Source organism: Nonomuraea helvata (assembly GCF_039535785.1).
GTDB classification, from domain to species: Bacteria; Actinomycetota; Actinomycetes; order Streptosporangiales; family Streptosporangiaceae; genus Nonomuraea; species Nonomuraea helvata.
The window spans coordinates 569916-627586 of the sequence record NZ_BAAAXV010000001.1; the positions used below are offsets into that span (position 1 = coordinate 569916).

Annotated in this window: 40 protein-coding genes (1 of these 40 only partly in view); 19 read left to right on the forward strand and 21 right to left on the reverse strand. The window is 69.2% G+C overall.

The genetic code is table 11. From position 1 onward, the window contains the following. The 3 genes in view from eboE to ABD830_RS02535 are tightly spaced (at most 56 nt apart) and all read left to right on the forward strand, a layout consistent with a single transcriptional unit that may run on beyond the window. A protein-coding gene (gene eboE, locus ABD830_RS02525; protein WP_344984626.1) for a metabolite traffic protein EboE crosses the window boundary here: on the forward strand, window positions 1–972 show its 3' portion. 141 nt of this gene lie to the left of the window's left edge; the window shows 972 of its 1113 coding nt (coding positions 142–1113); the start codon falls outside the window, past its left edge; its stop codon occupies window positions 970–972. Then, window positions 972–2303: an alkaline phosphatase family protein gene (locus tag ABD830_RS02530; RefSeq protein WP_344984627.1), complete on the forward strand. Its 1332-nt coding sequence runs from the start codon at window positions 972–974 to the stop codon at window positions 2301–2303. The genes eboE and ABD830_RS02530 overlap by 1 nt, the downstream gene beginning before the upstream one ends. A gap of 56 nt (window positions 2304–2359) precedes the next feature. Next, entirely contained in the window at window positions 2360–3319 is a 960-nt protein-coding gene (locus ABD830_RS02535; protein ID WP_344984628.1) for a phosphotransferase family protein, read from the forward strand. A 33-nt stretch (window positions 3320–3352) separates the two neighbouring features. On the opposite strand, the gene ABD830_RS02540 is transcribed toward ABD830_RS02535, so the two are convergent. The 3 genes from ABD830_RS02540 to ABD830_RS02550 all read right to left on the reverse strand — a co-directional run bounded on the left by ABD830_RS02540 (window position 3353) and on the right by ABD830_RS02550 (window position 10473). Further along, window positions 3353–5110 (reverse strand): ThuA domain-containing protein, encoded by a 1758-nt coding sequence (locus tag ABD830_RS02540; protein ID WP_344984629.1) that lies wholly within the window; start codon window positions 5108–5110, stop codon window positions 3353–3355. Window positions 5111–5120: 10 nt separating this feature from the next. Then, window positions 5121–7940 carry a PQQ-dependent sugar dehydrogenase gene (locus ABD830_RS02545; protein WP_344984631.1) on the reverse strand — a complete coding sequence of 940 codons (2820 nt, stop codon included), beginning with the start codon at window positions 7938–7940 and terminating at the stop codon, window positions 5121–5123. 148 nt (window positions 7941–8088) lie between these two features. Further along, complete coding sequence (locus tag ABD830_RS02550) at window positions 8089–10473, reverse strand: RICIN domain-containing protein (protein WP_344984632.1); 2385 nt, start codon at window positions 10471–10473, stop codon at window positions 8089–8091. A gap of 314 nt (window positions 10474–10787) precedes the next feature. On the opposite strand from ABD830_RS02550, the gene ABD830_RS02555 reads away from it, so the two are divergent. After that, the gene (locus tag ABD830_RS02555; RefSeq protein ID WP_344984633.1) at window positions 10788–11525 is read left to right on the forward strand and encodes a FadR/GntR family transcriptional regulator; all 738 of its coding nucleotides are present in this window, start codon (window positions 10788–10790) and stop codon (window positions 11523–11525) included. A 297-nt stretch (window positions 11526–11822) separates the two neighbouring features. Next, window positions 11823–13364, forward strand: a complete 1542-nt coding sequence (locus ABD830_RS02560; protein ID WP_344984634.1) for an arabinofuranosidase catalytic domain-containing protein — start codon at window positions 11823–11825, stop codon at window positions 13362–13364. A 109-nt stretch (window positions 13365–13473) separates the two neighbouring features. Here the strand turns inward: ABD830_RS02560 and ABD830_RS02565 are convergent, their stop codons facing one another. From ABD830_RS02565 to ABD830_RS02585, 5 genes are read right to left on the reverse strand one after another with little or no spacing between them, the layout of a single operon-like run. Next, on the reverse strand, window positions 13474–14472 hold the full coding sequence (locus ABD830_RS02565; RefSeq protein ID WP_344984635.1) for a glycoside hydrolase family 43 protein: 999 nt from the start codon (window positions 14470–14472) through the stop codon (window positions 13474–13476). Window positions 14473–14491: 19 nt separating this feature from the next. Then, entirely contained in the window at window positions 14492–15655 is a 1164-nt protein-coding gene (locus ABD830_RS02570) for a mandelate racemase/muconate lactonizing enzyme family protein (RefSeq protein ID WP_344984637.1), read from the reverse strand. A 1-nt stretch (window position 15656) separates the two neighbouring features. Continuing rightward, complete coding sequence (locus tag ABD830_RS02575) at window positions 15657–16484, reverse strand: carbohydrate ABC transporter permease (protein ID WP_344984638.1); 828 nt, start codon at window positions 16482–16484, stop codon at window positions 15657–15659. Next, complete coding sequence (locus ABD830_RS02580; RefSeq protein ID WP_344984639.1) at window positions 16484–17446, reverse strand: carbohydrate ABC transporter permease; 963 nt, start codon at window positions 17444–17446, stop codon at window positions 16484–16486. The genes ABD830_RS02575 and ABD830_RS02580 overlap by 1 nt, the downstream gene beginning before the upstream one ends. 4 nt (window positions 17447–17450) lie before the next feature. Next, entirely contained in the window at window positions 17451–18698 is a 1248-nt protein-coding gene (locus tag ABD830_RS02585) for an ABC transporter substrate-binding protein (protein ID WP_344984640.1), read from the reverse strand. 165 nt (window positions 18699–18863) lie between these two features. Between ABD830_RS02585 and ABD830_RS02590 the strand changes: the two genes are divergently transcribed. From ABD830_RS02590 to ABD830_RS02600, 3 genes are all read left to right on the forward strand, one after another. Beyond that, entirely contained in the window at window positions 18864–19634 is a 771-nt protein-coding gene (locus ABD830_RS02590) for a FadR/GntR family transcriptional regulator (RefSeq protein ID WP_344984641.1), read from the forward strand. Window positions 19635–20014: 380 nt separating this feature from the next. Further along, complete coding sequence (locus ABD830_RS02595) at window positions 20015–21394, forward strand: lectin (protein ID WP_344984642.1); 1380 nt, start codon at window positions 20015–20017, stop codon at window positions 21392–21394. 217 nt (window positions 21395–21611) lie between these two features. Continuing rightward, on the forward strand, window positions 21612–24395 hold the full coding sequence (locus ABD830_RS02600) for a glycosyl hydrolase family 95 catalytic domain-containing protein (RefSeq protein WP_344984643.1): 2784 nt from the start codon (window positions 21612–21614) through the stop codon (window positions 24393–24395). Between the two features lie 71 nt (window positions 24396–24466). Here ABD830_RS02600 and ABD830_RS02605 read toward each other — a convergent pair whose 3' ends face one another. Further along, a complete protein-coding gene (locus ABD830_RS02605) occupies window positions 24467–25930 on the reverse strand; it encodes an endo-1,4-beta-xylanase (protein ID WP_344984644.1) in 1464 nt (487 codons plus the stop codon). A 222-nt stretch (window positions 25931–26152) separates the two neighbouring features. Further along, a complete protein-coding gene (locus ABD830_RS02610; RefSeq protein WP_344984645.1) occupies window positions 26153–27217 on the reverse strand; it encodes a LacI family DNA-binding transcriptional regulator in 1065 nt (354 codons plus the stop codon). 183 nt (window positions 27218–27400) lie between these two features. Between ABD830_RS02610 and ABD830_RS02615 the strand changes: the two genes are divergently transcribed. After that, a complete protein-coding gene (locus tag ABD830_RS02615; protein WP_344984646.1) occupies window positions 27401–29038 on the forward strand; it encodes a GH39 family glycosyl hydrolase in 1638 nt (545 codons plus the stop codon). A gap of 72 nt (window positions 29039–29110) precedes the next feature. Here ABD830_RS02615 and ABD830_RS02620 read toward each other — a convergent pair whose 3' ends face one another. Together ABD830_RS02620 and ABD830_RS02625 are read right to left on the reverse strand one after the other, a co-directional pair. Next, a complete protein-coding gene (locus tag ABD830_RS02620; RefSeq protein ID WP_344984647.1) occupies window positions 29111–30691 on the reverse strand; it encodes a lectin in 1581 nt (526 codons plus the stop codon). 88 nt (window positions 30692–30779) lie between these two features. Beyond that, window positions 30780–31901: a lectin gene (locus ABD830_RS02625; protein ID WP_344984648.1), complete on the reverse strand. Its 1122-nt coding sequence runs from the start codon at window positions 31899–31901 to the stop codon at window positions 30780–30782. A 1254-nt stretch (window positions 31902–33155) separates the two neighbouring features. Between ABD830_RS02625 and ABD830_RS02630 the strand changes: the two genes are divergently transcribed. Then, window positions 33156–34997, forward strand: coding sequence for a lectin (locus ABD830_RS02630; RefSeq protein ID WP_344984649.1), 1842 nt, complete (start codon window positions 33156–33158; stop codon window positions 34995–34997). A 131-nt stretch (window positions 34998–35128) separates the two neighbouring features. Further along, window positions 35129–36907, forward strand: a complete 1779-nt coding sequence (locus tag ABD830_RS02635; protein ID WP_344984650.1) for an RICIN domain-containing protein — start codon at window positions 35129–35131, stop codon at window positions 36905–36907. 71 nt (window positions 36908–36978) lie between these two features. Here the strand turns inward: ABD830_RS02635 and ABD830_RS02640 are convergent, their stop codons facing one another. The 4 genes from ABD830_RS02640 to ABD830_RS02655 form a co-directional block, all read right to left on the reverse strand. After that, window positions 36979–39066, reverse strand: a complete 2088-nt coding sequence (locus ABD830_RS02640; RefSeq protein ID WP_344984651.1) for a beta-galactosidase — start codon at window positions 39064–39066, stop codon at window positions 36979–36981. A 70-nt stretch (window positions 39067–39136) separates the two neighbouring features. Continuing rightward, entirely contained in the window at window positions 39137–40159 is a 1023-nt protein-coding gene (locus tag ABD830_RS02645; RefSeq protein ID WP_344984652.1) for a LacI family DNA-binding transcriptional regulator, read from the reverse strand. A 121-nt stretch (window positions 40160–40280) separates the two neighbouring features. After that, window positions 40281–40943 carry a response regulator gene (locus tag ABD830_RS02650; RefSeq protein ID WP_344984653.1) on the reverse strand — a complete coding sequence of 221 codons (663 nt, stop codon included), beginning with the start codon at window positions 40941–40943 and terminating at the stop codon, window positions 40281–40283. A gap of 4 nt (window positions 40944–40947) precedes the next feature. Beyond that, window positions 40948–42105: a sensor histidine kinase gene (locus ABD830_RS02655; protein WP_344984654.1), complete on the reverse strand. Its 1158-nt coding sequence runs from the start codon at window positions 42103–42105 to the stop codon at window positions 40948–40950. A gap of 199 nt (window positions 42106–42304) precedes the next feature. Here ABD830_RS02655 and ABD830_RS02660 point away from each other — a divergent pair, with 199 nt between their 5' ends. From ABD830_RS02660 to ABD830_RS02670, 3 genes are all read left to right on the forward strand, one after another. Beyond that, window positions 42305–43801 (forward strand): nitrilase-related carbon-nitrogen hydrolase, encoded by a 1497-nt coding sequence (locus ABD830_RS02660; RefSeq protein WP_344984655.1) that lies wholly within the window; start codon window positions 42305–42307, stop codon window positions 43799–43801. 31 nt (window positions 43802–43832) lie between these two features. Then, entirely contained in the window at window positions 43833–44282 is a 450-nt protein-coding gene (locus tag ABD830_RS02665; RefSeq protein ID WP_344984656.1) for a nitroreductase family deazaflavin-dependent oxidoreductase, read from the forward strand. A 206-nt stretch (window positions 44283–44488) separates the two neighbouring features. Further along, the gene (locus ABD830_RS02670) at window positions 44489–45805 is read left to right on the forward strand and encodes a cytochrome P450 (RefSeq protein ID WP_344984657.1); all 1317 of its coding nucleotides are present in this window, start codon (window positions 44489–44491) and stop codon (window positions 45803–45805) included. 13 nt (window positions 45806–45818) lie between these two features. Here ABD830_RS02670 and ABD830_RS02675 read toward each other — a convergent pair whose 3' ends face one another. Both ABD830_RS02675 and ABD830_RS02680 read right to left on the reverse strand, forming a co-directional pair. Further along, a complete protein-coding gene (locus ABD830_RS02675; RefSeq protein ID WP_344984658.1) occupies window positions 45819–47027 on the reverse strand; it encodes an acyl-CoA dehydrogenase family protein in 1209 nt (402 codons plus the stop codon). A gap of 75 nt (window positions 47028–47102) precedes the next feature. After that, entirely contained in the window at window positions 47103–48293 is a 1191-nt protein-coding gene (locus ABD830_RS02680) for an MFS transporter (RefSeq protein ID WP_344984659.1), read from the reverse strand. 87 nt (window positions 48294–48380) lie between these two features. Between ABD830_RS02680 and ABD830_RS02685 the strand changes: the two genes are divergently transcribed. Then, on the forward strand, window positions 48381–48953 hold the full coding sequence (locus tag ABD830_RS02685; protein ID WP_344984660.1) for a TetR/AcrR family transcriptional regulator: 573 nt from the start codon (window positions 48381–48383) through the stop codon (window positions 48951–48953). A 51-nt stretch (window positions 48954–49004) separates the two neighbouring features. After that, window positions 49005–50201: a low temperature requirement protein A gene (locus ABD830_RS02690; RefSeq protein WP_344984661.1), complete on the forward strand. Its 1197-nt coding sequence runs from the start codon at window positions 49005–49007 to the stop codon at window positions 50199–50201. A 24-nt stretch (window positions 50202–50225) separates the two neighbouring features. On the opposite strand, the gene ABD830_RS02695 is transcribed toward ABD830_RS02690, so the two are convergent. Together ABD830_RS02695 and ABD830_RS02700 are read right to left on the reverse strand one after the other, a co-directional pair. Continuing rightward, a complete protein-coding gene (locus ABD830_RS02695) occupies window positions 50226–51152 on the reverse strand; it encodes a glucosyl-3-phosphoglycerate synthase (RefSeq protein ID WP_344984662.1) in 927 nt (308 codons plus the stop codon). A gap of 32 nt (window positions 51153–51184) precedes the next feature. Further along, a complete protein-coding gene (locus tag ABD830_RS02700) occupies window positions 51185–52657 on the reverse strand; it encodes a helix-turn-helix domain-containing protein (RefSeq protein ID WP_378521059.1) in 1473 nt (490 codons plus the stop codon). Window positions 52658–52890: 233 nt separating this feature from the next. On the opposite strand from ABD830_RS02700, the gene aceA reads away from it, so the two are divergent. The 3 genes from aceA to ABD830_RS02715 all read left to right on the forward strand — a co-directional run bounded on the left by aceA (window position 52891) and on the right by ABD830_RS02715 (window position 56030). Then, window positions 52891–54177, forward strand: coding sequence for an isocitrate lyase (gene aceA / locus ABD830_RS02705; RefSeq protein WP_344984663.1), 1287 nt, complete (start codon window positions 52891–52893; stop codon window positions 54175–54177). Window positions 54178–54321: 144 nt separating this feature from the next. Further along, window positions 54322–54825, forward strand: coding sequence for a SigE family RNA polymerase sigma factor (locus ABD830_RS02710; protein ID WP_344984664.1), 504 nt, complete (start codon window positions 54322–54324; stop codon window positions 54823–54825). Then, window positions 54822–56030, forward strand: coding sequence for a TolB-like translocation protein (locus ABD830_RS02715; RefSeq protein WP_344984665.1), 1209 nt, complete (start codon window positions 54822–54824; stop codon window positions 56028–56030). The genes ABD830_RS02710 and ABD830_RS02715 overlap by 4 nt, the downstream gene beginning before the upstream one ends. On the opposite strand, the gene ABD830_RS02720 is transcribed toward ABD830_RS02715, so the two are convergent. Then, a complete protein-coding gene (locus ABD830_RS02720) occupies window positions 56017–57534 on the reverse strand; it encodes a serine/threonine-protein kinase (protein WP_344984666.1) in 1518 nt (505 codons plus the stop codon). The two genes, ABD830_RS02715 and ABD830_RS02720, sit on opposite strands and share 14 nt — an antisense overlap. Window positions 57535–57671 lie beyond the last annotated feature (137 nt).

The following is a 57671-nucleotide window of genomic DNA, read 5'->3' on the forward strand; positions in this document are numbered from 1 at the left end:
CTCGGGCTCGGGCTCTGGCTGTCCCAGCACGCCGCCGCGGACCTCCTTGCCCGACCCGGGGAGCTCGCCGCGCTGCGCGAGCGGCTGACCGCGCTCGGGCTGGAGGTCGTGACCCTCAACGGGTTCCCCTACCGCGGCTTCCAGAACGAGATCGTGAAGTACCGCGTCTACACCCCTGACTGGGCCGACGCGGAGCGGCTGCGCCACACGCTCGGGCTCGCCGAGATCCTGGCCGCGCTGCTGCCGGACGACGTCACCGAGGGCACGATCTCGACCCTCCCTCTCGCCTGGCGGACCGGGTGGACGAAACAGAAAGCGGCGGCGGTCATGGCCCATCTCGACGCGGTCACCCAGGGCCTGCGCGCGCTGACCGGCCGTACCGGCAAGAAGATCCGGCTGGGCTTCGAGCCGGAGCCCGGCTGCGTCGTCGAGACGACGTCCCAGGCGAGCGCCCTGCTGAGCGACGTGGATCACGAGTACCTCGGCCTCTGCCTGGACGCCTGCCACATGGCCGTGGGTTTCGAGGAACCCGGCGCGGGCGCCGGCAGCGGGCTGCCGATCGTGAAGCTCCAGGCGTCGTGCGCCCTGGTGGCCCCGCCGGGGGCACAGCGGGCGCTGGCCGCGTTCGACGAGGCCCGTTTCCTCCACCAGACGCGCTCCGCCACCGGATACGCCGACGACCTGGGCGAGGCCCTGGCCGGCGGCCTGCCCGCGGACGAGAGCTGGCGCGTGCACTTCCATGTCCCGCTGCACGACGTGCCGCCCCCTCCGCTCGCCAGCAGCGCCCCCTTCCTGCGTGACCTGCTGGACGCGCTCCTCGGCGGAGAACCTCCGCTGACCAGGCATGTCGAGGTGGAGACCTACACGTGGAACGTGCTTCCCGGCGCGCCGGCCGACATCGCGGAAGGCATCGCCGCCGAGCTCGACTGGATGCGGGGGCAGCTCGCCGCCCTCGGGCTTAAGGAGACGTGATGGCACCGCTGATCGTGATCAATGTCGTCGGGCTCACCCCGCGCCTGCTCGCGCACATGCCGAACGTGGCGAAGGCGGGCGCGGCCGCCGCGCTGCGGCCCGTGCTCCCGGCCGTCACCTGCTCGATGCAGGCCACCCTGCTGACCGGTTCGATGCCCCGCGACCACGGCATCGTCGGCAACGGGTGGTACTTCCGGGATCTCGGCGAGGTGCTGCTGTGGCGTCAGCACAACGCGCTCATCCAGGCGGAGCAGCTGTGGACCGCCGCGCCCGGCCTGCGTACCGCCAACGTCTGCTGGTGGTATGCGATGGGCGCGCCGACCGACCTGCTCGTCACCCCGCGCCCCGTCTACCACGCCGACGGCCGCAAGTCGCCCGACTGCTACACCCGCCCGCCCTCGCTCCACGACGACCTCGAGGCCGCGCTGGGGCCGTTCCCCCTGTTCACCTACTGGGGCCCCAACGCGGGGATCGCCTCCTCCGAATGGATCATCGCCGCGGCCCGCCGCATCCTGACCCGCGAACGGCCGGATCTGCTGCTGGTCTACGTGCCTCACCTCGACTACGACCTCCAGCGGTACGGCCCCGCCGGTCCCGAGGCGATCGCGGCGGCCCGCGCCGTCGACGCCGCGCTGGCTCCGCTCCTGGCCGAGGAGGCCGAGGTGGTCGTGCTCTCGGAATACGGCATCACCCCGGCGTCCCGCCCGGTGGACATCAACCGGGCCCTGCGCACCGCTGGTCTCCTGGAGGTCCACACCCAGGCCGGGATGGAGTACCTCGACCCGTGGACGTCCCGGGCCTTCGCCGTCGCCGACCACCAGGTGGCCCACGTGTACGTGCGTGACCCCGCCGACCTCGACCGCACCCGCGCCGTCATCGCCGAACTGGCCGGCGTGGACGAGGTGCTCGACCAGGCGGGGAAGGCGAAGTACGGGCTCGACCACGAACGCGCCGGCGAGCTCGTCGCGGTGGCCGAGCCCGACGCCTGGTTCACCTACTACTACTGGCTCTCCGACGACCGCGCACCGGATTTCGCCAGGCTCGTGGACATCCACCGCAAACCCGGCTACGACCCCGCCGAGCTGTTCATGGACCCGAGCGATCCGTTCGTGAAGCTCCGCGCGGCGGCGGCGCTGGCCAGGAAGAAGCTGGGCTTCCGCTACACGATGCGGGTGGTGCCGCTCGACCCGGCGCCGGTGCGGGGCAGTCACGGCCGGCTGCCCGACGACCCCGACGACGGCCCGCTGATCATCGGCCCCTTCGACCGTGACTCCTACGAGGCGACCGAGGTCAAGGAGCTCCTGGCGGGCCTGGCCCGGCGGAGCCGCTGACTCCGCACCTCGAAAATGCCTGGTTGGGCCGGTGCGGCTGCTGATCTAATACGCGCATGGAGATCTCGCTGAAGGCCGAGGCGGCCGGCGTCGCCGATCCGTGGCCCCGCTACTTCGCGGACCGCGGACACCCAGGGGCCCGCCGTATCGGCGCGGGTGTCGAGGGCGTCGTCTACGGGCTGGGCGACGGCCAGGTCGCCAAGGTGTGGACCGGCCGGCCTCCGACCGAGCTCACCCGCCAGGTTTATGCGGACGTCGCACAACACCGGCTGCCGTTCGCCACCCCGGAGATCTTCCAGGTCCAGGAGCACGAGGGTGTCGTGGTGACGTACGAGCGCGAGCTGCCGGGCGTCCCCATGCGGGGCGACTCCGCGCACGAGAAGCAGGAGCGCGAGCTGCCCGCTCATCATGGGGACGCACTGCTCGCCGTCCTGCGTGGCCTCGCCTCGGTGCCGGGCACGGACGCCATGCGTCAGCTGACCGTCCAGGGCGATGACCGTCCGCTGTGGCAGGGGCACAACCGCTTCCAGGACGCCCTCGCGGCCCTGGTCGTTCGAGCCGCGACCCGGCACGGCTCCGCGCTGGCCGTGCATGTGCCGGACTTCAGCGCGGGGGTCGAGCGCACGCTGGACACCCTGCGGTCGCTTCCCGATGCTCCGGTCACGGCGATCCACGGTGACCTCGTGCCGCCCAACATCCACATCGACGACGCCGGCCGGCCCGTCGCCGTGCTCGACTTCGGCTTCTACACGACCGCGGGTGATCCGGCCTTCGAGGCGGCCGTCACCGCGGCCGTCTGGGACATGTACGGCCCGTACGCCGGGGAGCACACCGCGGAGCTCACCCGGCTCTTCGCCCGAGAACTCGGCCACGCGCCCGCCGCCCTCACCGCCTACCAGGCCGTATATGCCCTCACGACGTACGACCTGTTCGGCATGGGCGAGAGCGACGGGCACTTCCGGTGGTGCGCCGAACGGTTGCGCCGCAACCTCGTGTTCAGCGCCCAGGCGCCGTGACCGCGGCCACCCGTTGATCGCTGTCAGGTGGCCTCAGACGCGGCTCCAGCGCTGGTTGGACCCTCCGTTGCAGGTCCAGATGCGCGCCTTGGTGCCGTTGGCGGTGGCGCCGACGTCCAGGCACTTGTTCGCGCCGACCGCGGTGATGGTGCCGTCGGCGTTCAGGCGCCACTTCTGGTTGTTCTGGCCGTTGCAGTCCCAGATGATCACGCTGGTGCCGTCCGCCGTCCCGGCCCCGTTCACATCCAGGCACTTGCCGCCGTAGACCCGCAGCTCGGTTGCGGCGGTCGAGGTCCACTTCTGGTTGTTCTGGCCGTTGCAGTCCCAGATCTGCGCCTGCGCGCCGTTGGACTGCGAAGCGCCGCTGACATCCAGGCACCGGCCGGAGCCCACGCCCTTGATCGCGCTCGTGCCTTCCGTGGGCGGGGTGCCGCCCAGTTCCTTGATGCGGATGTTGCGGAATGACACCACGTCGCCGGACCCGTGGTTCTGGATGCCGATGTAGCCCTGCTGGAGCGAGCGGACCGGATCGGTGTTGGTGAAATCATTGATCTTGGTGCCGTTCAGGAAGACCTGCAGCCGCTCGCCCTCGACCAGCAGCTCGTAGGTGTTCCACTGACCCGGCGGGTTCAGCGCCGCGTCGCGGGCGGCGATGTCGGCGCTCTTGAACCCGTAGATCGCCCCGGTCGTCTTGTCCGGGGTGTCGGTCGCGTCGATCTGCACCTCATATCCGGTGTTGAGCGCCGCGTCGGGGTCGCTGGTGGACGGGAACCCGACGATCACCCCGGAGTTGGAGTCGCCGGTCATCTTCCAGTCGAGCTTGAGCGAGTAGGAGTGGAGCTCCTTGGCGCTGTACCACAGCATGCCCATGCCGCCCTGGGAGGTCAGCGTGGCGTCGCTGTTGGCGAACGATCCCGGCCCGGCCTGCGACCAGCCCGTCGTCGAGCCGTTGTACAACGTCGTGTACCCGGTCTCCGGGCGGCAGTCGGCGTTGGTGGCCTTGGCCGCGTACCGGATCCCGCCGAGCAGCAGCGTCCGGAAGTTCGGGTCGGCGTACGACTCCTGGGTGTGCCCCAGTCCGGTGTAGAACGCGCGACCGGAGGACTGCGGGTGGCACCAGGTGATCGGGTGGTCGCCGCCCATGCCGCCGCCGCTGTAGCTGCCCTCGTCCAGGCTCTGCAGCACCCGGACGTTCGGGCGGGGGTTGGTGCGGTAGTTGTACCACTCGTCGGTGCGTGACCAGGTCGCCCCCAGGTGGGCGGTCGCGGCGTGCGCCCGGTCCTCGGTCCGCACGGTGGCCTGCTGGATCGCCGGGTGGTTGTTGAACCAGGCCCCCATCAGCTGCCCGTAGTACGGCCAGTTGTACTCGGTGTCCGCGGCCGAATGCACCCCCACGTAACCGCCCCCACCGTCCACGTACGTCTGGAAGGCGGCCTGCTGGGCGTCGTTCAGCACGTCACCGGTGGTGCTGAGGAAGACCACCGCCTTGTACTGGGCCAGGTTGGCGGTGCTGAAGGCGTTGGAGTCCTCGGTGGCGTCGACGGCGAAGTCGTTGGCCGCTCCCAGGTCGCGGATGGCCTGGATCCCGTTGGGGATCGAGTCGTGGCGGAAGCCGGCCGTCTTGGAGAAGACCAGCACCTTGTAGGCGGCGGCCTGGGCGGGGATGGCGGGGATCACCGTCGCGGCGGCGGTGATCGCCGCCACCGTGGCCGACAGGCGTCTCAGCACGGATCTCTTGCGGTCGCTCCCCGTGGTGCGCCCGAGCGCGGCGGGGGTCAGATGTCGCAGCATGGGTGTCCCTTCAGACTCGGGTCCAGCGCTGGTTGGACCCTCCGTTGCAGGTCCAGATGCGCGCCTTGGTGCCGTTGGCGGTGGCGCCGACGTCCAGGCACTTGTTCGCGCCGACCGCGGTGATGGTGCCGTCGGCGTTCAGGCGCCACTTCTGGTTGTTCTGGCCGTTGCAGTCCCAGATGATCACGCTGGTGCCGTCGGCCGTCCCGGCCCCGTTCACATCCAGGCACTTGCCGCCGTAGACCCGCAGCTCAGTTGCGGCGGTCGAGGTCCACTGCTGGTTCGACTGCCCGTTGCAGTCCCAGATCTGCGCCTGCGCGCCGTTGGACTGCGAAGCGCCGCTGACATCCAGGCACCGGCCGGAGCCCACGCCCTTGATCGCGCTCGTGCTCCCCGAGGGCGGGGTGCCGGTGTCGAAGGTGAAGGCGTCCAGGTCGAACAGGTAGCCCTGTCCGGTCGGGCCGCGGAAGACCAGGTAGAGCGTCGTCGTGCCGGCCGGAGCGCCGCTGAGACTCGCCGAGACGTCGGCGAAGGTGTCCCAGCTGCCCGTGCTCGTCACGTTCACCGTGCCCAGTAGCGTGCCCGTCGCCGAGCCCGCCCGCACCTCGATCCGGCCGCCCGCGCCGGCCGAGGACACCCGGGCGGTGATCCGCGTCGCGTTGCCCAGGTTGTACGGCTGGAAGGAGATCCAGTCGCCGTCGTCGGTGAAGCCGACCGTCTTGCCGCCCTCCGCCGTGGTGTGGTCGGCCGTCTGGATGCCCTGCTGGGCGCCGAAGTGCTCGGCCTGCCGGTGCCGCGGCTGGAGCGTGCGGGCGCTCGTGGAGGTCAGGCCGCCCTTGTCGGTGTAGGAGGCCTCGAAGACGCCGTAGATGTTGGCCGCGGCGTCATGCTCCCCGTCGACCGGCACCGCGATGGAGCCCGAGCAGCCGGTCGTGGAGGTGATCTGGTGGCGGTGGCTGTCGTGGCCGAGGAAGTAGGCGACGGTGACCCCGGCGCAGTCGATCGTGCCGTCCTCCGGGTCGCTGACGGTGACCTGGAAGGGCACGGTGTCGCCGAAGGAGAACAGCTGCCCGTCGGCGGGGGTGGTGAGGGTGACCGTCGGCGCGGTGTTGCCGACGTTCACGGTCACGTTCGCCGTGCCGGTGAGACCCTGCGGGTCCCGGACCGTCAGCGTCGCCGTGTAGCTGCCGTCCGTGGTGTAGGTCTTGCTCGGGTTCGCCGCCGTGGAGGTGGTGCCGTCGCCGAAGTTCCACGAGTACGTCAGCGCGCCGCCCTCGGGGTCGGAGCTGCCCGCCGAGGAGAAGTTCACCGTGAGCGGGGCCGGTCCGGAGGTCCTGTCGGCGGACGCCTTGGCGATGGGGTTGCGGTTGGCGGTGCCGATGTACTCGATGCGGTACAGCGCCTGGTTGTTGTTCCCGGTGCCGTAGTCGAGGACGTACAGGGCACCGTCAGGGCCGAAGGCCATGTCCATCACCTGCGTCCCCGACCAGGGGAACGCCGAGATCTCCCCGTAGCCGCCGTCCGCCTTGACCTCGATCGCCTTGATCCAGCGCCGGCCGTACTCGCCGGCGAAAAACCGCCCGTCGAGCGTCTGCGGGAACTTGACGGAAGAGTTCAGGTTGGGGTCGAAACGGTAGACCGGACCACCCATCGGCGACTCCGACCCGGAGCCGAACTCCGGCGGGCTTCCCGAGTCACCCGCGTACTTGATCCACGCCGGCTTCGCCGGAGGCAACGTGGTCAGGCCGGTGTTACGGAAGGAGTTGTTGGTGGGGCCGCCCGCGCAGTTGAACTTCGGCCCGGTGCTGTTGGTGGCGAAGTTCCACTCGTTGTAGGTCTCGCTGGTGGTGTTCGTGCCTGTGCAGTACGGCCATCCGTAGTTGCCCGGACCGGTGATGCGGTCGAACTCCACCTGCCCGCTCGGCCCCCGGTTGGAGTTGGTCACACCCGCGTCCGGCCCGTAGTCGCCGAGGTAGACGACGCCGGTCGCCTTGTCCACGCTCATCCGGAACGGGTTGCGGAAGCCCATCGCGTAGATCTCCGGCCGGGTCTTCGCCGTCCCCGGCAGGAACAGGTTGCCGCTGGGGATCGTGTAGGTGCCGTCGGGCTGCGGCTTGATGCGCAGGAGCTTGCCGCGCAGGTCGTTGGTGTTGGCGGCGGTGCGCTGGGAGTCGAACTGCGGGTTGCGGTCGGTCCGCTCGTCCAGCGGGGCGTAGCCGCTCGACTCGAAGGGGTTGCTGTCGTCGCCGGTGGTCAGATAGAGGTTTCCGGCGGCGTCGAAGTCGAGGTCCCCGCCCACGTGACAGCACAGGCCGCGGTCGTTCTGGACGCGCAGGACCACCTTCTCGCTGGCCAGGTCGAGGGTGTCGTCCGACTTGAGGGTGAACCGGGACAGGTGCAGCTCGCCCTTCCACTGGTCGAACTGGGCCTGCGAGCCGTTGCTCGGCGCATCGCCGTTCGACGTGCTCAGCCGCGGCGAGTAGTAGAGCCATAAGTACCGGTTCGACGCGAAGTCGGGGTCAACCGCCACCCCTTGCAGGCCCTCCTCGTCGTGACTGTAGACGTCGAGCTTGCCTGCCACCTTCGTGTTGCCGTTGACATCGGTGATGCGCACCGTGCCGTCGCGTGCCGTGTGCACCACCGACCGGTTCGGCATCACGGCCAGCGACATCGCCTCACCCAGCTCCGCGCCTCCTGACGCGAGAGACACCTGCTGGTAGTCGGACGCCGGGATGACGAGGGCGTTCGCCGGGGAGGCACCGAGCGCGAGGGCTCCGGGAATGATCAGCGCTATCGTGGTCAGCAACGTGAGCCACGGACGTCGGGACATGAGGGTTCCCTCCTGACACGTGCGGATCAGTGAGGGCAAGGCGTGCGCCACCGCGCCGTTGCCCGAGGTCTGCTTCCTGCCCAGACGCGCCTCCCCCCGGGGTGGGGCCCCGAGGGTGGGCGCGTGGGCGGGCGCGAGGGCCACGCGGTCAGGCGCGGGCCCACTTCTGGTTGGCGCCGCCGGTGCAGGTCCAGATCTGCACTTTGGTGCCGTTGGCGGTGCCGGCGCCGCTGACGTCCAGGCACTTGTTCGCGCCGACCGCCGTCATCGTGCCGTCGGCGTTGAGTCGCCACTTCTGGTTGTTCTGGCCGTTGCAGTCCCAGATGATCACGCTGGTGCCGTCCGCCGTCCCGGCGCCGTTCACGTCCAGGCACTTGCCGCCGTAGACCCGCAGTTCACCGCTCGCGGTCGAGGTCCACTGCTGGTTCGCCTGGCCGTTGCAGTCCCAGATCTGCGCCTGCGCGCCGTTGGACTGCGAGGCGCCGCTGACGTCCAGGCACCGGCCGGAGCCCGTACCCTTGATCGCGCTCGTGCTCCCAGAAGGCTGGCCCTGGGGACCGGCGGAGGCCATCACGGCCTGGGCGCCCGCCGGCCAGGCGCCGTTGGTGACGGTGACGTTGTTGTTCACCACGTTGCCGCGGTCGCCGTTGGTCACGTTGGTGCTGCCGTTGGTCGACCAGTTGCCGGTGACGGTGAAGTTCCCCATGTTCTCGCCACCCCAGTAGTTGGCGGTGGCCCAGGTGCCGGTGTTGTTCAGCACGTTGCCGGTGACGGAGTAGTACTTGGAGCCCTCGTCGAAGTAGATCCCGAAATAGCCGTTGGTCCGCAGGCAGTGGTTGCCGCTGATCACCGCGTTCGGGTTCCACGACAGCGTGTAGATGCAGCCCCCGTCGGTCATCTGCTGCATGACGTCATGCACGTAGTTGCCGATGAGCTTGTTGCCGGACGCGGTCGTGGGGGTGGTGTAGCGCGGCTGGTAGTTGTACAGGCCGCGGTTGGCGTAGTTGTTGCTGCCGCCCGGCTCGTTGGCGCCCCAGCCGTAGCCGATCGACATGCCGGTGTACGGCAGGTTGTAGACCTCGTTGTGTGACACGTCGGTGCCGGTGACGTAGGTGGTCAGGACCGAGACGATGCCCCGGTAGTCCAGGCCGAGGTCGTGGATGCGGTTGTTGCTGACGGTGATGTTCCGGTTGACCATCCGCTGGTCACTGGGGTGGTGCGCGTCGGCGCGCACGCCGCCGGCCACGACGCCGCCGGCCGAGTTCTGCGCGATCTCGGACCGGGTGACCGTGATGTCGGCGGCGCCCAGGCCGACGCCGCTGGCGTGCGCGTTGGCGTCGTTGCCGATGCCCACGGCCGTCTGACCGAGGTTGACGAACCGGGAGTCGGTGAAGGTGATGTTGTTGGCCGCGGACACCTGTACGGCCGCCGGCATCTGATACCAGTTCGGCCGCGCGGCCTCGAACTGCTGGCAGCCCTCCTGGCAGGAGGTCAGCCTGTCGGCGGGCCAGTTCCAGTTGCCCGCGATGTAGGAGCCGGTCTGCTGGTCGGCGAAGCCCTGGTTGCTGCTCGGTCCGAGCCAGGTCGTGCCGGTGAACGTGATCCCGCTGAACGTGATGTGGTGCGCGGGCGCGTCGTAGGTGCCTCCGACGTTCACCAGGGACTGGAGAATCGGCAGCTCGACGCTGATGTTGCTCATGTTCTGCCCGGCGGCCGGGATGTAGTACAGGACGCCGGTCCCGGGGTTGATGTACCACTCGCCCGGCGCGTCCAGGAACTCGTAGGCGTTCTCCAGGTACAGCGGGCCCGCCCGGTGCGGCTTCGTGAAGGTGTCGTACCCGAAGGTGTTGTTGTTCCAGCCGGGCTGCTGCATCGTGATGAAGTTCCCGCTGATGCTCTGCACCGTCACGTAGCGGTCCGTGAACGAGCCCACGCTCTCCATCTCGACCCGGCTCTGGTTGGCCAGGTTGTTCAGATAGCTCAGCGCGCTGTTGCCGAACCTCAGGCCGGTGGTGGTCGCGGTGAAGTCTGATCGGTTCACAGTCGTACGCGCCCGCGTGGCGAGGGCGCCGTTGACGTACAGCTGCCGGGTGTCGATCCCGGAGCCGACGTCGGCGCGCCAGATGTTCTTCCCTGAATCGGCCACGGTCCACCCGGTGACCGCCTTGGCTCCGCTGATGACGGGGTGGGCGCCCGCCGCGGCCTGCCATTTGACGGCGTAGCCGTTGTTCCCGGAATCGGCGGCGGTCAGCCGGAACGGCGCGGAGAGCCGGTACGCCCCGTCGGCCAGTTCCACGACGATGTCACCGGACATCGCGCCGTTCAGCGAACGTACCGCCGTCTGCGCCGCGGCCAGCGAGCAGGGCTCGGCGGACGTGCAGGCGGTGCCGGTGCCGGAGGGCGACGCGTACAGGGTCGTGGTGGCGGCGAGAGCCGGGGTGGCGGGGGCGGCGAGGGCGAACGCCGCGGCCAGCGCCACGGCGATGCCGATCAGGATCGGTCTCAGCGCCGTGACGGGCGAGGATGACTGCACAGTGGTTCCTTTGGGGGGTACGGGTGTGGCGCAGGTCACGCCCTTCTGAGGATCATCGCTTCTAATTACGTTGTGAGTAGGGATGTCCGTCAAGCCCTTAAGCCCGCTTATTTCACCCTTTGCACACCGATAGTCCGGCCGCGGTTAGCCGTTTTGCGCTATTCACCAGCGGTGATTAAGAAAGCTCTGGATGCTCTCGCCGATCGCTCTCCAATGAACCGTTCATATGTGTCGTACTAATCGACACGACGCCCGAGCCTGGGAGGGCACCCTCATCAGTCATACTTTGCAGGGAACGGCGAGGAGGAAGCACGGTGACCGACACCCCGCGAGAGAGCGGATACCGGCCGGGCTACGAGGTGGCCGCCGAGCAGGTACTGGAGTACATCGTCCGGCTCGGCCTGCGTCCGGGCGACCGCATGCCGACGGAGATCGAGCTGGCCCGGCAGCTGGGCACCAGCCGCACCGTCGTCCGCGAGGCGGTGAAGATACTCTCCGCACTCGGCCGGGTGCGCGCCCAGAAGGGCCGGGGCCTGTACGTGGCCGACGACGAGGGCATGTTCGGCACCGGGCGCTGGGCCTCCTTCTTCCTTCCCACCGACCTTGACCACGTCTTCATGCTGTTCGAGTTCCGCCGGGCGCAGGAGATGGAGACCAGCCGGCTGGCCGCCCGCCGCGCCACCCCTGCGGAGCTGAAGGCCATCGAGGAGGCGGCCGGCCTGTGCCGCCACGGCTTCGAGACGGGGCAGGAAGACCTGTTCAACAAGGGCGACGACACCTTTCACACCGCCATCGCCACGGCCTCGCACAACATGTTCCTCCAGGTGACGGTGCGGGAGGCCCGCAGGCTGCAGGCGCAGTCCAACCTCATCGGGCTGCGCGGCTCGGTGGGCGGGCACGCCGCCAAGGCCGTCGAGGAGCACGACGCCATCTACCAGGCCATCCGCGCAGGCGACCCGGAAGCGGCCGCCCAGGCCGCGGCCACGCACATCGACAACACCCTCGACGACTACCGGAGGGAGATCCAGCAGCGCCTCTTCTCGTCGCAGTGATCCGCCTTGCGAACCGGTTCGCTCAACAGGGAACCGACGGGCTTGATCAGCCGAGCCGGGGCGGATGAACGTTTCATCGAGCCGGACCACGAGCACCGCCGATGAGTGCCGCCGGGCAGGACTTCCGGCAGGCCGCCGGAGAGGGCGGAGCCTTGACAGGCGGTCCGCCCGTCGTATGTGCTTCGCTCTACACCGCTGTCTCCCCTCCTCAGTTGATGCCGTGCGTTGGCGAATCGATTCGCACCGGTCTCCGAGCGCGGCTGCCTCGGTCTCGCCCTACCTCCAAGGAGTACGACAATGCAGCCTTCTTCCGTTCCCTTACCGGGCCGTGCGAGGCGCGAAAGGCGCTCCCGGACGGCCCTGGTCGCATCCGCGGTGGCGGCGCTGGCGACGCTCCTGGCCACCGTCCTGACCTGGTCGGCACCGGCCTCGGCAGCGACCACGCCGCTGGTGAGCGTGGGGTCGGGGCGGTGCCTGGACGTCAGCGGCGCCTCGCAGACGAACGGCGCGCAGGCGCAGATCTGGGACTGCAACGGGCAGGCGAACCAGCAGTGGACCTCCACCGGCTCCGGTGAGCTGCGGGTCTACGGCGGCAAGTGCCTGGACGTTTACGGCGCCGGCACCGCCGACGGCACCAGCGTGATCATCTGGGACTGCAACGGACAGAACAACCAGAAATGGCGGCTCAACGCCGACGGCAGCGTCACCGCGGTCGGCGCGAACAAGTGCCTGGACGTCAGCGGCGCCGGCACCGCCAACGGCACCAAGGTGCAGATCTGGACCTGCCACGGCGGCACCAACCAGAGATGGACCACCGGAGCCGAGCCCACCCCGACGCCGACCCCGACGCCGACCCCGACCCCGCAGCCGCCCGGCGCGCGCGCGTGCGACATCTACGCCTCCGGCGGCACGCCCTGCGTGGCCGCGCACAGCACGACAAGGGCGCTCTACGGCTCGTACAACGGCAACCTGTACCAGGTCAGGCGCTCCTCCGACAGCACGACCAGGAACATCGGCGTGCTGAGCGCGGGCGGCGTCGCCGACGCCGGGGCCCAGGACTCCTTCTGCGCCGGCACCACGTGCGTCATGACCGTTCTGTACGACCAGTCCGGGCACGGCAACGACCTGTGGTACCAGGGATCCAGCGTGGTCCCCGGCTCTCCTCAGAGCAGGCCCGCGATCGCGACCACCGAGTCGCTCACCGTCGGCGGCGGCAAGGCGTACTCGCTCTACATCAATCCCGGCAACAGCTACTGGCGGGACGGCCACCTGACCGGCGTGCCCACCGGCAGCGCACCCGAGGGCATGTACATGGTCACCAGCGGCACCCACGTCAACGGCGGCTGCTGCTTCGACTACGGCAACAGCGAGACGACCAGGAAGGCCGACGCCGCCGGCGCCATGGACGCCATCAACTTCAGCACCCAGTGCTGGTTCGGCGGCTGCCAGGGAACCGGCCCGTGGGTCCAGGCCGACCTCGAATGGGGGCTCTACCCCGGCGGCAGCCAGTCGTGGAACCCCAACCAGCGGGCCTTCCCCCACAAGTTCGTCACGGCCACGCTGAAGAACAACGGCACCAACCGGTTCGCCATCAAGGGCAGCAACGCGCAGTCCGGCAGCCTGTACACCCTGTACGACGGGTCCCTCCCCAACGGCTACAGCCCGATGAAGAAGCAGGGAGCCATCATCTTGGGAAGCGGTGGCGACTGCTGCAAGCCCGACGGCGGCGCCAATCTCAGTGCCGGAACCTTCTACGAAGGAGCCATGGTCGCCGGTTACCCCACTGACGCCACGGAGAACGCCGTCCAGGCCGACATCATCGCCGCCGGCTACCGCTGACCCGGCCCCAGGACAGACCCTCGGCAATCCGGACACCGGCCACCTACTCCGCCCAGCAGGGGGAGGCGGTGGCCGGCATGCGGAGAAGACGGCGCCTGACCGTGCATGATCAAGAATCGCTCTCTTGCCCGCCGTAAGCACTCAGCAGCCGGTCGTACTCCGCCTGGGTGAGGGGGAGCACCGAGCCGTGCTTGGCTCCGGGGGGCAGTCGGTAGCTCGTCGAGGGCAGCCATTTCCCGGAGTCGAGATCGGTGGTCTCGAACGGGACGTAGTTGCGCCCCCCGAATTCGTCGATGAACATGTACCACCTCTCTTCGGTGTTCGACTTGAACACGGCCGGGCCTTCGCCGCGGTCGATCTCCCCGTCGCCGATGCCGTCGGCCACGAAGTCAAACGTGGTGGAGGTCAGTCCGCGGGACTTCTCGGCGGTGATGAGCTTGGCGCTGGGCACGGAAGCCGTCTGGTCCCGCTCGTCCTTGGTGTAACGGTAGTAAACGCCGTTGTGCTTGATCACGGCCGAGTCGATCACCGCATGCCCTGGATCGTGCCAGATCTTGGGTTCGCTGAACATGCGGAAGTCGGTGGTGGTGGCGTACAGCATCCGGTTGTAGGTCGTTCCGGTGTGGTCAGGGTCGTCCTTCGCGTAGAGCTTCGAGGCCCAGAAGACGACGTAGGTGCCGAGCTCTTCGGCGTAGCACGCCTTCGGCGCCCAGGTGTTGCCCGCGGTGTCGCCGGACACCTGGACGAGGCGCTGACCGCTCCAGTTGACCAGGTCCGTGGAATCCCACACCACGATCGACTTGCTGCCGGTGCGCTCGGCTCTGTCCCAGATGAGCTGCACCGAGTCCTCGTCGCCGCCGGACGTCCGCAGATCCGTGGCGATCAGGTGGAACCTGTCGCCCTCGGGGGAACGGATCAGGAAAGGGTCGCGTACTCCCTTGGTGCCGAGGCTGGAGGTCAGGATCGGCTTTCCGGCGTTCAGTTCCTGGTAGTGCAACGGGTCGTTGCCACAACTGAGCGCCATCCGGATCCGTTCGTCGTCGGCTGCGGGGCTACCGACGAAGTAGACGAGCAGGTAACCGACGTAGACCGGTTTCGGCTGATGCATGGCGCTCCTGAGCACGGTGCTAGATCTGACGGAGGCCGCCGGTGACCGCCAGCAGCCGTCGTCCGGCGTGCTCCGGCCGGATGTGGGGGCCCTCCGCGGCCCTGGCGGCCGGCCGGCGGGTGAAGGCGTTGATCGCCTGCTCGTCGATCGTGATGCCGAGGCCCGGCGAGTCCCCGAGGATGAACGCGCCGTCCTCGACGTACAGGTCGAGCGAGAGCCCGAGCGGCGGGCACAGGTCCTGCAACTCGCTGGCCAGGTGGTTCGGCACCGACGTCGCGGCGTGCAGCAGCGCGACCGGCGTGGCGCCGATCGGGCTGACCGGCAGGTCATGGGCGTGCGCCAGCGCGGAGACCCGGAGGAAGTGGGTCACCCCCCAGACCACGGCCGTCTGGACGACGTCGACGGCCCCCGCGGCCAACAGCGGACGGAACTGCTCGAGCCCGGTGAGGTTCTCCCCCGTGGCGACGGAGGCGCGGATCCCGCGGCCGACGGCGGCCAGGCCTTCGGCGTCCCACCGCCGGACCGGCTCTTCGATCCACGTGAGATCGAGGGTGCGTTCGAGCTCGCAGACGTGCCGGACCGCCTGTTTGCGGGTCCAGGCCTCGTTCACGTCGAGCATCAGGCCCGGCCGCGATCCGTGCCCGGCCTCGGTCAGGACGTCCCGTACCAGCGTCAGGCGGTGCAGGTCACGTTCGATGTCGAGGCCGCCCTTGATCTTGGCCGCGCGCAGGCCGTGCCGGGCGTAGACCTGGTAGGCCGAGACGAGTTCGTCGTCGGTCAGGCCGATGTCGAGGCCCGAGGCGTAGGCGGGCACCCGCCGGTCGCGTCCGCCGAGCAGCCGCCAGAGCGGTTCACCGGCCGCCTGTGCCTTGATGTCCCACAGGGCGGTGTCGAGTGCGCCGATCGTGCCGAACACGGCGCCGGCGTGGCCCGCCTTGAAAGTCTGCCGCAGCATGCGGTCGTAGAGCGCCGTCACGCCGCGCGGATCCTCGCCCTCGATCGCGGCGAAGACAGCCTCGATCTCCACGTGCGGCCCGAGGCCGATGCCGGTGATCCCCTCGTCGGTGTCCACCATGACGATCGGCACCGAGACGACCCCGTCGGCGAAGACGCCGTTGGCGTCACCGACGGGACGCCCCCATTCCTGCACCGTCGTCGTGGTGCGATACCCCGTGATCCGCATGTCAGCCCTTCGTGGAACCGGCGGTGACGCCGTCGGCGATCTGGCGCTGGAGGAACAGATAGATCATCAGCACGGGGACCGCGGCGATCAGGACTCCCGAGGCGAAGGTGGGGATGTCGTCGGAGTACTGCCCGCGCAGCGCGTTGACCCCGATCATGAGGGTGCGATGCTCTGGCGACGGCATCATGAGCAGGGAGATGAGCACGTCGTTCCAGCAGAACAGGGCGTCGAGAATGCCGACCGACAGCAGTGCCGGAACGCCCAGCGGGAGCATGATCCGCCGGTACACGCCGTACACCGTGTTCCCGTCGATCCTGGCCGCGTCGACAATCTCCGCCGGAATGGTCCTGTAGTGGCTGGTCATCAGGAAGACGGTGAACGGGAGGAACTGCGCGACGTAGGCCAGGATCAGTCCCGGGTAGGTGTCGATGAGCCCGCTGTCGGCCATGACCCTGGTGAGCGGCACCATGATCACCTGGAACGGGACGAAGAGCCCCGCGAGGCAGCCCAGGAAGATCACCGAAGAGCCGCGGAAGCGCAACTGGCTCAGCGCGAAGCCCGCCATCGACCCGAACAGCAGCAGCAGGGCCACGGCGAACGCCACGACGACGAACGAGTTGACGAAGTACCGCGCCATTCCGGCGCCGGCCCACGCCTCGGCGAGGTTGTCCCAGCGCAGGGAGCCCGCCGGCGAGAACCGGTCGAGGATGTAGTCGCGGCGGGTCTTCATCGCGACGTTGGCGGTGAACACGAGCGGATAGATCGTCGCCAGCGCGAGAACGGCCATCGGGACAGCGGCCACCCACCTGGCCAGACGCCTGCCGGGCATCAGTCCTGCCTTCCCGCGCGGCGGAGCAGAGTGATCTGCAGGAGCCCCACCACGAGCATGACGACGAAGAGCACCGTCGAGGCGGCCGAGGCGAGCGCCGGCTGGTTCATCTGTCCCTGCTGGTGCCAGATGTAGTACTCCGGCAGGTAGGTCGCCCCTTCGGGGCCCCCGCTGGTCATGACGAAGAGCAGGCCGAACATGGACGTCAGCATCCCGATCATCGTGGTCACGAAGACGAACTGAATGGTGCGCGTCAGACTCGGGATGATCACGTGCCAGATGGTCTGGCGGAGCGACGCGCCGTCCACGCGGGCGGCGTCCAGCAGCGAGGCGTCCAGGGTGCTGAATCCGGCGAGGAACACCACCAGGGCCATCCCGAACGTCGCCCAGATGTGCACGCCGACAACCGTGAACATGGCGATGCCCGGATCGCCGAGCCAGTCGACGGGTCCGGCGCCGATCGCCCCGAGGACGGCGTTCAACGGGCCGTCGTACCCGAGCATCAGGTTGAAGATCGCGCCGACGATCACCGGTGAGAGCACGGCCGGGAAGAAATAGACGCTGCGATAGACCCGGTGACCCGGCACGCGCAGATAGATGAAGGTCGCGAGCATTCCCGGAATCGCCACCGCCACGGGAAGCAGCAGCACCAGCAGCCCGACGTTGCGCAGGGCGGTGCGGAACAACGGGTCGCCGGCCAGGGCCAGATAGTTGCTCAGGCCGACGGGGGTTCCGTTGAGCTCGCCGTCACCTGTGAAGGAGAAGTTGACCCCCAGGACCAGCGGCCACAGACGCAGTATCACGATGATCAGTACGGCCGGGGCCACCAGAACATAGGGGGCGAGGCGCTCCGTGCGCCCCCTACGGGCGTCCTGGCGGCGTCGCGGCTGCTTGACGGTCGCTCCGTCGGCCCGCACGGAGCCGGCCGGGCGGACCAACGGGGAGGTACCTCCGATCGGCACGCGGTCAGCCCGCCCGGTCGGTGGCGGCCAGCTGCTGCACCGCCTTGTCCACGGTGGTCGACCCGCTGAGGAGCTGCTGGGACAGCCTTCCCATCAGGTCGAGGGTCTTGGAGGAGAGCGCCACGTGCAGGGCGGGCTTGCCGGATTTGATCTCGGACGCGATCGAGACGGCGGCCGGGCCGGCCTGCGAGAGGTCGATCGTCGTGTCGGACGCGATCGCGCCGGCCTTGGCGTAGAACGCGGTCAAGGCGTCGGTCGAGGTCAGGGACCGCACCAGATCTGCGGCCAGTGCCGGCTCCTTCGTCCACTTGGCGACCGCGTAGCCGATGCCGCCGTCGTACGGAAGGCTCGGGGTGGCTCCGCTGGTGACGACGGGGGCCCGCATGACGCCTATCTTGTCGGGCGGCAGGAACTCGCCGAAATCCTTCCAGTGCCCGATGTCCGACATCAGCCCGATGATGTGAGCGGCCTTACCGGTCTCGAAGACTCTGAAGATGTCGGTGAACATCGCGGTGGAGTTGGCACCGTCGTTGTTCAGCCCTTTGTCGCCGGTCTCCTTCCACAGCTCGAAGATCCGCTTCACGTGAGGAGAGGTCCAGTCGCGCTTCCCGGCGATCCAGTCGTCGTACTCCTGAGGCGTCAGGACGCCGGATCCGAGACCCGACAGGAAGAACTGGATGCCGAAGCCTTCCTTGTTGCCGAGCGCGAAGCAGGTGGCCCCGGTCGCCTTCTTGATGGCGGCGCAGCCGCTGACGAACTCGTTCCAGGTCTTGGGCGGGTTCGCCGGGTCGAGGCCGGCCTTCTCGTAGAGCGTCTTGTTGTAGTAGATCGGGTGCCCCTGCAGGGTCACCGGCGCGGCGTAGATCTTGCCGTCCTTGCTGAACGCGTCCCAGCCCGCCAGCCGGCTCTTGTCCTCGGCCACGTACTGGTCCAGCGGAAGGAGCGCGCCGACCCGATCGCGGATCTGCCCTCCCCCGTTGAAGAGCATGACGTCGGGTCCCTTGCCGGCCTGGATCGCCGTGCCGAGCAGGGTGTAGTACTGGTCGAACGGCTGGGCGACGAACTCGACGGTGACTCCCGGATGCCGCTTGGCGAAGTCGGCTTTCGCCTTCTCGATGTAGGCGGTGGCGGCCGGTTCACCGGACTTCCAGTCCCAGACCACGAGCTTCTGCTGCTTCTGCTGCGAGCCTCCGGACGGGGCGGCCGTCCGGGCCGCGCTTCCACAGCCGGCCACGGCCAGTGCCACGACCACCAAGGCCGACCATAACGCTCGGTGTTTCATTGCTGCCCGCCTTCCGGGATCGGCGGCTGGAGCCGACGTCTCCGGGCAAACGTAATTCGTATGACGTATAACGTCAATGGAGCTCTCGTATACTGACGCGGTGGCGCAGTCACGTGCCAGGCCACCGGAGGCGACATGACGGCATCACAGGAAACGGCCGGCAGCGTCCCGGCGCCACCGGCCTGGGTACGACGCCCGGCCAGTCTCGCCGGAGCGGTGACAGCCGAGCTGGTGGAGCGCATCGTTCGCGGTGTGCACCCGCCGGGGACGCCGCTGCCCCCCGAGCCCGCACTGTGCGAGGCCTTCTCCGTGAGCCGCACCGTCGTGCGGGAAGCGGTGAAACTTCTGCAGGAGAAGGGCCTCGTACGGGTCCGCCAAGGCTCCGGCACCATGGTGACCCCACCGGCGATGTGGGACATGCTCGACGAACTCGTCCTCGCCGCGACCATCGCCGAGGACGAGAGCCTGGCGATCCTCGACGACCTCGTCGTCACGCGGCGCGTGCTGGAGTCCGACATGGCCAACGTCGCCGCCCGCCTGGCCGGGCCGGACACCTTGGAGCAGCTGCGCGCGCTGGTCGATCGGATGGACGAGCTCGTGGACGACCCGGCCACGTACGCCGAAAGCGACCGTGCCTTCCACGACACGATCATGCGGGTGTCGGGGAACCGCATCGCTCGTGGCGTCGTACGGGCGCTGGAAAGCCAGGTCGTCAACACCGCCCGGTACCTGGGCCGGACCGAACGGGCCCTGTGCGTGGCGTCGAACGCCGGCCACCGCCGCATCTACGAACGCATCGCCGCCCACGATCCCGACGGCGCCGCCGAGGCGATGTTCAATCACATCACCGAGGCCTGGATCGTCCGCCGCAGCGGAACGGCCGATCCCGTCCGGCTACGGCGTTAGCACAAACGCCATCCCGCGCGACCGGGAGGCGCGGAACGATTCGATTGACCATCGGTGAAAGTTTCATCCCGACGCGCTCAGCCACGGCCCGGCCGCCTGCCCTGGTCAGACGCGGAAGCGACAGGGTCGTCCCATGCGGGAGCCCACAACGTCGAGAAGGCCGAACCTTGACAGGTCTTGTCACGTCATATTTGCTCCGCTGCACCATCGCCTCCAGCCACCCGGAAGAAAGGAGATCCCCTTCCGGAGGCGTTGAGTGAGCGCTAACACTTCGGCAACTCGACCGGCCGGTCACCGACGCCCCCACCCTCGGAAAAGGGCGGTGGGAGTGGCTTCCCCTTTACGTGTGTCACCACGAGAACGGCAAAGGAATTCGCGTGATGTCGAGGCTTGGATACCTCTTCACCGCTGTCTCGTCCGCTGTACTGCTCGTCGTCCTGGCCACGGTGCATACGGCGCTGGGCGCCAGCGCGCCCCCGTCCCTCGCGCAGCAGAGCGCCCTCGCGGGCACCGCGGGATGCGGCAAGGCTCCGACGCTGAGAAGCGGTACGCAGTCCATTACGACCAGCGGGAAAAATCGCAGCTATATCCTGAGAATTCCGGACAACTATAACAACGCCACCCCCTACCGGTTGATATTCGGATTCCACTGGAATGGCGGCACCGCCAACGATGTCGACTCGGGCGGAACCAGTGGATACCCCTGGTCCTATTACGGACTCCGGGCATTGTCGAACAATACCGCGATCTTCGTCGCGCCGCAGGGCTTCAACAACGGCTGGGCCAACTCGGGCGGTGAGGACACCACCTTCGTCGACGACATGATCCGCCGGATCGAGGCGGACCTCTGTGTGGACACCTCCCAGCGCTTCGCCATGGGCTTCAGCTACGGCGGCGGCATGAGCTACTCGCTCGCGTGCAACAGGGCGACGGTCTTCCGCGCCGTGGCGGTCTACTCCGGCGGGCAGCTCAGCGGGTGCAGCGGCGGCAACGAGCCCATCGCGTACATCGGGCTGCACGGCCTCAGGGACCCGGTCCTCAACATCTCCACGGGCCGGTCGCTGCGTGACAGGTTCGTCAGGAACAACGGCTGCACGCCCCAGAACCCGCCGGAGCCGGCGCAGGGCAGCCTGACGCACATCGTCACCTACTACTCGGGGTGCCGGGCCGGGTATCCGGTCGCCTGGGCGGCGTTCGACGCCGGCCACACCCCCAATCCCGTGGACGGGAAGCCGGGCGACCTGGAACCCGGCGAGAAGTCCTGGACCAGGCCAGTGGTGTGGAACTTCTTCACGCAGTTCGGAGGCAGCGACCCGAATCCGACGCCGACCCCCACGCCGACCCCCACGCCGACCCCCACGGTCAATCCGCCGACGACGGGCGCGCTCAAGGGTGTGGGCTCGGGCCGGTGCCTGGATGTCAGCGGCGCCTCGCAGTCCAACGGCGCGCAGACGCAGATCTGGGACTGCAACGGGCAGTCCAACCAGCAGTGGGCCTCCACCGATTCCGGTGAGCTGCGGGTCTACGGCGGCAAGTGCCTGGACGTGAACGGGGCCGGGACGGCGGACGGCACCAGCGTCATCATCTGGGACTGCAACGGACAGAACAACCAGAAATGGCGCCTCAACGCGGACGGCACGATCACCGCGGTGGGGGCGAACAAGTGCCTGGACATCAGCGGCGCCGGCACCGCCAACGGCACCAAGGTGCAGATCTGGACCTGCCACGGTGGCGCCAACCAGCAATGGAGCCGTGCCTGACAACCCGTGACAGCTGACCACACGCCATCGCCGGAGCGAGTCCTCGCCCCGGCGATGGCCACGAGCACGTAGGCACGTACACGGTGCGGGGCTCGTGCTCGTACCCGACGGAGCCCGTCTGCCCGCAACCCCCCCATGGGCTTGGAGCATCGAAATGGCTGATTTATCGAGAAGACAAGTGCTGAGATTCGGCGCGGCTGGAGCTGGAGCCGCGCTGTTGCCGTTGCCATGGACGGCCGCGGCCCGCGCCGCTTCAGCGCCCCCGCCGGAGGTGCGCGCCGCGAACGACCTGGCCTTGTGGTACGACGAAAGCGCCGGCACGGAGTGGCTGCGCGCGCTCCCGATCGGCAACGGTCGCCTGGGCGCCATGGTGTTCGGCAACGTCGACACCGAACGGCTGCAGCTCAACGAGGACACCATCTGGGCCGGCGGGCCGTACGACCAGAGCAACTCGAAGGGCGCGGCGGCGCTGGGCCAGATCCGGCAGCTGGTCTTCCAGAACCAGTGGAGCCAGGCCCAGAGCCTGGTCGACCAGAACATGCTGGGCAACCCTTCGGCTCAGCTGGCCTACCAGCCCGTGGGCAACCTGCGGCTTACCTTCGGCAGCGCCGCCGGCGTTTCGGAGTACAACCGTGTCCTGGACCTCACCACGGCCACCACAACGGTCACGTACCTGCAGAACGGCGTGCGGTACCGACGCGAGGTGCTCGCGAGCGCGCCCGACCAGGTGATCGCCATCCGGCTGACCGCCGACAAGCCCGGCTCGATCACGTTCTCCGCGACGTTCGACAGCCCGCAGCGGACCACACGCTCCAGCCCGGACGGCACGACGGTGGGACTCGACGGCATCTCCGGCGACCAGAGGGGCCTGGCCGGCAAGGTCAAATTCCTGGCACTGGCCCGGGCTGTCGCCGAAGGCGGCACTGTCAGCAGCTCCGGCGGCACGCTGCAGGTGAGGTCCGCCAACAGCGTGACGGTGCTGATCTCCATCGGCTCCAGCTACGTGAACTACAAGGACGTCAGCGGCGACTACCAGGGCATCGCCCGGCGCCACCTCGACGCCGCCGCCCCCAGGACCTACGACGACCTGCGCGGCCGGCACGTCGCCGACTACCAGCGGCTGTTCGGGCGGACCACGCTCGACCTCGGCCGCACCGCGGCGGCCGACCAGCCGACCGACGTACGGATCGCGCAGCACGCGAGCAGCAACGACCCGCAGTTCTCGGCACTGCTGTTCCAGTTCGGCCGCTACCTGCTGATCTCCTCCTCGCGACCGGGCACCCAGCCCGCCAACCTGCAGGGCATCTGGAACGACTCGCTGACCCCGTCCTGGGACTCGAAGTACACCCTCAACGCCAACCTGCCCATGAACTACTGGCCGACCGACACGACCAACCTGTCAGAGTGCTACGAGCCGGTGTTCAGGATGATCAACGACCTCACGGTCAGCGGCGCCCGCACGGCCCGGGTGCAGTACAACGCCGGCGGCTGGGTGACCCACCACAACACCGACGGCTGGCGGGGCTCGTCGGTCGTCGACTTCGCCGCGGCGGGCATGTGGCAGACCGGCGGCGCATGGCTGGCCATCATGATCTGGGACCACTACCTCTTCACCGGCGACCTCGACTTCCTGCGGCAGAACTACCCGGCCATGAAGGGGGCCGCGCAGTTCTTCCTGGAGACCCTCGTGGAGGAGCCGAGCCTCAAATACCTGGTCACGAACCCGTCGAACTCCCCGGAGCTGACCCACCACTCGGGCGTCAGCGTCTGCGCCGGTCCCACGATGGACAACCAGATCCTGCGGGACCTGTTCAACGGCTGCGCCAAGGCGAGCGAGCTCCTCGGCACGGACGCGACCTTCCGTACGCAGGTCCTGGCCGCCCGGGACCGGCTCCCGCCGATGCGGGTCGGCTCACGCGGCAACATCCAGGAGTGGCTGTACGACTGGGTCGAGACCGAGCAGAACCACCGGCACATCTCCCACCTGTACGGCCTGCACCCCAGCAACCAGATCTCCAAGCGCGGCACCCCCGCGCTGTACACCGCCGCGCGCCGGACCCTCGAACTGCGCGGTGACGACGGCACCGGCTGGTCGCTGGCCTGGAAGATCAACTACTGGGCGCGGATGGAGGAGGGCACGCGGGCGCACGACCTGATCCGCGCCCTCGTGACCACGGCCCGGCTCGCGCCGAACATGTTCGACCTGCACCCGCCGTTCCAGATCGACGGCAACTTCGGGGCGACGTCCGGCATCGCCGAGATGCTGCTGCAGAGCCAGAACGGCGAGCTGCACGTGCTGCCCGCGCTGCCGGGGGCCTGGCCGAGCGGGAAGGTGCAGGGTCTTCGGGGGCGCGGCGGCTACACCGTGGACGCGACGTGGAGCTCGAGCGGGACCGAGATCCTCGTCAAGTTCGACCGTGACGGGACGGTCAACGTGCGCAACCGCATCTTCGCCGGAACCTACCAGGTGGTCGACGCCACGACCGGCGACACGGTCAGCGTCACCAAACCCGAGAGCGACGTCATCGGACTGACCGGCCAGGCCGGCCGTACCTACCGCATGACCGGGTCCGGCGGCCCCGCGCCCGCGAGCTACATGCGGATCGCCAACGCCACCACCGGCCTGGTGCTCGACAGCGGCGGGAACGTCGCCTCCGGGGCGAACCTCAAGCAGTGGAACTGGGACGGCAGCACCAACCTGCAGTGGCAGCTCGTGGACCTGGGCGGCGGGTGGTACCGCATCGTCAACCGCACCAACGGCATGGTTATCGACAGCTACGGCAACACCTCCAACGGCGCCGCCGCCAGGCAGTCGGCGTGGAGTGGCAGCAACAACCAGCAGTGGCGCCTCAACAGCGTCGGCAACGGCCGCTACCAGATCATCAACCGCGGCACCGGCACGGCCCTCGACGGCATGGGCAACAGCACCGCCGGCTCCACCGTGGCCATGTGGACGCCGAACAGCAGCACCAACAACCAGTGGACGATCACGGGCGTCTGAACCGACTCACGCGTAAGCTTCGCCGCAACCGGTGGCCGGTTGCGGCGAAGCCACGAGCCCTTACTGGAACGTCAGCTCACGGTCCATTTCTGGTTGCTGCCGCCCCAGCAGTCGTACAGCTGGATCTGGGTGCCGTTGCCGGTGCCTGCGCCGGCGGCGTCCAGGCACCGTCCGGACTGCACGCCGACGATGGTCCCGTCGGAGTTGACGCGCCATTTCTGGTTGTCGCCGCCCCAGCAGCCGTAGATCTGCACCTTCGCGCCGTTCCCGGTGCCGCCGGCGTCCAGGCACTTGTTGCCGTAGACCCTGAGCTCGCCCGCGGAGGTCGAGCTCCACTGCTGGTTGGACTGGCCGTTGCAGTCCCACAACTGCACCTGGGTGCCGTCGGTGGTGCTGGCGTTGGGCACGTCCAGGCAGCGGCCGGAGGCCGTGCCCTTGATCTGCCCGGCGCCACCGGGCACCGTCGGGGTCGGCGTGGGCGTGGGCGTGGGGTCGGGGTTGGGGTCGGCGGCGTTGAGGGCGTTGAGGACCGCGTCGTAGGCGGGCTTCTTGTTGGCGCCGTTGAACAGCAGCGGGCTGGCGCCGGCGCCGAGCCAGGAGTCCTGGTCGCGCACCCCCCACACCGTGATGCCGGCGCAGCGGGGCACCGCCAGGCAGTCGTTCGTCACGGCGGCGTAGGTCTGCGGAGAGCCGCCCTGGATGTCCAGCTCGGTGATCTGCACGTCCACCCCGAGGGCGGCGAAGCTGGAGATGGTGGTGCGGTAGTTGCTGTTGTACGGGCTGTTGCCGTTGAAGTGCGACTGCAGGCCCACGCAGTCGATCGGCACGCCGCGCTGCTTGAAGTCGCGGACCATGTTGTAGACGCCCTGCGTCTTGGCCCAGGTCCAGTTGTCGATGTTGTAGTCGTTGTAGCAGAGCTTGGCGTTGGGGTCGGCGGCGCGCGCGGTGCGGAAGGCCACCTCGATCCAGTCGTTGCCGGTGCGCTGCAGGTTGGAGTCGCGCCGCCCGCCTCCGCTGTCGGAGTAGGCCTCGTTGACCACGTCCCAGGCGTAGATCTTGCCCTTGTAGTGGGCCATGACACCGTTGATGTGGTCGATCATCGCCTGGCGCAGGCTGCTGCCCGACAGCGACTGCATCCAGCCGGGCTGCTGAGAGTGCCAGGCCAGCGTGTGCCCGCGCACCCGCTTGCCGTTCTGCACGGCCCAGTTGTAGACGCGGTCGCCGTTGGCGAAGTTGAACTGGCCCCGGTTCGGCTCGGTGGCGTCCATCTTCATCTCGTTCTCGGGCGTCACCATGCTGAACTCGCGGCCGGCGATCGTGGTGTACTGCGAGTCGCCGAGCCGGCCCGCGCTGATGGCGGTGCCGAAGTACCGCCCGCTCTGTGCGGCGGCCGCGCCGAGCGTGCTCGCCGCGGCATCGGCGCGAAGCGGCGCCACCAGCGCCATGGTCACGGTGAGCACACCGAGACCGCCGACGATCAGGGGCCAGCGTAAGGGCCGCCTGGTTCCAGGCGAGGGTATGGCGTTTGCGCTCATGCCTGAGCCTCCATAACTGACATCACGGGACCACGGGGGAGGGAGACCTTTCGGTGACTCAGTGTGGAAATCAGTCCGAAACATGTCAAGGTAGCTGTGAAAAGTTTCGGACACATCCCGCTGCCCCGTAGCGCGTCGGCCAGTCTCAGCCACGCATGATGCCCTCCGAAACTTTCGACAATGCCTGTAACAAAGGATGACAGATCATGAAAGTTTCATACTTCACCGATCATGCGCATTCGACATCGGCGACGGGGCGGGGCCCGTCGAGTCGCGGACGCTGAGGGTCGTGGCCAGCTGGAGGTGCCGGGAGGCGGGCTGGACGCCGTCCGCCATGCCGAGGAGGGTCTCGACGGCCATCCGGCCCATGCCGACGAGAGGCTGCCGGACGGACGTGAGCCGGGGCGTGGTCCACTGGGCCTGCGGCGTGTCGTCGAACCCGGTGACCGACAGCTCGCCCGGCACGGTGATGTGCAGCTCCTTGGCCGCGGCGAGGACCCCGACGGCGATCTCGTCATTGCCCGCGACGATCGCGGTCGGCCGCTCGTCGAGCGCGAGGAGGTCGTGGCCGTGCCGGAGCCCTGCCTCGACGGAGAACGCCTCGTGGCGAATCAGCGCCCGGTCCGGCGTGACGCCGGCCGAGTCGAGCGCGGCCTGGTAGCCGTGGAAGCGTTCCACCGAGGGGGCGGAGCCCAGCGGGCCGCCGATCCAGCCGATCCTGCGGTGGCCGAGCTTGATGACGTGCTCGGTCGCCGAGCGGCCTCCCGCCCAGTTGGTGGAGCCGATGCTGACGAGGCGCGATTCGATCGGGTCGATCGGGTCGATCGTCACGATGGGCACTTCGAGCTCATCCGCGGCGAGGAGCACTGAGTCGGGCACGGCGACGGCGAGCGCGATGACACCGACGACACCGGACGCCTTCTGTTCCTCCATCCAGGCCCGGGCCGCCGTACGGCTCGTGCTGATCGGCCTGTCGAGCGGCAGGCGAAGGAGGAGCTCGGCCTGCGCGGAGGTCGCGGCCACGAGGATCCCTTGGAGCACCGTCCCGGCATAACGGGACTCCACGATGTCGAGCATCGTGACGATGCTCCGCTCTCGGGTTTGCTCATGTCGCGCCGCCGTCGGCATGTAGCCGATCTCGGCCATGACCCCGAGGACGTGCTCGCGCGTGCTCGCCCCCACATCGCTCCGCCCGTTGAGGACCTTCGAGGCGGTCGCCGGCGAGACGCCGGCCAGTCGGGCGACGTCCGCCAGGGTGGCTCGCTCTGAACGGCCTCGCCGCGGCATCAGGGCTCCTTTCCGGCTCCGAAACTATTTCGAACCTACCACGAACTCCTTCCGCCAGACATTGCCAGGCATTGCCGCTTGTCCGCCCGTTGACACGGCGAAGACACACCACCTAATGTCCTGGCAGCAACGAACAAGTTTCGAAAAATTTTCGTAGCCATCCCCAGCACGAGAGGTGAGGGCATGATGATCGACAGTGTGTCCGAAAGCCGGTTCCGGATCGACGGCGAGCTGCGCGACGAGAGTGCGCTCCCCCACATCTGGAGCTGGTGTGTCGGCGCCGGCCGCGCGAACGAAGCACTGCGCGCGGACTGGCAACAGCAATTCGCCGAAGTCGTCGCCGCATGCGGATTCCAGTACGTCCGCTTTCACGGCGTCTTCCACGACGACATGTTCGTGTACCGGGAGAGCTACGGCAGCGGTTTCGGCCCGGACACGCGCCTTCCCTCGCCCGCGTACACGTTCAGCTATGTAGACAAGGTGTTCGACTTCATCGTGGACTGCGGTGTCCGTCCCTTCGTCGAGCTGGGTTTCATGCCGCGCGAGCTCGCGACGGAGACTGAGACGGTGTTCTGGTGGGGCGCTCACTGCAGCCCGCCCAAGGACATGGCGCGCTGGGTCGAGCTGGTCACGAGGTCGGTCGAGCACTGGATCGACCGGTACGGCCTCGCCGAGGTGCGGGAGTGGCGCTTCGAGGTGTGGAACGAGCCGAACCTGGTTCCCCACTTCTGGACCGGGACGAAAACCGAGTACTTCGAGCTCTACGAGCAGACCGTCCGGGCGATCAAGAAGATCGATCCCGACCTGAAGGTGGGCGGGCCCGCAACAAGCGTCTTCGTGCCCGACGACCGCTACAAGGGCGAGACCGAGGACCGCTCCGCGGCGCTCGCAACGGTCGCCGCGACCGACGTGGACGCGCTCGACTGGCGCCCGGTCTGGATCGAGGACTTCATCGCCTGGTGCGCGGAGCGGGAACTCCCGATCGACTTCATCTCCACCCACACGTACCCCACCGACTTCGCGTTCGGCGCCGACGGCGAGGGCGTGCACATCACGCGGTACGCCGACGCGACGTTCGACGACCTGACCCTCCTTCGCGAGCTCGTGAAGAACAGCCCGTATCCCGATGCGGAGATCCACATCACGGAGTGGTCGACGTCGCCGTCGGCTCGCGACTTCATCCACGACACGCCGTTCGCGGCGACCTCCATCACGCGGTCGTATCTGCAGTGCGCCACCCTCGCCGACTCGATCTCCTACTGGACCTTCACGGACGTGTTCGAGGAGGGAGGCGCCGGGATGGGACCGTTCCACGGCGGCTTCGGCATCGTGAACGAGGGCGGCATCCACAAGCCCACGTTCCACGCGTTCAGGATGCTCGAACGGCTCGGCGACCGGCTGCTCCTCGCGACGTCCGACGGGGTCGTCACCCGTGACAGCCGGACTTCGGCCGTGTCAGCGGTGTTCTTCAACTACCCCGAGGACATGGCCATGAGGGGTGTCGGCTCGGAGAACACGTACCCGGCGACCCGCGCGCTGGCCGAGATGGGGCCGAGCCGGACGATCCGCCATTCGATCGGCGGGCTGGAGCCGGGAACCACGTTCCTCGTCGAGATCATGGACTGGGAGCACGGGAACGTCGCCGAGGCCTGGCACCGGCTCGGGTCCCCCCTCAACCTGTCCCGGGCCGAGAGCGAGCACCTGAGCGGAGTCGCCGACTCGCTCCTCAGGTTCACGCTCACCGTGCCCGGCAACGGTGTGCTGGACCTCGATGTCGAACTCGCGCCGTGGGCCGTGATGTCGTTGCGGCAGTCGGCATGACCGCATCGCAGCCCGCTGGAGCACCTCTGACGGCATGGGTGCACCACCACAGTGGCGCACCCATGCGTCAGGTCAGGTGCGGGTCCAGCGCTGGTTGACGCCGCCGTTGCACGACCAGATGGCCAGCTTGGTGCCGTTGGCCGTGGCGTTGTTCGGTACGTCCAGGCACTTGTTCGCCCCCACGGCGGTGATGGTGCCGTCGGAGTTGAAGCGCCACTGCTGGTTGTCCTGGCCGTTGCAGTCCCAGATGATGACGTTGGTGCCGTCGGCGGTGCCCCGGTTGTACACGTCCAGGCACTTGCCTCCAGAGTTGCGCAGTTCGCCGCTCGAGGTCTGCGTCCACTGCTGGTTGGCCTGGCCGTTGCAGTCCCAGATCTGCACCTGCGTGCCGTTGGTCTGCGAAGAGGTCGGGACGTCAAGGCACTTGCCCGACCCCGCCCCCCGGATCGCACCCGCGGGCGGGGGCGTGACGATGCCCCCTCCGGTCACGACGTACATGGCCGCCCCGTGTCCGGGGACCGACGCGCTGATCGTCCCGGAGGAGGAGGACGTCGTGTGCGCCCACAGGTCGCGCACCGAGTAGGAGGACGCGGAGCCCAGCCCCAGGGCGGAGGCGGTGGTGGAGACCGTCGAGGTGGAGGTGCCCCGGTTGAGCAGCACGACCGCGACCGAGCCGTTCGACATCGGCTTGCGCCAGACCTCCAGGTTGCCGTTGTCGCTGATCTTGTGACCCTGCCTGCCGCCCCAGTCCTGGTTGACCGCGATGACCTCGGTGTTGGTGAGGATCGTGCGCGTGTCGGCGCTCATCGTGCGGATGTCGTTTCCGGCGATGAGCGGCGCGTTCAGCAACGACCACAGGCTGAAGTGCGCGCGGCCCTCGGTCCCCGTCACCCCGCCGACGCCCACCTCCAGCATGTCGGGGTCGTTCCACCCGCCCGGAGCCGAGTACGCGTCGAGCCCGACCTGCTGGTCCAGGATGCCGGTGATCGAGTTCCAGTTCGCCGCTATGTCGCCGGTGTTGCGCCAGGAGTTGCCCACAGGCATCCCCCACGTCCACACGCTCTCCTGCCCCCAGTTGCACAGGCTGTACACGATCGGACGCCCGGTGGCGGCCAGCGCGTCCCGCATGGCCGTGTACCGCTGCTGCCCGTTCAGGCCCCGGTGGTCACCGCAGTTGTCGTACTTCAGGTAGTCGATCCCCCACGACGCCCACAGGGCCGCGTCCCGCCGCTCGTTGCCCAGGCTGGCCGGGTACCCCGCGCACGTCGTGGTTCCGGCCGAGGAGTAGATGCCGAGCTTGAGCCCTTTGGAGTGGACGTAGTCGGCCAGGGCCTTGATGCCGTTGGGGAACTTCTGCGGATCCGGCACCAGGTCACCGTTGGAGTTGCGGCTCTTGGTGGACCAGCAGTCGTCGATGTTGACGTAGGTGTAGCCCGCCGCCGCCATGCCACTGGAGACCATGGCGTCGGCCGTCTGACGGATCAGGCCGTCGTTGACGTTGCAGCCGAAGCTGTTCCAGTCGTTCCAGCCCATCTGGGGTGTGCGGGCCAGGCCGTTGTCGAGGGCGGCGGCCGGCGACGTCTGCCCGCCGATCGCGACGACGGAGCCGGCCGCGAGTACCGCCGCCAGCGCTAAACCAAGAATTCTGCGCATCTGTTTCCTCTGCCTACCGGGGTTCTGGAAGGTTCACCTGAGGGCCGGGCCGCTCGGCCCTCGCTCATCGGGGTGGTCCCGTGCCAGGTCAGGTGCGGGTCCAGCGCTGGTTGGCGCCGCCGTTGCAGGACCAGATCTGGAGTTTGACGCCGTTGGCGGTGGAGTAGTTCGGCACGTCCAGGCACTTGTTCGCCCCCACGGCGGTGATGGTGCCGTCGGAGTTGAAGCGCCACTGCTGGTTGGCCTGGCCGTTGCAGTCCCAGATGATGACGTTGGTGCCGTCGGCGGTGCCCGCGCCGTAAACGTCCAGGCACTTGCCGCCGTAGACCCGCAGCTCGCCGCTCGCGGTCTGCGTCCACTGCTGGTTGGCCTGGCCGTTGCAGTCCCAGATCTGCGCCTGCGCGCCGTTCGTCTGCGAGGCGCCGGAGACGTCAAGACACCTGCCCGACCCCACACCCTTGATCGCACCAGGAGTCGGGTCGGGGCCGCCGCCCCCCGGCTGGCCGATGCTGCCCGATACCGACTGAAGCGCGTCGTACCAGGCGGCGGCCATCTTGTCGTAGCCGCCGGCGGTGGGATGGACGCCGTCGATGAGGTCGGACGTGGTCAGCTTGCTGTGCATGTCGACCAGGTGGACATGTTTGCCGCTGTTCACCTTGCTCTGGACGATGCCGGGGATCGCCGCGTTGAAGGTGCGGCCGGCCGACTCCTGGCCGGAGTTGGAGAGCGGGATGATCGTCGCGACGAAGACGTCCGCGTTGGGCACGGCTGTGGTGATGTGGTCGATCAGCGTGGACAGCCGTTGCGGGGCACCGGCCACGTTGTAGTTCTGCAGGACATCGTTGGTGCCGATGTGCAGCAGCACCGTGCGCGGTGTGTACGTACGCAGCCAGCCGGCGATGTTCGCGTCGATCTGGTCGATCCGCCACCCGGGATGGCCCTCATGATCGTGGTCACCCAGGTTGCCCGGGCCGTTGAACTGCGACCCGACGAAGTCGACCGTGTAGCGGCCGGCGGCCAGGCGTTGCCACAACCCGATCCGGTACCCGCCCGGCACCTGCGTGCCCTCGGTGATCGAGTCGCCCAGCGGCATGACCCGTACCCCGCCGTTGGACTCCGCGCCGGCGGTCCCCGTCCCCATCGCCATGCCTGCTACCACCAGGGCCACGGCCGTCAGCACGGCGGCCCACCATCGTCTCCACGTACGCATGCTCAACCCCTCGCCGATCTCAGTGAGCCCGTCGAATCGATTGGCAATGTTTGCGCTAACACACTAAATCTCCCGCCTTCTCGTCCAAGAGTGCTTGCAGCAGAGTTCCCAGAGCACCGAATGCGGCCGCACAGGGCATTTCGCATGGATGCCGACCGGACCGCCCCCGTCGCGCCCGCCTGCACGCGGCGAATCCCGGGGAGCGTACCGCGAGGTGGCGAGCGACGCAGGAAGCGCTCCGGCCCCTCGGTCGCGGACACGAGGACCTCCTTGTAGGAAAGATCGGCGACTTCGGATCGCGCACCGAGTGATGCCGTACCGCGGCCAGGGTGAGCACGGTCGGGCCCGGTTCGGCATGCCGGCGACGGCTCCCGATATCGCCTGTTAGCGTTAACATCGTTCTGGGTGGACCAATGCTCCTTCCACGCAGGCCGGCTAGGTGGTGGTGTGGCGGAGCAAACATGATCTGGGAGCTTCCGTCAAGGGTCCGCCCCCCTTCGAATCGGTTCCGCCGCGCACCGAGGTGGCCTGATCTGGCCTGACCGGCTGCGGTCGCACTGTGGCGACCGGGCGCGGTGATGAAACGTTCATCCCGTGGCGGCGGGACATGACCGGGACGCACCAGCACACAGGCCCCTCGGGCGCCGCCTATCCGATCGAACCGATTCGTCAGCGGCCTTGACATGTTTCGTGGCGGTTTCCACACTGAGTCCGCAAGGCGGCTACCTCCTGCCGGGGTCGGTGGTGAGCGGCAGGAGCCCCGGCTGTGACGCGTCCGGCGATGGGCCGGCCGCGGATCGCTGAGGCCTCCCCACATGTCCCTCATTGATCCAGCACTGGAGGCTCAGACATGGGCGACAACGCCATACCGCCAGCTGGTGCCCGGCGATTAGTCAGACGAGACGGATGCGGCTATCAGAACCCCCGGCACTGGGCGCCGGTCGTGGACACCATGCCGGGCTTCTCGGCCGCCCGGACCCCGCACCCGCTTGAGTTTGTGGGCCATCTCTGGCGCCCTCCTGCTGGTCGCTGACGAACGTCACTCTCACATGCCGGGCCCTGCGGCCCGCGGGTTCACTCGCCCGAGCCGAAACCGCTGGTGAGCCCCGGACGAACACCATCACCGCCACAACCCAGGAGACAGCGTGTCCCCCCAACCAGCTGTCAGCACTCCGCAGACGCACCGCCCTTGCCGGCACCGCGCTGCTCACCGGAGCAGCCCTCCTCACTGCCCCCGCACTGACCGGCTCCGCCATGGCCGCGCCCGCCGTCTACCAGCCGACGTGGGCGTCGGTGGACCAGCATCCGGCCGCCCCGGAATGGTTCCAGGACGCGAAGTTCGGCGTCTACTGGCACTGGGGGGCCTTCGCCACCCCTCAGTACAGCAGCGAATGGTACCCGCGCAACATGTACATCTCGGGGCAGGCCGCCAACACCTATCACAAGAACACCTACGGCGACCCCTCCGTGTGGCCGTACAACTACTTCATCGACGGCGCCCGCGACAAGGCCGGCAACTGGGTGCAGTTCGCCCCACGTCTGAAGTCCGCGGGCGGCAACTTCGACCCGAACGAGTGGGCCCAGCTGGTCGCCGACTCCGGCGCCAAGTTCGCGGGTCCGGTGGCCGAGCACCACGACGGCTTCTCGATGTGGAACAGCCAGGTCAACGAGTGGAACTCGGCCGGTCGAGGTCCCAAGCTGGATCTGCTGCAGCTGTTCGCCGACGCGATCCGCGCCAAGAACATGAAGCTGCTGGTCGCGATGCACCACGCCTACAACTTCACCGGCTACTACGACCACGTGCCGACGCAGCCCACCACGTCGCTGAAGAAGCTCTACGGACAGCTCGGCCCGGCCGCGGAGAACCAGCTCTGGTACGACAAGCTGAAGGAGGTCGTCGACAAGGCCCAGCCGGACATCTTGTGGCAGGACTTCAACCTCACCCATGTCGACGAGGCGCAGCGGCTCAACTTCTTGTCGTACTACTACAACCAGGCCAACGCGTGGGGCAAGGAGGTCGTGGCCACCTACAAGGACGGCTTCAACAACAAGGGCGAGGTCTTCGACTACGAGCGCGGCGGTCCCGGCGACCTCCAGTACCCCTACTGGCTGACCGACGACGCCATCAGCAGCTCGAGCTGGTCCTACACCAACGGGATCGGCTATTACAGCGCGCCCGCGATGCTCCACTCGCTGATCGACCGGGTGAGCAAGAACGGCAACATGCTGCTCAACATCTCGCCCATGATCGACGGCACGATTCCCCAGGGCCAGAAAGACGTGCTGAACGCCTTCGGCACCTACCTGAGGCGCAACGGCGAGTCGATCTACGCCACCCGCGCCTGGACCACCTACGGCGAAGGCCCGACCAAGATGGGCGGCGGCTCGTTCACCACGCCACGTGCCGGCACCGCGCAGGACATCCGCTACACCCGCAGCAAGGACAACACCGTCCTGTACGCGACGGTGCTCGGATGGCCGGGCAACGGCGCGACGCTCAACCTCGCCTCGCTGGGCACCGGCAAGGTCAGCCTGACCAACCTCGACAAGGTGGAGATGCTCGGCAACACGGCCGGCACGTACATCAACCTGCCGACACGCAGCCAGGACTCCAGCGGCCTGCACATCACCCTGCCGAACCAGCCATACTCGGCGCTCGCGTACGTCGTGAAGCTCACCTTCAACGGCCAGATCAATTCGGGCGGCGGGTCCGCCACGGCGCTGCGCAACGTCAACGCCAACCGGTGCCTGGACGTCTCCGGCGCCTCCCAGGCCAACGGCACGCAGGTGCAGATCTGGGACTGCAACGGCCAGGCCAACCAGCAGTGGACGCAGACCGCGAGCGGTGAGCTGCGGGTCTACGGCGGCAAGTGCCTGGACGTTTACGGCGCGGGCACCGCCGACGGCACCAACGTCATCATCTGGGACTGCAACGGCCAGGCCAACCAGCAGTGGCGGCTCAACTCCGACGGCTCCATCACCGCGGTCGGGGCGAACAAGTGCCTGGACGTACCGAACAGCGCCACCGCGAACGGCACCAAGCTGACCATCTGGTCGTGCAACGGCGGCGCCAACCAACGCTGGACCCGCACCTGACAAGCACAGCATCCCCAAGTGAGGAGTCCGAGATGAACGTCGGCGACATGATCCGCCGAGCTCGACTGCGGCGTTCCACACCACCGGTTCCGGTCCGCCTGCCCCACCCTTCCGCGACCAAGGAGTCACGTGTGGACGCCACATCGGGCAGACGGCGCAGAAGCCGCCGCGGGATCGCCGCCTTCCTTGCGGCCGGCGCACTCGTCGCCGGCCCCGTCATGACGGCCGCCACGCCGGCCCTGGCCGCGGACCAGGCCATTACCGTCGACTTCTCCGCCGGCGGTGGCTCTCCGACCTACCGGGCTTCCGGGTGGATCTACGGCATGACCGAGAACGCGTCGGCGCCACCCGACCACTTCTACACCGATGTGAAGTTCCGGTACATGCGCGCGGGCGGGGCACAGCTGGACGGCCCGGGCGGGTGGGTGTCGGGCAAGTACGACCGCCGATGGAACTCCACCCGCGCCCAGCTGCTGCGCACCCGATCGCTGGGCGGGGAGTTCATCCTGCTCGTCCACGACCTGTGGGGCGCCGACGGCTACCCGATCTCGCGCTTCCCCGGCGACAACGGCGACTGGACCGACTACGACAACTTCCTCACCCGCCTGATCAACGACGTGCGGGCGACGGGCGCCACCGTACAGTGGGACCTCTGGAACGAGCCCAACATCACGACATTCTGGAACCGCCCTCAGTCCCAGTACTTCGAGATGTGGCGGCGCGCCTACCAACGTGTCCGTGCCGCGTTCCCGACGCATCTCATCGTCGGGCCGAGCTGCGCGTGCGTGCCCTCGACCACGAACTCGTTCTGGGGCCAGTACCTGGACTACGTCAAGGCCAACAACGTGGTCCCCGACATCATCAGCTGGCACTCCCTGCCCGGCGACCCGGTCGCCAACGTGGCGGCGGCCGACACCACGCTGAACTCCCGGAGCATCCCACACCCGCGCCCGTACCAGATCAACGAGTACGGGGCGTCCAACGAGCAGAACCCCGCTGACGGATCCTGGTACATCGCCCGCCTGGAAAGGGCCGGCGCCGACGGCCTGCGCGCCAACTGGGCGGGCGGTGGAAACCTGCACAACGACCTCGCCAACCTGCTCGTCCGCAACTCGGCAGGCGAGTACCAGCCGAAGGGCGAATGGTGGGTCTACCGCTTCTACGGCTCTCAGACCGGCCAGATCGCGTCCGTCACCCCCAGCTCCTCCTACGACGCGTTCGCCACCAAGGCGGCCGGGACGGCCAAGATCCTGGTCGGCGGCGGCACCACGACCGGCAACGTCGCCGTCAACCTGCGGCGCCTGGACACCACGAGCGGCCTCGTGCAGAACAACCAGGTGAGAGTCGTCACCGAGCGCATCCCCTACAACGGCGGCGGCGCCGTCCAGGGCCCGGTCATCGTCCAGAGCTCCGTGGTGACGCTGTCCGGCGACGGCACGACGGTCAACCTGCCGCACACCGCCATCGACGACACCTACACCATCACGCTCCTGCCCCCCACGGACCCGGGCCCCGGTGGCGGATCGACGTCGGTGTTGCGCAACGTCAACGCCGGCCGGTGCCTGGACGTCCCGAACGCGAGCACCGTCAACGGCACCCAGCTCCAGCTCTGGGACTGCGGCGGCAGCACCAACCAGCAGTGGACACTCACCTCGTCCAGGCAGCTGCAGGTGTACGGCAACAAGTGCCTGGACGCCAAGGGGCAGGGCACCGGGAACGGAACCCAGGTGATCATCTGGGACTGCAACGGGCAGGCGAACCAGCAGTGGAACGTCAACAGCGACGGCACCGTCACCGGCGTCCAGTCCGGTCTCTGCATGGAGGCGAGCAACTTCGGGACCGCGAACGGAACGAAGGTGCAGCTGTGGTCCTGCACCGGCACGACCAGCCAGAAATGGACGAAGAGCTGACTGGACGGCCCGCGGGGATCACCGGACTGTGACCGGCGAAAGCCCCGCAGGGCCGCCCTTCGCCCACAACGTCAAGAGGTCTCGGGCGTTTCCACAAGGACCCGGACGTCCCACGGGCCGAGGGAGAGCTCCGCGCCCGCCTCGTGGTCGGTGCCGTTGAGGACGTCGTGCACCGGCAGCGGCGCCGGAACCGTGATCTGGTCCCACGTCCAGTTGTGCAGGAAGCGCAGTCGCCGGCCGTCGGCCGAGGTGGCGCCGGTCGAGGTGATGCCCGGCGGCATCGACGACCACGGTCCGGCCTCCGGGGCCAGCCAGCGGAACAGGGCCTCTCCCAGCGCCGGGTTCGGGATGGTGCCGACATAGGTGATCCGGCCGGTGCCGTACGGCTGAGTGGTGGCGGCGGCGAATCGGCCGAAGTGCGGGTGGTGGTAGGCGGCCAGCACGTGCGCGCCCTCGGCGTGCAAGCCGTCCGCCCAGCGGGTGCCCGCCGCGCCCTCCGGCACCTCCAGGGGCGACCCCTCCACCTCGCCCACAGGCAGGTCGGCGGCCAGGTTGCTGAACTCTTCGTACCAGGCCCCCGCCGCGTCGGCGAGCCGGGCGGGCTGGACCTCGCGGCGGGCGCGGGCCTCCTCGTCGGCATAGGCGGTACGCGGCCCGAGCACCAGGTGCCCGCCCGCCTCCGCGTACGCCTTCAGCCAGTCCAGGGTCGCGTCGTCGGCCACGTAGAGCCCCGCGGCCACGAGCACCGGGTGCCGCGCCGCCAGCGCGGCCGGGTCCTCCGCCACTGCCTGCCCGGCATGCAGCACCCGCACCTGGCGGCCCGCCTCGAACGCCGCCCGGTAGAACGGCTCGAAGATGCCCAGGTACGACCCCTCGTCAGGCCCGCCGTCCGCCCGCGCCAGCGCGGGCTGGGCGGCCAGCCCCCACTTGCTCGGCATCGAATAGATCATCGCGACGTCCGCATCGGGCGTGAGGCCGGCGACCAGCTCTCCGGCGCTCTCCAGCTCGGCGCCGATGCGGGCGATCTCCCGGTACGTGCGCCCCGGCCGCCCACTGTGCGGCAGCACGCCGCCCCAGTACGTCTCCGCGCCGAACACCAGCGTCCGCCACTGCCAGTACTCGATCATCGAGGCGCCCCGCGACACGAGCGCCCACGCGGCCTGCCGCCACTGCCCGTCATAGGCCGGCTGGTTGACCCACGACGGCCCGATGGCCTGCGCGTTCGTCTCGGTGACCAGGAACGGCTCCTGCCGCGACGAGAACATCCGGTCCGCGCTCAGATACAGCGCCCAGGTGTCGGGCGTGGGCCAGTGCTGCGACGAGTCGGGCGGGGCGGGCAGCGCGAGCCCGTCCTGCATCGCGTAGTACGGGTTCCCGGCCGTGACGTCCAGCCGCCGCGTCAGGTTCTCGTCGTCCACCCCCTGCCGCTCATAGGAGATGCACGTGGTGACGAACTGCTCGGGTCTGGCGTACTCGCGCACGATGTCGGCCTGCCACTCGATGAACTCGGTGACCTGATCGGCCTGGAACCGCCGCCACGCCTGCTCGTACTGGGGCTGGGCGTTGCCGTCGGGGGTCCACAGATCGGCCCAGTCCGACAGCCGGTGCGACCAGTAGACCAGCCCCCACTCCCGGTTCAACGTCTCCACGTCGCCGTAGGTGTTCCGCAGGTGGTCGACGAACCGCTGGAAGACGCCGTGGTTGTGCGGCAGGTGCGGCCCGGGCTCGTTGTCCACCTGGTAACCGATGACCGCGGGGTGGCCGGCGTAGCGTTCGACGACGCGCCGGATGATCCGCTCGGCGTGGAAGCGGTAGGCCGGGTGGGTGAAGTCCATCTCCTGGCGGGCGCCCCAGCCGATGCGCTGACCGGTGCCCCGCTCACCGGCTATTTCCGGATATAGCCGGGCGAGCCACGGCGGCACCGCGTACGTCGGAGTGCCCAGGATGACGGCGATGCCCCGCTCGTGTGCGCCGTCCAGGGCAGGCTGCAGCCAGTCCAGGTTGAAGCGGCCGTTCTCGGGTTCCCAGGTGGACCAGACGGACTCTCCGACCCTGATCACCGAGAATCGGGCCTCGGCCATCAGCTCCAGGTCGGTCTTGAGCAGGTCGGCGGGATGGTATTCGGGATAGTAGGCGGCGCCGAAGAGCACTCGGGGCACAGACATTCCTTCCGTTGTTCGACGAGTCATCGTTTGACGGCGAGCCGCCGGGTACGCGGCACGATCACGTTTACTCCTTGGGGGGTGGTGCAGTGGACCGGCGGACCACGAGCTCCATGGGCAGGTCATCGTGAATCGCCGGCCCGGCGCCGCTCTCGATCCGTTCGACGAGCAGTTCCAGACCGTGCGCCGCGGTCGCCTCGAAGTCCTGGCGGATGGTGGTCAGGGGCGGTGACAGGTACGCCGCGGAGGGGATGTCGTCCATCCCCACCACGCTCATCTGCTCGGGCACCGCGCGTCCCGCCTCGGCCAGGGCCCGCAGCACGCCGATCGCCATGTCGTCATTGGCCACGAACACCGCCGTGACCTCCGGATCGGCCGCAAGGATCCGCCCCGCCGCGTACCCGGACGCGGGCGACCAGTCGCCCTCCAGCATCGGCGGCTCGGGAATGCCCGCCGTGGCCAGCGCCTCCCGCCAGCCCTGGGCGCGGTCCCGCGCCGCGAGCCACCGTCTCGGGCCCGCGACGTGCCACACCGTGGCGTGTCCCAGGCCGAGCAGGTGCTCGGTCGCCGTGCGGCCCGCGCCCACGCCGGACCCACCGGTGACCATCACGCGCGGGCCGTCGAGGCCGGCCAGCCGGCCGAAGCTGAGCACCGGGATGTCCGCCTCGATGCGCAGCGTCTGGCCCTCGTCGATCGGCTCGGACAGCACGATGCCGTCCACGCCCTGCTCCAGCAGCGATTCGACGGCCTTCATGATGCCGCCTTCCTCGTCTTCCAGGGTGTTGACGACGGTGAAGGCGTAACCGATCTCCCTGGCCCGCCGCTCGAGCGCGACCAGCAACGAGGACGGGCCGAAGAGCGAGGTGCCGAGCGCGGCCGCCCCGATGCGGTGGAAGCGGCCCAGGTTGAGCGCCCGGGCCGCGGTGTTGCGCCGGTAGCCGAGTTCGCGTGCCGCCGCCAGCACCCGCTCGCGGACCTCGTCGCTGACGTACGCCTCGCCGTTCATCACCCGGGAGACCGTCTTCTGCGACACGCCCGCCAGGCGGGCGACGTCCGTACTGCCTGGCGGCCTGCGTCGCGGCTCGGTCATCGCAGCTCCTTGTGTCTGACTACGTAGTCAGATGCCCACCACTCTCGGGCGGCGGGCGCCGATTGTCAAGAGGGGGATCCGCCTGCGTGGTGGCAGGAGGCAGCGGTCCCGAGGACGTCGTTCACGTTTCCTGGTCGCCGGCGACGACCAGGCCGGATTCGTACGCGAAGACGACAGCCTGGGCGCGGTCGCGCAGACCCAGTTTCGTCAGCAGGTTGCTCACGTGGGTCTTGACCGTGTGCTCGGTGACCACCAGATCCGCGGCGATCTCGGCGTTGGACCGGCCGCGCGCGAGCAGCCGCAGCGTATCCATCTCCCGCTCGGTCAGCTCATCCAGGCGCTGCCGCAGCCGGGGCCGGGAACGTCCGCGCCCGACGAACTCGGCGATCAGGCGGCGGGTGATCGCGGGGGCCAGCAGCGACTCCCCCTCGGCGACCAGGCGGACGGCGCGTACGAGGTCGTCGCGACGTACGTCCTTGAGCAGGAAGCCGCTGGCCCCGGCACGCAAGGCGTCGTAGACGTACTGGTCGACGTCGAACATCGTCAGGACCAGCACCTTCGCGTCGGTTCTGCGGCACACCTGCGCGGTGGCCTCGACGCCGTCCACGCCGGGCATCCGGATGTCCATGAGCACGACGTCCGGCTCCAGTTCGATCGCCTTCGTGACGGCCTCGGCGCCGTCGGCCGCCTCGCCGACCACGGTGATGTCGTCATGGGCATTGAGGATCATCGCGAAACCACCGCGGAACAGGTCCTGGTCGTCGGCGACGAGTACGCGCAGCATGCCGCTATCCGATCGGCAGGGTCGCGATGACGGTGAAACCCGGGTTCCCTGGCCGGATGGCCAGCTTGCCGCCGCAGGCCGTGACCCGCTCGCGCATCCCGATCATGCCGTGTCCTTCCCGTAGCTCCCGCGTGCCCCGTCCGTCGTCGGAGACCTCGACGTCCAGGGTGTCACCGGACCAGCGGAGCCGTACGCGGACGGTGTTCGCTCCAGCGTGCCGGATCGTGTTGGTCAGCGCCTCCTGGATGATCCGGTATGCGGCGACGTCCACGTCGGCGGGAAGGCGTCGTGGCTCGCCACGCACGTCGGCGGAGGCCTCCAGGCCCGCACGGCGGGCGTTGCCGAGCAGGTCGGGCAGGGCGTCGAGCCCGGGATGCGGCCCTCGGACCGGAGCCAGGCCGTCGGGCGCCTCGCTTCCTCGCAGTGCGCCGAGGATCAGGCGGAGCTGGCCGATCGCGTCCCGCCCGGCCGCTCCGATCGCCTCGAAGATCTCCTCGGCCCGCTCCGGATGATCGCGCACCACCAGTGGGCCGGTCTCCGCCTGGACCACCATGAGGCCGACCGAGTGGGTCACGATGTCGTGCATGTCGCGGGCGATCCGGGTGCGTTCGCGTTCGACCGCGGCAGCGCGTTCCTCGCGGATGCGGGCTTCGCGCTCCTGTTCGGCCTCTCGCCTGGCCCGCCGGGCCCGTGCCCCGGCGCCGACGGCGTACGCGGCGACGACCGCGGTGAGGAGATAGCGATAGGTCTCCAGATTTTCGTGCGGGACGATGAGCGACACGGCCATGCCGACGGAGAGTCCGGCGATGCCCCCGGCGCGGCGTACCCGGGAGAGGTCCGCCGCCGCGAACGTGTAGGTGCACACGAGCACGCCGTACGGCAGGAGCAGCAGACTCGCAGAGTGTGGCAGCGACTTCGCCGCGATCGCCAGGATCGTCGTCGCGCAGCCCACGACCGCCCCGACGGAGATGATCGCGCGGCGTCGCCACAGCACGGGCACCGACATCAGGACTGCGAGCGTCACCGACCACCACGGCTGCCGGTACGGGACGATCGCGGGCGTCACCGTCATCACGGTGACGACGGCGGCGATCGCGACGTCGGTCCTTGACGGCTTGAGGATGCTCGCCCGCATGACCGGCTCCGGGGTTGTGAGAGGCAATCCGGCAAGACTAGGCCGCGCGGCACCGCCGCCGCCTCCGGCTCCCGGCTGATGACCTTCTCACTCCTTCGAGTGAGACCCGGCACGACGAATCTCCGAGCGGCCCTGGCTCCTTCGACCGGTACGCGGATCACTCCCGTCAGCGATGCGCGTTCAGGCCCGGCTTCTGGAGAGTCGGGGCGACTGAGAGGAGACCCACATGAACTCACCGATTCGGCGTCTGGCCGTGGTGCTGGCCGCCACGGCGTTGTCGGCGACGCTGTTCCATTTCGGTACCGGGCTCAGGCCGGTGCCGTGGCTCACCTGGCTCGCACCGCTGCCGGTGCTCGTTCTCGCTCCCCGTGTCGGTGCTCGCACCGCGTTCCTCGCGGCATCGGCCGCCTGGCTCGGCGGTGAGACGACGATGTGGGGCTACTTCCTGAGCACGCTGCAGGTCCCGTCGCCGCTGGCCGTGTCGCTGATTGTCGGGTCGGCGCTGCTGTTCGGGCTGGTCGTCCTCCCGTCACGGATGCTGATGCTGAGGGGACATCCGCTGGCCGCCGCCGCCGTCGTGCCGACGGCCTGGGTCGTCATCGAGTACGCGGTCTCGGTGCTGTCGCCGAACGGAGCATGGTGGAGCCTGGCCTACACCCAGGCCGACATCCTCGCGGTCCTGCAGACCGCCTCGGTCACCGGACCGTGGGGGATCACCTTCCTGCTCCTCGGGGTTCCCGCGGCCGCCGCCGCGTCATTCTCCGCGCGAAGGGCCGGGAGGCTGCGAGTGGCGGTCACCGCCGTGATCATCCTGGCGGTGGCGGTGGGGTACGGCGCCTGGCAGCTGAGCGCACCGTACGGCGAGAGTTCGGAGAAGGTGGCGCTGCTCGCCACCGACCATGACGGCTGGGCCCCGGTCGCCTCGCCGGAGGGACGTGCCCTCCTCGGGCAGTACACCGCGCGGATCCCGGACCTCGCCGCACGCGGCACCCGGGTCGTGGTCATGCCGGAGAAGGTCTTCATCGCCGACGACACCACGCTGCCCGTGCTGGCGGCGCCGCTGGCACGGCTCGCCACCGACCACCACGTCGACATCATCGTCGGGCTGATCCTCCAGCGATCCGGCACTCTCCGCAACGCGGCCATCGACTTCCCCGCCGACGGGAGCCGGCCGATCGAGTACTTCAAGCACCACCTCATCCCCGGGCTGGAGAGCGACTTCCAACCCGGCGACCGGAAGGCCTTCGTGCCCGGTTCCGGCTCCCGCTGGGGGATCGCCATCTGCTTCGACCTGGACCTGCCCGGCCTGGTACGCGACTACCGCAGGAGCGGCGCCACGGCGATCTTCGTGCCCGCCTGGGACTTCGACCGGGATCGCTGGCTGCACGGCAGGATGGCGGTCACCCGGGGTGTCGAGAACGGGCTCAGCGTGGTGCGCGCGGCGCGGGACGGCGACCTGGTCGTGAGCGACGACAAGGGCCGGATCCGGAGCGAGGCGCACAGCGACGACGCACCGTTCGTGTCCGTCGTCACCACGTTACCCACCCGCTCGGCCCACACGCCCTACACAAGATTCGGCGACTGGTTCGCCGGGGCCTGCGCACTCCTGCTGGCGCTCTCACTCGCCTCCCTGGGCCGTACCCGGCGTGCGGGAGGCGCCCGGCACGCACCGGCCCGTGAGTCGTGGATGAAAACGCACGGGCCGGGTGTTGCAGCGTCCTGAACGTGAGTTGGCCGACCAAGGGATGGCTGCCATGCCTCTTGCAGGTGAGTACGAACCCAGCCCGACGCAGTGGGTGCGCGAGCAAGTGGAGCTGTACGAGAGCTCCGGTGGCACCAAGGGAACAACCCTGCTGGATACGGGAATGCCCGTCATTTTGCTGACCACCTTGGGTGTCAAGAGCGGCAAGATCCGCAAGACGCCGCTGATGCGCGTGGAGCACGAAGGCCGGTACGCCGCGGTCGCCTCGCTGGGCGGCGCTCCCGAGCACCCCGTCTGGTACTTCAACGTCAAGGCCCACCCTCATGTGGAACTTCAGGACGGCCCTGCCAAGCAGGACATGAAGGCCCGTGAGGTGACCGGCGCGGAGAAGGCCGAGTGGTGGGAGCGTGCGGTGTCGGCGTATCCGCCGTACGCCGACTATCAGAACAAGACGGACCGGGAGATCCCGGTGTTCGTGCTGGAGCCGCTGGACAGCGACTGACCGCGCGGAAGTCGTGCTCCACGGGACGGACGGGGTCCACGCCCACCGGGCGCCTGTACGTCCCGTGGTGCTGCTCCAAGACCCTCCACGATCCTGGTGCCGTAAGGCTCCTCCCCATGCAGGTGATCGGCACCTTGCCAAGCAGCCACGCACGAGAGATACGTGGAAGAGAGATCCGTGTAGATCCGTGTATCCGTGGAGGGAACGTGTCGGTGATTCCCGGACCGCCCGTACGAGGTGACGGCGGGCTGCATGACATCGCTGCCGCAGGCGGCCTGCACGCCTACCAACTGCGGCTGCACGCCGAATACGGGCCGGTCGTACGTTTCGAGCTGCCCGGCACGGACTCAGCGGTCTCCATCGCCGACCCGGTGCTGCTCGAGGCCACCGCCGGGATCAACAAACGGCCGGAGGAACTGTTCGAGTTCCTGGCCCCGCTGTGCGAGGCCGGCAACCTGCAGACCCTGCCCGCGGACGAGCACACGCCATGGCGCCGCGCGGTCCTGTCCGTACTGGCCGGCCGCCGCTCCCACGAGGCCCACTTCCCCGGCCTGACCGCGCTCGCCGGCCGGCTGGCGGACCGGTGGGCGGAACAGGCCGGAGAGGGACCGGTCGAGCTGCAGAAGGACCTGAGCGCGCTGTCGCTCCGGATGATCTGCCAGTACGCCCTCGGCAACGGCGTCCACGACCCGGACGAGGTCGTGACGGCCTTCGAGGTCGTGCTCACGGAGTACCTGGGCCGTCAGTACCAGCCGGCCGACCCGGGAGCCGAGGAACAGAGACGGAAGCGTGCCCAGGAGTCCCTGGCCTACCTGCGCGCAACCGTGGACGACGTGCTCGCCCCGGCCCGGCAGGACGGCAACGCCCTGGCCGCGGCCCTGGTCGCGGCGGGGATGAGTCCGGCCCGCGTGCGGGACACCGTGTTGATGATCATGCTTGCCGCTCATCACACGACCGGCGTGGCGGTCTCGTGGACCCTCCACCTGCTCTCCCGGCACCCCGCTGAGGCCGAGCGGGTCACGGCGGAGATCGACGAGGTCCTGTCCGATCGTGACGCACCCGAGTACGCCGACCTCAAGCGGCTGACCCGTCTTCAGATGGCGCTCAAGGAATCGATGCGCCTGTATCCGCCGGGTCCGTACGGGGCTCGCGAGACCACCGAAGATCTCGTCCTGGCCGGCTACGAGATCCCCACCGGGACGACCGTCTTCTATCCGTTCTGGGCCGTCCACCTGAACCCGCAGTACTGGCCCGATCCCGAGACGTTCAACCCTGGCCGTTTCACCCCTGACCAGGTCGCCGGCCGGCCTCGCTATGCCTACGTCCCGTTCGGCCTCGGGCCGCGCAGCTGCGAAGGCGCGAGCCTGGCCATGATGGAGGCCGAACTGGTGCTGGCGATCCTCCTGAGAAGGTTCCGCTTCGAGCCGGCCTCCGGACACGACGTCGTCCCCGTCGAACGGTTCGTGCTGTGGGCCGCGGACGGGATCCGCATGAATCTGACGCCACGGCCGGCTACCCGGTGAGGATCGGACATTTTCAGCGAACCTGCAGGCCGGTCACGGCACGGCCGATGATCAGCCGCTGGATCTCCGACGTGCCTTCGAAGATCGTGTAGATCTTGGCATCCCGGTGGAAGCGCTCGACCGGGTGCTCCCTGGTGTAACCGGCGCCGCCCAGGATCTGGATCGCCTGCTCCGTCACCCACACCGCCGTCTCCCCCGCCACCAGCTTCGACATCGACCCCTCCGCCTGCGTGAACTGCCGGCCGTTGCGCGCCATCCAGGCCGCCCGCCACGTCAGCAGGCGGGCCACGTCCACCCGCGTGGCCATCTCGGCGAGCAGGAAGGCGATCGCCTGGTTCTCGCCGATCTTGCGGCCAAACTGCTCCCGCTCGCGGGCGTAGTCCCTGGCGTACTCGAAGGCCGCGCGCGCGATGCCCACGGCCATGGCGGCGACCGACGGGCGGGTGGTCTCGAACGTGCGCATCGCCGCCTGCTCGCCCGCCCGCTCCCCATTGCGTACGCGCGCCAGCCGGGCGTCCAGCTTCTCCTTGCCGCCGAGCAGGCAGGAGCCCGGTACGCGCACGCCGTCCAGGACCACCTCGGCCGTGTGCGAGGCGCGGATCCCGTGTTTGCGGAACTTCTGGCCCATGGACAGACCGGGGGTGCCGGGCGGGATGACGAAGGTCGCCTGGCCCCGGGTGCCGAGTGACGGGTCGACCGAGGCCACGACGACGTGGACGTTGGCGATGCCGCCGTTCGTGGCCCAGGTCTTGACCCCGTCCAGCACCCAGTCGCCCCGGTCGTGGACGGCGCGGGTGCGGATGGCGCCGACGTCGGAGCCGGCGTCCGGCTCCGAGGCGCAGAAGGCGCCCAGCTTGACGTCGTTCTCCGTGCCGAACATCTGCGGCAGCCACTCCCCCATCTGCTCCGGGGTGCCGTTCGCCGCGAGGGCGGCGGCGGCCAGGCCGGTGCCGACGATGGCCAGGCCGATGCCCGCGTCGCCCCAGAAGATCTCCTCGAACGCCACGGGCAGCGCCAGCCCGCTCTCCTCGAACCACTGGGTGGCGAAGAAGTCGAGGGAGTACAGGCCTACCTTGGCCGCCTCCTGGATGACCGGCCAGGGGGTCTCCTCGCGCTCGTCCCACTCGGCGCCCGCCGGGCGGATCACGTCGCGGGCGAACTCGTGCACCCAGTCGCGTACCTCGACCACGTCAGCGCTGGGCTCCAGGCAGAAGCCGGCCATGTGCGTACTCTCCTCAGACGGGTTACCGTTGGTAACACATTACCGGCCGGTAGCCATGGGATGGAATGCCCGGCCTCAGTGTCGGGGTGACCTCGCGGACACGAGCACGGCCAGGGCCGCCAGCGCCATGCCGATCGCGAGGCCGTACATCAGCGGGGTGAACCCCCCGAACGCGGCGGCCACCTGCGGCCCCACGCTGCCGCCGACCGCGAGGGCGAAGGAGAACAGCGACAGCGCGGTTCCGCGGGCCTGGCCCGCGCCCGCGGAGATGGACTCGTTCATGCTGGGCAGGCCGCCGGTGATGGCGGCGACGTAGACGGCGAGCAGCAGCACCAGCGCGGCCGCACCGGTCAGGCCGACGGCCGCGAGCGCGAGGGCCCCGGCCGCCATGAACGCCGTCGCCCTGATCGTCGTGGGGATCCGGGCGAGCCAGGGCATGAGCAGCGGCACCAGCACGATCGAGGGGAGCCCGGCCGCCCGGAGCGTCAGCAGGTCGGAGGACGACGTCACGCCGTAGATCTGCAGACCGGTGTACACGGCCACGAAGCCCACCATCAACATGATCGTGGCGATGTACCGGAGCCCGAGGACGCGGTGGAACAGCAGGCCCGGCACCGCCCGATAGACCGACAGCAGCGAACCGGCGCCCTCGCGCGGCAGGTCGGGCAGCATGACCGCCCGCACGCCCAGGAAGGCCAGGGAGAACCCGGCCGCCGACAGCAGGAACAGCCCGCGCCAGCCGATCGCGTCCACCAGCAGCTGGGCGGCTACCTGGAGCACCACGGCCGAGGCAAGGAACGCGCCGGTCACCGCCGCGATCGCGATCACCCGCCGGCGCGGCTCGACCCGTTCGGCCAGGTACGCCATACCGGCAGGCGGGAACATCGCCACCGCCAGCCCCTGTATGGCCCGCAACGCGAACGCCACCTCGGGTGACGGGCTCAACGCCACCGCCGCCGAGGTGAGCGCGGCCAGCGGCAGTCCGATCATCAGCAATCTGCGGCGCCCATAACGGTCGGAAAGCGGGCCGAACACTAGGAAGCCGGCGCCGTACCCGATGCCGAACGCGGTCACCAGCCAGGTCAGCCCGCCCGGCGAGGAACCCCAGCCGGCGGCCATGTCGTGCAGGAGCGGGATCACGACGTACAACTGGCCGCTGACCAGCACGGCGGTGAGGGTGAAAGCCGTCATCGTGCGCCCGAAGGGGGCGCGGACCGGTGCGGCCGCCGCGACGGTGGGCGGCGCGTAAGGAGTGGTTGTCGCCATGTCTCCGGACGGTACACCAACCAACTAGTTGGATGTCAACTGAATGGTTGGATTGCAACCAACTGGTTGGTGGTTATGATGGGCGGCATGGCACCCAAGGTCTCGACCGCCGCCACGCGCGCCGCCCTGCTGGAGGCCGCTCGGGAGGAGTTCGCCGCGTACGGCGTGGCGGGCGCCCGCGTGGATCGCATAGCCGAGCGCGCCGGCGTCAACAAGGAACGCATCTACGGGCATTTCGGCAGCAAGGAGAAGCTGTTCGACGCCGTCATCACCGAGGCGCTCGACGATCTGACCACCCGGATCGCGCTCCCCGGCGGCGACCCCGCGGACTACGTGGCCAGGCTGACGGACTACTATCACACGCATCCCGAGCTGGTGCGGCTGCTGATGTGGGAGGCGCTCAACTACCGCGGCCCGGAGCTGCTGCCCGGCCAGGAGGCGCGGGTGGAGCGGTGTGGCCGCAAGACGCGCTCGCTGGCGGAGGGGCTGGGGGTGGAGCCCTCCCCCAGGGTGGCGCGGATGGTGTTCCTGCTGACGGGGCTCGCGCTGCTGCCGTCGATGCTGCCGCAGCTCGGACGGATCATCCTGGGGGATGCCGCGGACGACCACGAGGCCATGCGGGAGCAGATCGCCGAGATCGTGGCAGCCGGCTTCAAGTAACGGCGGCTTGGGAGCACGCCACTAGTCATGGGACAGCGGGGGAACACAGTGATGGCCGGCACACCTGAGGGCGGGAGCGGGGCGCCGTTGTGGCGCCGGATGGCCGGGCGTGACCCCGCCGAGCCACATCGGGTCGCCACCCCGCTGGAGCTCCTGTCCGATCTGTGCTTCGTGGTCGCGGTGGCGCAGGCCGCCGCCGGACTCCATCACGCCCTGTCCGAGGGGCATGCGGGCACGGGCGTGCTCGGCTACGCGATGGTGTTCTTCGCGATCTGGTGGGCGTGGATGAACTTCACCTGGTTCGCCTCCGCATACGACACCGACGACACGTCGTACCGCTTGCTGATCTTCGTGCAGATGGCCGGGGTGCTCGTCCTCGCCGCCGGGATCCCGCGGGCCCTGCAGGACAGGGACTTCGCCCTGGTCACCCTCGGTTACGTGGTCATGCGGGTGGCGCTCGTGCTGCTCTGGCTGCGCGCCGCCCAGGGGCACGCCGAGGGGCGGCGCAGCGCCCTGCGGTACGCGTTCGGCGTGGCGGTGGTCCAGGTCGGCTGGATCACCCGGCTGGCACTGCCGGAGCAGACAGGGCTGGCGAGCTTCTTCGTGCTGGTGCTCGCGGAGCTGGCGGTGCCAATCTGGGCGGAACGGTTCTGGTCCACCGCCTGGCATCCGCATCACATCGCCGAGCGCTACAGCCTGTTCACGATCATCGTACTCGGCGAGTCCATCCTCGCCGCCACCATCGCCGTCCAGACCGGACTGGAGCGGCGGCTCGACGCGGGTCCGCTGCTGACGGTGGCGCTCAGCGGCATGGTCATCGTCTTCGCGATGTGGTGGCTGTACTTCTCCCGGCCCGCCCACCTGTTGCTGACGTCGAACAAGGCCGCTTTCCTCTGGGGCTACGGCCATTATCTGATCTTCTCCTCCGCCGCGGCGATCGGCGCGGGGCTGGCGGTGAGCGTCGACTTCCACACCCATGAGGGGCACATCGGCCCCTGGGCGGCCGGGGCGGCGGTCGCCGTACCGGTGGCCGTCTTCCTCATCAGCCTGTGGCTGGTGCACGTGCGGCCGCATCGCCCCGGCCCCCTGGTGGACGGCTCCTATCTCGCGGGGGTGGCCGCCGTGCTGGCGATGCCGTTCACCGGCCTGCCGCTGCCGCTGATCGCGGCGGTGATGATCGCGCTCGTTGTGGTGACCCAGCACGCGGAGGCGTCCACGCCGGAATCCGGGTCGACGGCCGTGAGGTGACAGCAAGGCCGAGCCGTACCGCGTTCACGTGGTGATGGTGATCATGGGTGGGCGTTCGCCTATCCCGATGTCGCGCAGCAGGACGTCGTGTCCGTCCAGCCCCCTGCGGAACTGCGCCAAGCGCACCGAAGGTTCGTGACAGTCACGGATCTTGCCCTGCCGCCGCAGCCGCGACCACGCGGCCAGCATGATCTGGGAAGCCATTCCCCCGAGCGCCTCGGTCGACTGCGGGGCGTGCTCGCGCGACCCCAGATCCACCTGGGCGAGCGCGTCCAGCCCGGCCAGCTCCAGCAGGTCGATCAGGAGCCCGAGCTCCACGCCGTACCCGGTGAGGAACGGCACCCGCTCCAGGGCCGAGCGGCGGCCGGCGTACTCGCCGGCCAGGGGCTGGACGAAACCGGCCAGTTGCGGCCAGTGGAGGTTGATCAGCGGGCGGGCCACGAGCTCGGTGACGCGGCCGCCGCCGTTGGAGGTGTCGTACAACGGGCGGTCATAGACACCCTTGGAGTACACCACGGTGGGGTCCGCGAGGAGCGGCCCGAGCAGGCCGAATATCAATGAAGCGCGAAATTTCCGGATATCTGCGTCGGCGAACACCAGCACGTCCCCCGAGGTCACCGCCAGCGACTTCCAGAGCGCCTCGCCCTTGCCGTCCAGCGGCGTGAGCTGCGGCAGGATCTCGTCCTGCGCGTGCACGCAGGCCCCCGCGCGCGCGGCCACGAGCGCCGTGTCGTCGGAGGAACGCGAGTCGATCACCACGATCTCGTCGACGAGCCCGTCCAGCTCGCGCCGGATCACTCTGACGATCTCGCCCACGGTCTCCCGCTCGTCGCGGGCCGGGAGCACCACGCTCACCGTGGTCCGCCCCTTGACGGCCTTCAGGTCCCGGAGTGGCCAGTCCGCGGCGGACGAAGTACGGCGCCGCAACCATCCCCGCACTTCAGGAAGCATGCGACACCTCCCCCCGTATCCCACATTTCAGCTTATGCGGTCGTGGCGTGCCGCTCCAGGAACGTGTACACGTCGGCCTCGTCCACCCCCGGGAACGAGCCCGGCGGCAGCGCGGCCAGCACGTGGGAGTTGGCGCGGGCGGACGGCCAGGCGTACCCCTCCCAGCGTTCGGACAGCTCGGCGGGCGGACGGCGGCAGCAGTCGCCGTTGGGGCAGCCGGACCTGGTGCGGTTGGTGGTCTCGCGGCCCCTGAACCAGCGCGACTCCTTGTACGGCACCCCCAGCGTGATCGCGAAGTCCCGCTCGCGCGACGGATCCACGTGCGCCACGCAGAAATAGGTCCCGGTGGGCGAGTCGGAGTACTGGTAGTACACCGAGAACCGATCGGGCGAGGCGAACACCTGCCGCCCCGACCACTGCAGGCACATCCGCTGCCCCTCGATGGCCCCCTGCTCGTCGGCGGGGAAGACGATGCCGTCGTTCTCGTACGCCTTGTAGATGGTGCCCCCGGCGTCATTGCGGACGAAGTGGCAGACGAGGCCCAGGTGGTGGGTGGCGAGGTTGGTGAAACGGTGGGCGGCCATCTCGTACGAGACCGCGAAGACGTCCCGCAGGTCCTCCACCGACAGCGCCCGGTCTGCCTTGGCCTCCTGAAGGTAGAGCGCGGCCGCCCGCTCGGGGACGAGGACGGCGGCGGCGAAGTAGTTGGCCTCGGTGCGCTGGCGCAGGAAGTCGGCGAAGTCGCGCGGCTTGCCGTGGCCGAGCGCGAGGTGGCCGATGGTCTGGAGCAGGATCGTGCGCGGGGTGTGCATGCCGAGCTGCTCGTGTTTGACGTAGATGCGGCGGTTGCGGAGGTCGGTGATGGAACGTACGGACCGGGGAAGATCTTGCGCGGTGTGCACCGTGTAGCCGAAATGGGTGACCAGGCTCTGGATCATGCTCTGGGACAGGGCGCCCGTGCGGTAGCCGACCGCGTCGAGCGCCTTGGCGGCGGCCTGCTCGATCTCGCCGAAGTAGTTGCCCACCTCGCGCTGCCTGCGCCGCAGCTCGGCGTTGGCGACCCTGGCCTCCTCCGGGGTGGCGGTGCCGCGGGCCTGCCGGGCGCGCAGCTCTCCGTACAGGCCGAGAATGTGTTCGAGCACGTCGTTCGGCACCCGGGCGGAGACCTTCAGGCGCGGCAGCCCGAGCGCGGCGTAGATGGGGTCGCGCTGCGCCTCCTCCAGCGCGATCTCGAGCTGCGCGCGGCGGTTGGGCGCCTGACGGCGCAGCAGCTCCTCGACGGGCACGCCGAGAGCGGCGGCCAGGGCCTTCAGCAGCGAGAGTTTCGGCTCGCGCTTGCCGTTCTCCAGCAGCGACAGCTGGCTGGGCGCCCTGCTGACGCGCGAACCGAGGTCCGACAGGGTGAGACCGCGCTGTTTGCGCAGGTGGCGCAGGCGCTGACCAAACGCGATGAGATCGAGCTCCTGCGTCAAAGACAGCGGTTCTTCACCTAGCAAGGGCGCCATGCGGGCATCTTAGGCAGAAATTCGGCCCATTTTCTAGAGTCTTCCGGCACGCGTCAGGTCAGCCGGATTGGTCTAGGCCAAAGAGAAAACTATGGATTTCTTCACAGTTGAATACCCGTGAGTAATACACATTCAGGAAAATTACGCGATTCTTCTGCACGTTCTCGACTATGGGGCGGGCGTGCCGGGGCACAGACTCGGCGTGAGCCCCAGGGGACGAAAAGGAGTGAACCATGATCAATCGCCTCAAGGGAGCTGCTGAGCAGCTGCAGGACGAATGGGACAACGACCCTCGCTGGGAGGGCGTCGAGCGCACGTACCGCGCGGAAGACGTGATCAGGTTGCGCGGCAGCGTGCAGGAGGAGCACACGCTGGCCCGGCTGGGCGCCGAGCGGCTGTGGGACCTGCTGCACACCGAGGACTACGTGCACGCCCTCGGCGCGCTGACCGGCAACCAGGCGGTCCAGCAGGTGAAGGCGGGCCTGAAGGCGATCTACCTGTCCGGCTGGCAGGTCGCCGCCGACGCGAACCTGGGCGGGCAGACGTACCCGGACCAGAGCCTGTATCCGGCCAACTCCGTCCCCGCCGTCGTGCGCCGCATCAACAACGCGCTGCTGCGCGCCGACCAGATCGCCTGGTCGGAGGGGAGCTCCGACACGCCGTACTGGCTGGCGCCCATCGTGGCCGACGCCGAGGCCGGCTTCGGCGGAGTGCTCAACGCGTTCGAGCTCATGAAGGGCATGATCGCGGCCGGCGCCGCGGGCGTGCACTGGGAGGACCAGCTCGCCTCGGAGAAGAAGTGCGGCCACCTGGGCGGCAAGGTGCTCATCCCGACCGGCCAGCACATCAAGACCCTGAACGCCGCCCGCCTCGCCGCGGACGTCTCCGGAGTCCCCTCGCTGATCGTCGCGCGGACCGACGCACAGGCCGCGACGCTCCTGACCAGCGACGTGGACCCGCGCGACCAGGAGTTCGCCACCGGCGAGCGCACCGCGGAGGGCTTCTACCGGGTCAGGAACGGGGTGCGGGCCTGCGTCGCGCGCGGCCTGGCGTACGCGCCGTACTCCGACCTGCTCTGGATGGAGACCGGCACGCCCGACCTGGACGTGGCCCGAGAGTTCGCCGAGGCGATCAAGGCCGAGTACCCCGACCAGATGCTCGCCTACAACTGCTCGCCGTCGTTCAACTGGAAGCAGCATCTGGACGACTCCACCATCGCCAAGTTCCAGCGGGAGCTGGGGCACATGGGGTACAAGTTCCAGTTCATCACGCTCGCCGGGTTCCACTCGCTGAACTACGGCATGTTCGACCTGGCCCAGGGGTACGCGGCCGAAGGCATGCCGGCGTACGTGGAGCTGCAGGAGGCCGAGTTCGCCGCCGAGTCGCGCGGCTACACGGCCACCCGGCACCAGCGCGAGGTCGGCACCGGCTACTTCGACCTGGTCAGCACGGCCGTCGCGCCGGACTCCTCGACGACCGCGCTCAAGGGCTCGACGGAGGAGGAGCAGTTCGCCCACTGATCTCGCCGGGCCGCCCTCCGGGCATGCGGCGGCCCCCGGCGACGGCCGCGCCAGTGCTCCCCCAGCACTGGCGCGGCCTTTCTCGTGCAACAGTTGCCGCACCTTGTTCCTCTCGGAGGTGATGGAAACGACGAAGGGCGAAGGGTGTTGGAAGCTGATCCCCGTTTCGCGGAGTTCGTCGCCGAACGCGGCGACGCGCTGCTGCGGTACGGATATGTCCTGGCCGGCAATCCGCATGACGCGGCGGACCTGGTCCAGGAGGCGCTGCTGAAGTTACGCGGCGCCTGGCCCCGGTTGCGCTCGAAGGAGAACCCGGAGAGCTACGCGCGCACCACGATGGCCCGGCTGCACATCGCCGTCTGGCGGCGGCGCAGGCGCGAACTGCTCGCGTGGGAACTGCCGGAAGGCGCGCACCACGACGCGCTGCCCAGCGGCGACGAGCGCCGGATGTGGCAGGCGCTGGCCGGCCTGCCGCGCAAGCAGCGCGCGGTGCTGGTGCTGCGCTACTACGAGCAGCTCGACGACGCCGAGATCGCCGACGTGCTCGGGATCTCGCGCGGCACGGTACGCAGCCAGGCCTCCCGCGCGCTGGACAAGCTCCGCGCCGCCATCCCGACTGAGCAGCTGACGAGGGGGAACGTACGATGACCGACGTTGAGCAGACCCTGCGCAGGACGCTCGGCCAGGCCGCCGAGCAGGCGCCCCGGCTGCCGGCCCTGCTGCCGCAGCGGCTCGAGCGGATCCACCGGCGCCGAAGGCAGCGGGCCCGGATGGCGCTGGCCGCGGCGGCGGTCGTGCTGGTCGCGGGCGGGAGCGTGGCCGTGGTGGGCGGCGGTGGCGGCGGCGGCGACACGATCATGGCGGCGACCGCCTCGGGGCCGCGCTCCGAGAAGCCGGCCGAACCCGTGGAGAAGGTCTGGCCGGAGGCGGTGCGGAAGATCCCGGCTAAGAGCCCGGACGGAGGGTCGTGGCGGCCGTGGACGTTCATCGACGGGCATACGTTGCTCATGACGAGCTCGGCGGGATCCGACCGGACGACCGCCGTCTACGCATACGACCTCGACGGCGACGCGCCACGCAAGATCGCCACTGTGCCGACGCCCAAGGGCACGGTGGGCTCCGCCAACGGTTTCACCGCCGGGAACGGTTACGTGGCCTGGTGGACCGAGACCAAGGACCGCGTGGCGCACCTGTGGGCGGTGCCGCTGGACGGCGGCACGGCGAAGATCGTCGGTGACCAGCGGCTTGACGTGGCCGACGACGGCAGCGGGATCGACGGGCTAGCCCTGGTCGACGGCAAGATTGTTTTCTCCTTGTATACAGGCGGCGTCTTCACCGTCCCCGTCGAGGGCGGGGAGGTGCAACCGGTCGACAGGGGCACCGGGATGCACCTGCTGTCCTGGCCGTGGGCCGGCACGCCCGGGTTGGGAGGCGAGCCCAACGGCACCAGGTTCGGCCGGATCGTCAACATGGAGACCGGCGAGACCAGGACGGCCGTCGTGAATCCGGGCGAGCAGCTCCAGATCTGCGGAGTGACCATCTGTGCCGGCCGGACCGCCGAACACGAGCCCTTCTTCCGCAAGCGCGACGGCTCCGACCAGAAGATCGTGCCGCACGACATGATCCCCATGCGCCCGCCGACCCAGGACCACCGCTTCTACGTGTCGTCCTATGGCGACGGAAAGCCGGAGGGTGTGGGGCTGTACGACATGGACAACGGCAGATCGGGCGACCTGGGCATCCCTGGAGAGGGCTACTCCATCAAGATGCCGTCCCCGGATGCGACCGGCAGGCTCTTCAGCTACACGCTCGGGAACGACTTCTACCTGATCGACCTGGCTAAGATCCGGTAGCCGTAGGCGTCTCCGGGACGGACACGGTCGGGTCCGGCGACTCGCCGGGCCCGTCCTGCGGGATCGTGGTGATCGAGCCCGACGGCTGCGGGCAGTCCCGCCGGGCCGCGTTGCCCCGCCTCCTCCCCGCCGGGTTCGCGCACTCGCCCGAATCATCCGGAACGTCAGGACCGCCCGTGGCCGGGGGCTGGAAGGTGTTCCTGCGCTCGGGTGGCGGGTCGAGCAGGGCGGACGGGCTCTTCGTACGCACGCGGCTGGCGGACGCCATGGGGGTGGACGTGGCCGGGACGACGGGGGCCGTGGCGCCGGCCCGCGTGGGCGGGAGGCCCCCGGTGGGTCTGGCCGAAGGGCGGACGGTGGACTCGGCGCTGCCGTGGGGCTGCACGACGGACGGGTTACCGGGCAGCAGCGAGCCTCCCCCGACGCTCATCCCGTCGCCGCCCGCCGCCGCGATCACCGTGACGGCCGCGATGGAGACCGTGGCGAGGGCGGCGAAGCTGGCGTGCGACAGGTGCGCCCCGGCTTTCGCCCTGCGCCTGCGCACGTGGGAACGCTCCACGCCCTCCTCCGGCGCATCGGACTCGCCTGGGGCCGGTGCGAGACGTACCCGGCCTCCCCCGGGCGGATAGGGCACCGGCGTCCAGATCTCCTCCAGCACCCCGGCCACCGCCTGCCGCAGATCCCACGGCTCGCCGACGCCCCCGGCGGCCAGCAGCGCCCGCAGCAAGTCGGCGGAGGCGGGGCGGGCGGCGGGGTCCTTGGCGAGCGCGGCCTCGACGGCCGGCCGGAGCATCGCGGGCACGCCCGCGAGCCGCGGCGGATCGAACAGGATGCGCCGGGTCAGCACATCCGCCTCCCCGCCGCCGAACGGATGATGGCCCGTCGCGGCGAACGCCACCAGGCATCCCCATGCGAACACGTCCGAGGCGGGCACCGCGGCGCCGCCCGTCAGCCGCTCCGGCGCCACCCATCCGGGACTGCCCATGACCTGCCCGGCCTGCGTGTGCGCGGCCAGCGTGTCGACGTCGCGCGCGATGCCGAAGTCGATGACGCGCGGTCCCCGCGTGGACAGCAGCACGTTGCCCGGTTTGAGGTCCCGATGGACCAGCCCGGCCTCGTGCACCGCCACCAGGGCCGCGGCCACGCCGAGCGCCACCCCGTACGCGAGGTCGGGCGTGAGCGGCCCCTTGGCCCCGACGACCTGGGAGAGCGCCGGTCCCGGGATGTACTCGGTGACCAGGTAGGGGCGGTCCTTGTCGGTGCCGTCCTCCACGACCCCCGCCGTGCAGAACGGCACCAATCTTCGTGAGAAAGCCACTTCCTCAGCGAAACGGGCGCGTAACGTGGCATCGTTGAGATGCACCGCATGCGGCGTCTTGAGCGCGACCAGGCCACCCTGAGGGTGTTCGGCCAGATACACCACTCCCATCCCGCCCGTGCCGAGGCGGCCGAGGAGCAGGTACCGGCCGATGATGACCGGGTCGCCCACCGTAAGCGGTCGCACGCCAGGAGGCATGTCACTCGCACCACGCGCCATCCGGTTTCGCCTCTCCTGATCAGGGACACGGCAAAGCACACTGTGGCCGGATCCGCGGAGGCTTTCCGCATGTCTGTCATAAGGGGTATTGGAGGTAAGGCGGC

Coding starts and splice junctions, on each gene's coding strand:
- ABD830_RS02530 (WP_344984627.1), top strand. CDS start 972: ATGGCACCGCTGATCGTGATCAATGTCGTCGGGCTCACCCCGCGCCTG.
- ABD830_RS02535 (WP_344984628.1), top strand. CDS start 2,360: ATGGAGATCTCGCTGAAGGCCGAGGCGGCCGGCGTCGCCGATCCGTGG.
- ABD830_RS02540 (WP_344984629.1), bottom strand. CDS start 5,110: ATGCTGCGACATCTGACCCCCGCCGCGCTCGGGCGCACCACGGGGAGC.
- ABD830_RS02545 (WP_344984631.1), bottom strand. CDS start 7,940: ATGTCCCGACGTCCGTGGCTCACGTTGCTGACCACGATAGCGCTGATC.
- ABD830_RS02560 (WP_344984634.1), top strand. CDS start 11,823: ATGCAGCCTTCTTCCGTTCCCTTACCGGGCCGTGCGAGGCGCGAAAGG.
- ABD830_RS02565 (WP_344984635.1), bottom strand. CDS start 14,472: ATGCATCAGCCGAAACCGGTCTACGTCGGTTACCTGCTCGTCTACTTC.
- ABD830_RS02570 (WP_344984637.1), bottom strand. CDS start 15,655: ATGCGGATCACGGGGTATCGCACCACGACGACGGTGCAGGAATGGGGG.
- ABD830_RS02575 (WP_344984638.1), bottom strand. CDS start 16,484: ATGCCCGGCAGGCGTCTGGCCAGGTGGGTGGCCGCTGTCCCGATGGCC.
- ABD830_RS02590 (WP_344984641.1), top strand. CDS start 18,864: ATGACGGCATCACAGGAAACGGCCGGCAGCGTCCCGGCGCCACCGGCC.
- ABD830_RS02595 (WP_344984642.1), top strand. CDS start 20,015: ATGTCGAGGCTTGGATACCTCTTCACCGCTGTCTCGTCCGCTGTACTG.
- ABD830_RS02605 (WP_344984644.1), bottom strand. CDS start 25,930: ATGAGCGCAAACGCCATACCCTCGCCTGGAACCAGGCGGCCCTTACGC.
- ABD830_RS02610 (WP_344984645.1), bottom strand. CDS start 27,217: ATGCCGCGGCGAGGCCGTTCAGAGCGAGCCACCCTGGCGGACGTCGCC.
- ABD830_RS02615 (WP_344984646.1), top strand. CDS start 27,401: ATGATGATCGACAGTGTGTCCGAAAGCCGGTTCCGGATCGACGGCGAG.
- ABD830_RS02620 (WP_344984647.1), bottom strand. CDS start 30,691: ATGCGCAGAATTCTTGGTTTAGCGCTGGCGGCGGTACTCGCGGCCGGC.
- ABD830_RS02625 (WP_344984648.1), bottom strand. CDS start 31,901: ATGCGTACGTGGAGACGATGGTGGGCCGCCGTGCTGACGGCCGTGGCC.
- ABD830_RS02630 (WP_344984649.1), top strand. CDS start 33,156: ATGGCCGCGCCCGCCGTCTACCAGCCGACGTGGGCGTCGGTGGACCAG.
- ABD830_RS02645 (WP_344984652.1), bottom strand. CDS start 40,159: ATGACCGAGCCGCGACGCAGGCCGCCAGGCAGTACGGACGTCGCCCGC.
- ABD830_RS02650 (WP_344984653.1), bottom strand. CDS start 40,943: ATGCTGCGCGTACTCGTCGCCGACGACCAGGACCTGTTCCGCGGTGGT.
- ABD830_RS02660 (WP_344984655.1), top strand. CDS start 42,305: ATGAACTCACCGATTCGGCGTCTGGCCGTGGTGCTGGCCGCCACGGCG.
- ABD830_RS02665 (WP_344984656.1), top strand. CDS start 43,833: ATGCCTCTTGCAGGTGAGTACGAACCCAGCCCGACGCAGTGGGTGCGC.
- ABD830_RS02675 (WP_344984658.1), bottom strand. CDS start 47,027: ATGGCCGGCTTCTGCCTGGAGCCCAGCGCTGACGTGGTCGAGGTACGC.
- ABD830_RS02680 (WP_344984659.1), bottom strand. CDS start 48,293: ATGGCGACAACCACTCCTTACGCGCCGCCCACCGTCGCGGCGGCCGCA.
- ABD830_RS02685 (WP_344984660.1), top strand. CDS start 48,381: ATGGCACCCAAGGTCTCGACCGCCGCCACGCGCGCCGCCCTGCTGGAG.
- ABD830_RS02690 (WP_344984661.1), top strand. CDS start 49,005: ATGGCCGGCACACCTGAGGGCGGGAGCGGGGCGCCGTTGTGGCGCCGG.
- ABD830_RS02695 (WP_344984662.1), bottom strand. CDS start 51,152: ATGCTTCCTGAAGTGCGGGGATGGTTGCGGCGCCGTACTTCGTCCGCC.
- ABD830_RS02700 (WP_378521059.1), bottom strand. CDS start 52,657: ATGGCGCCCTTGCTAGGTGAAGAACCGCTGTCTTTGACGCAGGAGCTC.
- aceA (WP_344984663.1), top strand. CDS start 52,891: ATGATCAATCGCCTCAAGGGAGCTGCTGAGCAGCTGCAGGACGAATGG.
- ABD830_RS02715 (WP_344984665.1), top strand. CDS start 54,822: ATGACCGACGTTGAGCAGACCCTGCGCAGGACGCTCGGCCAGGCCGCC.